Source organism: Paenibacillus sp. LjRoot56 (genome assembly GCF_964253335.1).
Taxonomy (GTDB): domain Bacteria; phylum Bacillota; class Bacilli; order Paenibacillales; family NBRC-103111; genus Paenibacillus_E; species Paenibacillus_E allorhizoplanae.
Genome location: NZ_CAXURV020000004.1, coordinates 346,029 through 403,699 on the forward strand (window position 1 = coordinate 346,029; position 57,671 = coordinate 403,699).

At 43.2% G+C, this 57,671-nt stretch carries 58 protein-coding genes and 1 riboswitch (2 of these 59 cut by a window edge); of the genes, 10 read left to right on the top strand and 48 right to left on the bottom strand.

Translation table 11 applies throughout. The features are described from left to right. Positions 1-1,484 carry the 3' portion of a glycosyl hydrolase gene (locus ACSQ8O_RS27245; RefSeq protein ID WP_436244229.1) on the top strand. The gene continues 190 nt to the left of window position 1, outside the view, so 1,484 of the gene's 1,674 nt are visible here — the last part of the coding sequence; the start codon falls outside the window, past its left edge; the stop codon is at positions 1,482-1,484. A gap of 197 nt (positions 1,485-1,681) precedes the next feature. Here ACSQ8O_RS27245 and ACSQ8O_RS27250 read toward each other — a convergent pair whose 3' ends face one another. Then, positions 1,682-2,347, bottom strand: a complete 666-nt coding sequence (locus tag ACSQ8O_RS27250) for a hypothetical protein (RefSeq protein WP_436244230.1) — start codon at positions 2,345-2,347, stop codon at positions 1,682-1,684. Positions 2,348-2,504: 157 nt separating this feature from the next. Between ACSQ8O_RS27250 and ACSQ8O_RS27255 the strand changes: the two genes are divergently transcribed. Beyond that, the gene (locus ACSQ8O_RS27255; RefSeq protein WP_436244231.1) at positions 2,505-3,587 is read left to right on the top strand and encodes an AbrB family transcriptional regulator; all 1,083 of its coding nucleotides are present in this window, start codon (positions 2,505-2,507) and stop codon (positions 3,585-3,587) included. 21 nt (positions 3,588-3,608) lie between these two features. On the opposite strand, the gene ACSQ8O_RS27260 is transcribed toward ACSQ8O_RS27255, so the two are convergent. From ACSQ8O_RS27260 to ACSQ8O_RS27365, 22 genes are all read right to left on the bottom strand, one after another. Continuing rightward, positions 3,609-4,157, bottom strand: a complete 549-nt coding sequence (locus ACSQ8O_RS27260) for a GNAT family N-acetyltransferase (protein WP_436244232.1) — start codon at positions 4,155-4,157, stop codon at positions 3,609-3,611. Beyond that, the gene (locus tag ACSQ8O_RS27265; protein ID WP_436244233.1) at positions 4,147-4,857 is read right to left on the bottom strand and encodes an aspartate/glutamate racemase family protein; all 711 of its coding nucleotides are present in this window, start codon (positions 4,855-4,857) and stop codon (positions 4,147-4,149) included. Before ACSQ8O_RS27265 ends, ACSQ8O_RS27260 begins: the two co-directional genes overlap by 11 nt. A gap of 19 nt (positions 4,858-4,876) precedes the next feature. After that, positions 4,877-5,440, bottom strand: coding sequence for an MOSC domain-containing protein (locus tag ACSQ8O_RS27270; protein ID WP_436244234.1), 564 nt, complete (start codon positions 5,438-5,440; stop codon positions 4,877-4,879). 46 nt (positions 5,441-5,486) lie between these two features. Further along, positions 5,487-8,867 carry a DUF4132 domain-containing protein gene (locus ACSQ8O_RS27275; RefSeq protein WP_436244235.1) on the bottom strand — a complete coding sequence of 1,127 codons (3,381 nt, stop codon included), beginning with the start codon at positions 8,865-8,867 and terminating at the stop codon, positions 5,487-5,489. 79 nt (positions 8,868-8,946) lie between these two features. Then, entirely contained in the window at positions 8,947-9,888 is a 942-nt protein-coding gene (locus tag ACSQ8O_RS27280; protein ID WP_436244236.1) for a methylenetetrahydrofolate reductase, read from the bottom strand. Positions 9,889-9,999: 111 nt separating this feature from the next. Continuing rightward, the gene (locus tag ACSQ8O_RS27285; protein ID WP_436244237.1) at positions 10,000-10,764 is read right to left on the bottom strand and encodes a sugar phosphate isomerase/epimerase family protein; all 765 of its coding nucleotides are present in this window, start codon (positions 10,762-10,764) and stop codon (positions 10,000-10,002) included. A 176-nt stretch (positions 10,765-10,940) separates the two neighbouring features. Further along, the gene (locus ACSQ8O_RS27290) at positions 10,941-11,807 is read right to left on the bottom strand and encodes an MBL fold metallo-hydrolase (protein WP_436244238.1); all 867 of its coding nucleotides are present in this window, start codon (positions 11,805-11,807) and stop codon (positions 10,941-10,943) included. 29 nt (positions 11,808-11,836) lie between these two features. Further along, a complete protein-coding gene (locus ACSQ8O_RS27295; protein ID WP_436244964.1) occupies positions 11,837-13,084 on the bottom strand; it encodes a DUF4153 domain-containing protein in 1,248 nt (415 codons plus the stop codon). Positions 13,085-13,119: 35 nt separating this feature from the next. Further along, positions 13,120-13,341 (bottom strand): helix-turn-helix domain-containing protein, encoded by a 222-nt coding sequence (locus ACSQ8O_RS27300; RefSeq protein WP_436244239.1) that lies wholly within the window; start codon positions 13,339-13,341, stop codon positions 13,120-13,122. 10 nt (positions 13,342-13,351) lie between these two features. Next, positions 13,352-13,834: a DUF2975 domain-containing protein gene (locus ACSQ8O_RS27305; protein WP_056621460.1), complete on the bottom strand. Its 483-nt coding sequence runs from the start codon at positions 13,832-13,834 to the stop codon at positions 13,352-13,354. Positions 13,835-14,010: 176 nt separating this feature from the next. Beyond that, positions 14,011-15,939 carry a hypothetical protein gene (locus tag ACSQ8O_RS27310; RefSeq protein ID WP_436244240.1) on the bottom strand — a complete coding sequence of 643 codons (1,929 nt, stop codon included), beginning with the start codon at positions 15,937-15,939 and terminating at the stop codon, positions 14,011-14,013. A gap of 85 nt (positions 15,940-16,024) precedes the next feature. Next, positions 16,025-17,071: a leucine-rich repeat domain-containing protein gene (locus ACSQ8O_RS27315; RefSeq protein WP_436244241.1), complete on the bottom strand. Its 1,047-nt coding sequence runs from the start codon at positions 17,069-17,071 to the stop codon at positions 16,025-16,027. Positions 17,072-17,135: 64 nt separating this feature from the next. After that, positions 17,136-17,312 carry a hypothetical protein gene (locus ACSQ8O_RS27320; RefSeq protein WP_436244242.1) on the bottom strand — a complete coding sequence of 59 codons (177 nt, stop codon included), beginning with the start codon at positions 17,310-17,312 and terminating at the stop codon, positions 17,136-17,138. Positions 17,313-17,431: 119 nt separating this feature from the next. Then, the gene (locus ACSQ8O_RS27325; RefSeq protein ID WP_436244243.1) at positions 17,432-18,637 is read right to left on the bottom strand and encodes a macrolide family glycosyltransferase; all 1,206 of its coding nucleotides are present in this window, start codon (positions 18,635-18,637) and stop codon (positions 17,432-17,434) included. 17 nt (positions 18,638-18,654) lie between these two features. Further along, positions 18,655-19,440 carry a PhzF family phenazine biosynthesis protein gene (locus ACSQ8O_RS27330; protein ID WP_436244244.1) on the bottom strand — a complete coding sequence of 262 codons (786 nt, stop codon included), beginning with the start codon at positions 19,438-19,440 and terminating at the stop codon, positions 18,655-18,657. A gap of 45 nt (positions 19,441-19,485) precedes the next feature. After that, positions 19,486-20,016 (bottom strand): DUF6886 family protein, encoded by a 531-nt coding sequence (locus ACSQ8O_RS27335; protein WP_436244245.1) that lies wholly within the window; start codon positions 20,014-20,016, stop codon positions 19,486-19,488. Positions 20,017-20,040: 24 nt separating this feature from the next. Further along, complete coding sequence (locus ACSQ8O_RS27340) at positions 20,041-20,883, bottom strand: bifunctional 5,10-methylenetetrahydrofolate dehydrogenase/5,10-methenyltetrahydrofolate cyclohydrolase (RefSeq protein ID WP_436244246.1); 843 nt, start codon at positions 20,881-20,883, stop codon at positions 20,041-20,043. A gap of 56 nt (positions 20,884-20,939) precedes the next feature. Then, a riboswitch (ZMP/ZTP riboswitch) is annotated at positions 20,940-21,017 on the bottom strand. 56 nt (positions 21,018-21,073) lie between these two features. After that, positions 21,074-22,708, bottom strand: coding sequence for a hypothetical protein (locus ACSQ8O_RS27345; RefSeq protein WP_436244247.1), 1,635 nt, complete (start codon positions 22,706-22,708; stop codon positions 21,074-21,076). 186 nt (positions 22,709-22,894) lie between these two features. Continuing rightward, a complete protein-coding gene (locus ACSQ8O_RS27350) occupies positions 22,895-23,353 on the bottom strand; it encodes a RidA family protein (protein WP_436244248.1) in 459 nt (152 codons plus the stop codon). A gap of 39 nt (positions 23,354-23,392) precedes the next feature. Continuing rightward, on the bottom strand, positions 23,393-23,809 hold the full coding sequence (locus tag ACSQ8O_RS27355) for a hypothetical protein (RefSeq protein ID WP_436244249.1): 417 nt from the start codon (positions 23,807-23,809) through the stop codon (positions 23,393-23,395). A gap of 122 nt (positions 23,810-23,931) precedes the next feature. Further along, positions 23,932-24,384 carry a hypothetical protein gene (locus tag ACSQ8O_RS27360; RefSeq protein ID WP_436244250.1) on the bottom strand — a complete coding sequence of 151 codons (453 nt, stop codon included), beginning with the start codon at positions 24,382-24,384 and terminating at the stop codon, positions 23,932-23,934. A 107-nt stretch (positions 24,385-24,491) separates the two neighbouring features. Then, entirely contained in the window at positions 24,492-25,772 is a 1,281-nt protein-coding gene (locus ACSQ8O_RS27365) for an adenylosuccinate synthase (RefSeq protein WP_436244251.1), read from the bottom strand. Between the two features lie 110 nt (positions 25,773-25,882). Here ACSQ8O_RS27365 and ACSQ8O_RS27370 point away from each other — a divergent pair, with 110 nt between their 5' ends. Beyond that, entirely contained in the window at positions 25,883-26,761 is an 879-nt protein-coding gene (locus ACSQ8O_RS27370) for a LysR family transcriptional regulator (RefSeq protein WP_436244252.1), read from the top strand. Between the two features lie 245 nt (positions 26,762-27,006). On the opposite strand, the gene ACSQ8O_RS27375 is transcribed toward ACSQ8O_RS27370, so the two are convergent. After that, on the bottom strand, positions 27,007-27,927 hold the full coding sequence (locus ACSQ8O_RS27375; protein ID WP_436244253.1) for a DMT family transporter: 921 nt from the start codon (positions 27,925-27,927) through the stop codon (positions 27,007-27,009). A gap of 263 nt (positions 27,928-28,190) precedes the next feature. Here ACSQ8O_RS27375 and ACSQ8O_RS27380 point away from each other — a divergent pair, with 263 nt between their 5' ends. Beyond that, positions 28,191-29,348 carry a glycosyltransferase family 4 protein gene (locus ACSQ8O_RS27380; protein ID WP_056621433.1) on the top strand — a complete coding sequence of 386 codons (1,158 nt, stop codon included), beginning with the start codon at positions 28,191-28,193 and terminating at the stop codon, positions 29,346-29,348. A 13-nt stretch (positions 29,349-29,361) separates the two neighbouring features. After that, positions 29,362-30,684, top strand: a complete 1,323-nt coding sequence (locus tag ACSQ8O_RS27385) for a UDP-glucose dehydrogenase family protein (protein WP_436244254.1) — start codon at positions 29,362-29,364, stop codon at positions 30,682-30,684. Between the two features lie 119 nt (positions 30,685-30,803). On the opposite strand, the gene ACSQ8O_RS27390 is transcribed toward ACSQ8O_RS27385, so the two are convergent. Next, positions 30,804-31,688: a LysR family transcriptional regulator gene (locus ACSQ8O_RS27390; RefSeq protein WP_436244255.1), complete on the bottom strand. Its 885-nt coding sequence runs from the start codon at positions 31,686-31,688 to the stop codon at positions 30,804-30,806. A 116-nt stretch (positions 31,689-31,804) separates the two neighbouring features. Between ACSQ8O_RS27390 and ACSQ8O_RS27395 the strand changes: the two genes are divergently transcribed. Continuing rightward, the gene (locus ACSQ8O_RS27395) at positions 31,805-32,545 is read left to right on the top strand and encodes an SDR family NAD(P)-dependent oxidoreductase (RefSeq protein ID WP_436244256.1); all 741 of its coding nucleotides are present in this window, start codon (positions 31,805-31,807) and stop codon (positions 32,543-32,545) included. A gap of 60 nt (positions 32,546-32,605) precedes the next feature. Here the strand turns inward: ACSQ8O_RS27395 and ACSQ8O_RS27400 are convergent, their stop codons facing one another. Genes ACSQ8O_RS27400 through ACSQ8O_RS27410 form a run of 3 tightly spaced genes read right to left on the bottom strand, consistent with a single transcriptional unit; the run spans position 32,606 to position 34,482 of the window. Further along, a complete protein-coding gene (locus ACSQ8O_RS27400; RefSeq protein WP_436244257.1) occupies positions 32,606-33,166 on the bottom strand; it encodes a 5' nucleotidase, NT5C type in 561 nt (186 codons plus the stop codon). 26 nt (positions 33,167-33,192) lie between these two features. Beyond that, on the bottom strand, positions 33,193-33,921 hold the full coding sequence (locus tag ACSQ8O_RS27405) for an SDR family NAD(P)-dependent oxidoreductase (RefSeq protein WP_436244258.1): 729 nt from the start codon (positions 33,919-33,921) through the stop codon (positions 33,193-33,195). A gap of 36 nt (positions 33,922-33,957) precedes the next feature. Next, on the bottom strand, positions 33,958-34,482 hold the full coding sequence (locus tag ACSQ8O_RS27410; RefSeq protein WP_436244259.1) for a GNAT family N-acetyltransferase: 525 nt from the start codon (positions 34,480-34,482) through the stop codon (positions 33,958-33,960). 194 nt (positions 34,483-34,676) lie between these two features. On the opposite strand from ACSQ8O_RS27410, the gene ACSQ8O_RS27415 reads away from it, so the two are divergent. Further along, positions 34,677-35,162: a hypothetical protein gene (locus tag ACSQ8O_RS27415; protein ID WP_436244260.1), complete on the top strand. Its 486-nt coding sequence runs from the start codon at positions 34,677-34,679 to the stop codon at positions 35,160-35,162. A gap of 100 nt (positions 35,163-35,262) precedes the next feature. Here the strand turns inward: ACSQ8O_RS27415 and ACSQ8O_RS27420 are convergent, their stop codons facing one another. The 4 genes from ACSQ8O_RS27420 to kdgD form a co-directional block, all read right to left on the bottom strand. Beyond that, entirely contained in the window at positions 35,263-36,072 is an 810-nt protein-coding gene (locus ACSQ8O_RS27420) for a metallophosphoesterase (protein WP_436244261.1), read from the bottom strand. A gap of 222 nt (positions 36,073-36,294) precedes the next feature. Beyond that, positions 36,295-37,752, bottom strand: coding sequence for an alpha-ketoglutaric semialdehyde dehydrogenase GucD (gucD, locus tag ACSQ8O_RS27425; RefSeq protein WP_436244262.1), 1,458 nt, complete (start codon positions 37,750-37,752; stop codon positions 36,295-36,297). 1 nt (position 37,753) lies between these two features. Then, complete coding sequence (locus tag ACSQ8O_RS27430; protein WP_436244263.1) at positions 37,754-38,755, bottom strand: mannonate dehydratase; 1,002 nt, start codon at positions 38,753-38,755, stop codon at positions 37,754-37,756. 12 nt (positions 38,756-38,767) lie between these two features. Continuing rightward, positions 38,768-39,694 carry a 5-dehydro-4-deoxyglucarate dehydratase gene (gene kdgD / locus ACSQ8O_RS27435; protein WP_436244264.1) on the bottom strand — a complete coding sequence of 309 codons (927 nt, stop codon included), beginning with the start codon at positions 39,692-39,694 and terminating at the stop codon, positions 38,768-38,770. Positions 39,695-39,842: 148 nt separating this feature from the next. Here kdgD and ACSQ8O_RS27440 point away from each other — a divergent pair, with 148 nt between their 5' ends. Continuing rightward, positions 39,843-40,832 (top strand): helix-turn-helix domain-containing protein, encoded by a 990-nt coding sequence (locus tag ACSQ8O_RS27440; protein WP_436244265.1) that lies wholly within the window; start codon positions 39,843-39,845, stop codon positions 40,830-40,832. Positions 40,833-40,940: 108 nt separating this feature from the next. Here the strand turns inward: ACSQ8O_RS27440 and ACSQ8O_RS27445 are convergent, their stop codons facing one another. The 16 genes from ACSQ8O_RS27445 to ACSQ8O_RS27520 all read right to left on the bottom strand — a co-directional run bounded on the left by ACSQ8O_RS27445 (position 40,941) and on the right by ACSQ8O_RS27520 (position 55,174). Further along, the gene (locus ACSQ8O_RS27445) at positions 40,941-41,084 is read right to left on the bottom strand and encodes a hypothetical protein (protein ID WP_436244266.1); all 144 of its coding nucleotides are present in this window, start codon (positions 41,082-41,084) and stop codon (positions 40,941-40,943) included. Positions 41,085-41,192: 108 nt separating this feature from the next. Next, a complete protein-coding gene (locus ACSQ8O_RS27450; protein ID WP_436244267.1) occupies positions 41,193-41,741 on the bottom strand; it encodes a GNAT family N-acetyltransferase in 549 nt (182 codons plus the stop codon). A gap of 25 nt (positions 41,742-41,766) precedes the next feature. Then, positions 41,767-42,225, bottom strand: a complete 459-nt coding sequence (locus ACSQ8O_RS27455) for an SRPBCC family protein (protein WP_436244965.1) — start codon at positions 42,223-42,225, stop codon at positions 41,767-41,769. A 129-nt stretch (positions 42,226-42,354) separates the two neighbouring features. Beyond that, complete coding sequence (locus ACSQ8O_RS27460; protein WP_056621408.1) at positions 42,355-42,705, bottom strand: hypothetical protein; 351 nt, start codon at positions 42,703-42,705, stop codon at positions 42,355-42,357. An 84-nt stretch (positions 42,706-42,789) separates the two neighbouring features. After that, complete coding sequence (locus tag ACSQ8O_RS27465; protein WP_436244268.1) at positions 42,790-43,383, bottom strand: YdeI/OmpD-associated family protein; 594 nt, start codon at positions 43,381-43,383, stop codon at positions 42,790-42,792. 189 nt (positions 43,384-43,572) lie between these two features. Next, on the bottom strand, positions 43,573-43,839 hold the full coding sequence (locus ACSQ8O_RS27470; RefSeq protein WP_436244269.1) for a hypothetical protein: 267 nt from the start codon (positions 43,837-43,839) through the stop codon (positions 43,573-43,575). Positions 43,840-43,940: 101 nt separating this feature from the next. Beyond that, complete coding sequence (locus ACSQ8O_RS27475) at positions 43,941-45,566, bottom strand: response regulator (protein ID WP_436244270.1); 1,626 nt, start codon at positions 45,564-45,566, stop codon at positions 43,941-43,943. Beyond that, positions 45,559-47,403: a cache domain-containing sensor histidine kinase gene (locus ACSQ8O_RS27480; protein ID WP_436244271.1), complete on the bottom strand. Its 1,845-nt coding sequence runs from the start codon at positions 47,401-47,403 to the stop codon at positions 45,559-45,561. Before ACSQ8O_RS27480 ends, ACSQ8O_RS27475 begins: the two co-directional genes overlap by 8 nt. Next, positions 47,345-48,676, bottom strand: a complete 1,332-nt coding sequence (locus ACSQ8O_RS27485) for an ABC transporter substrate-binding protein (RefSeq protein WP_436244272.1) — start codon at positions 48,674-48,676, stop codon at positions 47,345-47,347. Before ACSQ8O_RS27485 ends, ACSQ8O_RS27480 begins: the two co-directional genes overlap by 59 nt. A 152-nt stretch (positions 48,677-48,828) precedes the next feature. Further along, positions 48,829-49,206: a hypothetical protein gene (locus ACSQ8O_RS27490; RefSeq protein WP_436244273.1), complete on the bottom strand. Its 378-nt coding sequence runs from the start codon at positions 49,204-49,206 to the stop codon at positions 48,829-48,831. Positions 49,207-49,211: 5 nt separating this feature from the next. Continuing rightward, positions 49,212-50,258 carry a glycoside hydrolase family 43 protein gene (locus ACSQ8O_RS27495; RefSeq protein WP_436244274.1) on the bottom strand — a complete coding sequence of 349 codons (1,047 nt, stop codon included), beginning with the start codon at positions 50,256-50,258 and terminating at the stop codon, positions 49,212-49,214. A gap of 42 nt (positions 50,259-50,300) precedes the next feature. Then, a complete protein-coding gene (locus ACSQ8O_RS27500; RefSeq protein WP_436244275.1) occupies positions 50,301-51,131 on the bottom strand; it encodes a carbohydrate ABC transporter permease in 831 nt (276 codons plus the stop codon). Between the two features lie 6 nt (positions 51,132-51,137). Then, a complete protein-coding gene (locus ACSQ8O_RS27505) occupies positions 51,138-52,034 on the bottom strand; it encodes a carbohydrate ABC transporter permease (RefSeq protein WP_436244276.1) in 897 nt (298 codons plus the stop codon). 72 nt (positions 52,035-52,106) lie between these two features. Then, positions 52,107-53,435 (bottom strand): ABC transporter substrate-binding protein, encoded by a 1,329-nt coding sequence (locus ACSQ8O_RS27510; RefSeq protein ID WP_436244277.1) that lies wholly within the window; start codon positions 53,433-53,435, stop codon positions 52,107-52,109. A 435-nt stretch (positions 53,436-53,870) separates the two neighbouring features. Continuing rightward, a complete protein-coding gene (locus ACSQ8O_RS27515) occupies positions 53,871-54,464 on the bottom strand; it encodes an ankyrin repeat domain-containing protein (protein ID WP_436244278.1) in 594 nt (197 codons plus the stop codon). Between the two features lie 65 nt (positions 54,465-54,529). Beyond that, the gene (locus ACSQ8O_RS27520; protein WP_436244279.1) at positions 54,530-55,174 is read right to left on the bottom strand and encodes a formylglycine-generating enzyme family protein; all 645 of its coding nucleotides are present in this window, start codon (positions 55,172-55,174) and stop codon (positions 54,530-54,532) included. A gap of 203 nt (positions 55,175-55,377) precedes the next feature. Between ACSQ8O_RS27520 and ACSQ8O_RS27525 the strand changes: the two genes are divergently transcribed. After that, positions 55,378-57,126, top strand: coding sequence for an ABC transporter ATP-binding protein (locus ACSQ8O_RS27525; RefSeq protein WP_436244280.1), 1,749 nt, complete (start codon positions 55,378-55,380; stop codon positions 57,124-57,126). Next, positions 57,110-57,671: the start of an ABC transporter ATP-binding protein gene (locus ACSQ8O_RS27530; protein WP_436244281.1), read on the top strand. 1,289 nt of this gene lie beyond the right edge of the window; 562 of the gene's 1,851 nt are visible here — the first part of the coding sequence; it begins with the start codon at positions 57,110-57,112; its stop codon lies beyond the right edge, outside the window. The genes ACSQ8O_RS27525 and ACSQ8O_RS27530 overlap by 17 nt, the downstream gene beginning before the upstream one ends.

Genomic DNA, 57,671 nt, shown 5'->3' on the forward strand with positions numbered 1-57,671 from the left:
GACAGTACGTACGAGGGCAAAATTATGGCTACTTAGAGACTGATCACCTCTATAATTTGACTGGCAAATACCCGGCGATGATTGGTTATGATCTTCTATACAACGTGACGAACGCTTCCGATCTCGGCAAATGGCGCTCCTTCATTGTCGATCATGCGACAGATTATTGGAAAAAAGGCGGCCTTGTCACCCTTTCTTGGCATGAGACGAACCCTTTGGATGCCACAGTAGATGATGGCGGATGGAACAGTGTGATCAGTTCGATGTCACAGACGGATTTCGACTCGCTCACAACCCCTGGTACCACCTTATATAACAAATGGTTAGCGCATATCGATACGATGGCGGGCTATTTGAAATCCCTTCGGGATCAAGGTGTAGTCGTTCTCTGGAGACCTTATCACGAGATGAACATCGGCTTCTGGTGGGGTGGTAAGTCTGCTGCAAGTTACAAAAAGTTATGGCAAAATATGTACGACCGCTACACCAATTATCATGGCTTGAACAACCTTATTTGGGTGTGGGCTCCGGGACGTGATGATAATAATGCCGTTAGCAGCAACTATTACCCAGGCTCCTCGTACGTGGATCTCGGTGGAGCTGATGTTTATACACAAGCCCGTGGGGATGCGAAGTTTACAAATGCGAACAGCGAGCTGGCTTCTGTCCTAGGCAGTAAGCGTTATGGCTTGTCTGAAGTTGGTTTACTTCCTTCTGAGTCTGCCGTTCAAACGAATTTCGATTACACTTGGTTCCTCACTTGGGCTATCGGTTGGGCGGACAATCAGTTCTACGGATATCCCGGAGCAAATGGACCGGGCAATGACACCTACACCATCACGCAATTTTACAACAATGCCGTAACACTCACGAGAGACGAAGTGCCTGCCTTTGGAAGAACGGTCGTCTCGGAAAGCATCATTTTTAAAGACGCCATGAACGGATACTCGGCAGCGGGAGTCACTCCATCTAATTGGGCGACTGTGACCACTGGAGGCACGGTTACCGTGCAGAACGTTCCTACTGTGGGACTAGACACCGGTCCGGATCGCAGCATGAAAATCAATAAAACAAGCACAACGAATGCTGCCACCGCTGAGAAAACGTTCACTCCACAAACCGGCATTGTAACCTTCAAGGCCACCCTGCGAACTGAAGATGTCAATTGGAAAGACTTCATTGTTTATGACAGTTCGAGCAGAGCAGCCTTGCATGTCGGCCTACAAGGTAATTACTTAAAGGTGTATGATGGTGCAACAACGCTTTCGAGTATTGAACCCATCACCAATGGCACCTGGTATGATATCAAAGTTATCATGAACACCAATACCAAAAAGTTCGACTTATACGTCAATGGCGCGAAAAAAGCCAATCAATTCAGCTTCAAAAATACAGCAGCGTCTGACGTCAGCCGGTTGAAAGTAGGCGTTGCCGCTGATGCAACTGGCGTCTACTATATGGATAATGTTTTTATTAGTAAATAGTCGATTATTTCGACTATCTTACCGGCTAAGACACGGCTTTCCTTCGAGATAGTCGATTATTACGACTATCTCAGCCATAAAAATGGTGTAAGATTCGCTTACTCCACATCAAAAAAGACACCCCGTGGGGTGTCTTTTTTGCATTCACCTTTATTCAATTTATAGATGCCTACACTCATTGACGATAACTTAATTTTCTAAGATTCTTTCAGATCCCCCACATAATAAGCAAACACTTGATCAATCGGCTTAAAATACAAATGACCATCCTCTTCCCATGGCTGAAAATGCAGATCCATCCGCGAATCGTTCCAATTCACAGGGGTTCCTTTCGTGCTTAGACGTCCTGTCACAACAGGCTCCTCGATCACTTTGGGGAATTCTTGATAACCGAATAGCAGGTTCTCATGCATCGCAATCATTTCATACTTTTCCCCGTGGAAAGCACGCTCCTCTTGCAGCTGATAATGATAATAGATGTAACTGCTTATCATCTCAGGCTTCAAATGAGCAACCCTTCCTACCCGCGATACCACGGGCTCTTTTCGCAACCAGTGCTCAGCGCTTGCAGGCTCATTAAAATGAAATACATCAATCATCAAGATCCACTTCCGAGGTTGTGCCTGTCCAGGCCAATCCTTCAGAAAAGGGACAGCAGCTCCAGCCACTTCATCAGGTAACACCTCTCGGCTCATGCACTCATAATAGAGGAATAGGTTGTCCCGCCAGACGAAAGCCGCAGCTGTCATTAGCTCACCTTGAGCTACCAGCAATTGTGCTTGTTCGTCTAGTTCTAGTGCTTTTACACCTACGTCCTTCATCCCCGGCTGCCATTCAGCACGATACATCTTTCTTAAGATCATGATGACTTACCTCGACTTTCCATATTGGTTTTAAGGCTTAATTAACAAAATTGTGACGTATTTGAACGCTTAGTAGAACTGTGCTAACATAAGTACAGTTCTGTCAAGGTGGTGAATTGGAACCATGGTCATAAATAAGATCTTATTAAATAACCCCATGAAGTTGTTCGTGGCTCTCACTACTGCCCTGTTAGGTGGTTACTTGTTCCAACTTATACATATTCCCATCCCCTGGCTGCTTGGTCCGATGATCGCGGTATTCATTGGTTCCAATATGTTCAAAGAGCGATATGCATGGCCTACCCCGATTAGAAATGCAGGACTCATCATTGTCGGGTACACGATTGGTCTCTCCATGACCGCGACAGCTTTACATGAAATGGCGATTCAACTGCCTTCCATGCTGCTCATGACACTGCTTTTAATGCTACTTTGTGTATTACTTGCCTACTTCATATCCAAGCTATCTCGGATTAACTTCAAAACGGCATTACTCGGAAGTATACCTGGCGGACTTACTCAAATGGTTATTTTGGCGGAAGAAACGGAAGGTATCAATTTAACTATCGTGACCGTCTTGCAAGTCATTCGCCTCATGATGATCGTTATCAGTGTACCGTTGCTAGTGTTTAGTCCGATCATGGGGAATCAGCATACAGTTGAAACTCTAATTCAATCGGTAACGACTGCGACTGCAAGCTGGGGTGCCCTAACACCAAACATCTTCATTTTCGCCGTAGTCAGTATCAGTTGTGCACTCCTAGGTAATAAAATCAAATTTCCAACTGCCTTTTTGCTCGGCCCTGCCTTTAGTACGGCAATCATTCAACTCCTAGGACTTCATGGACCTGCGTTGCCAACAAGTTTAATTAATGCAGCACAGATCATGATTGGTATCCAAGTAGGATTAATGCTCAAACCAGCCCAACTCAACAACAAGATCCAGATCATTTCGCTTGCAATTGGCAGTAGTCTAGTCCTTCTTCTAGGTTCATTTGGACTCAGCTTTATTTTTATGCAGCTGCATGACATCTCCAAATCAACAGCTTTACTCAGTCTCGCACCAGGTGGAATGGACCAAATGGGGATCATCGCTCACGAGATTAATGCTAATTTATCCGTCGTTGTTGGCTATCAGTTGTTTCGCACTTTTTTCATATTCTTTGCGATACCACCACTATTACGGATGTTTTTCAAATACAGTGCAACCAAAAAGATTATCAGAAATAGCCCCTCCTAATCAAGGAGTGGGCTATTCTCATTACCCTTTTACACGATAGGCTTTCTCATGATACTCGGTTATGTAATCGAACAATTGTCTCCCGTCATGCTGTTCGAAAGCCCCTAAGCTCACATACATGGCCCGATAAGTTTCAGGGACCCATATGTAGGTATGTACATAATCAGTCAAATGAAATCCAGCTTTTTCCCAGAATCGAATCCGATCCGCATTTTCCTTGGAAGGCTCCGCCTCAACCTCAATGACGATACCCAGACAACCTGCTTCGTTCTCTGCCCAATTTCGAATGTCACGCATACATGCCAAACCTACACCATGACCTCGCTGCTCTTGGCGAACCGCAATATAATCGATAATAAGAATTCGTGCTTTGGTATTCAACGCGGTAAGTGCCATTGCAACCACATCTTCATCAAGACTCCACGTGTGCAACATGCAAATCCCTCTTTCGAACATGCTTCGAATGAGTGCACGATTTTTTCTACCATGTTCAGGAAAGGCTTCATTGTATACGTGCTCCGCTTTCTCCCAAAGAGCTTCATCCCACTGAGTCGTTATCTCATAAATCATGCTCATCATCCCTTAGTGCAAAATCAACCGCATATTCAGCATGAATTTTCGTTGTATCGAATAAAGGAACCGTCGCATCCTGCTGAGATATTAAAAGCGTAATTTCCGTACAGCCCAATATAACCGCTTCCGCCCCTTCAATGACTAAATCTCGAATGATCTCTATATAGGATTGTTTGGAATCCTCCTTTATCGTTCCGAGACATAGCTCTTCATATATAATATCATGAACAATTTTCCTAGACTCCTCGGGAGGTACAAGGACTTCAAGCTCATATTTATCTACAAGTCTGCCTTTGTAAAAATCTTGTTCCATCGTAAAGGCTGTACCGAGTAAAGCGACTTTCTTAATACCTGCTTTTACGATCTCATTGGCTGTTGCATCCGCAATATGAAGTAACGGGATGGATACGGCGTCTTCAACTTCTTTGGCCATCTTGTGCATCGTATTCGTACAGATCACAATGCAATCTGAACCGGCAGATGCCAGTTTTTGAGCGGACTCGATCATGACTCTAGTCGCTTCCTCCCACTTACCTTCATGCTGGAGCATCTTGATCTCATGGAAATCCACCGAATACATGAGGCTTTTGGCCGAATGATGCCCACCTAACTTTTCCTTTACCCGCTGATTGATGATTTGGTAATAGAGCAAAGAGGATTCCCAACTCATACCACCTATTAATCCAATTGTTTTCATACCGATTTCCTTTCATTCTCTATACTCGTTCGAGCGGACGATAGGGCTCCACAGGTAGGATAACGCGGATCTCATCACCAACTCGAACTTCTCCACCTGATAACACGATCCCCATCACTCCTGCCTTACGGACGAGGTTGCCATTTTCATCATGATCCAATACGGCTTGCAACAACCCTGACTGAAAATGATCGATTTGCGCACATGGATTACGGAGTCCAGTAATTTCAATGACAGCGTCCACACCGATGGTAAGCTTTGTTCCGGTTGGTAGTCCAAGTAAATCTATGCCACGTGTTGTAATGTTTTCACCCAATTGACCGGGATTTACGTGAAAACCTGAACGTTCTAATTCGTCGAATAACTCCGAATGAATGAGGTGAACCTGGCGAAGATTGGGTTGATTCGGATTTTGTGCAACACGTGAGCGATGCTTTACCGTCTTTCCCATGTGTGCATCGCCTTCCACGCCTAGTCCAGCCAGGAGCCTAATGCCCTCGAAAGTCTGTTTACTGAAAGAATGTGTTGCATTCCGACTGGTTGACAGAACTTCTCCAATTTGAGATTCATGGTTTATGGCCATTCCTAACTCATCCTCTCCGATTTGAAAAACTCTTTTCAACCTTATTTTACTTCCAATCCTCCACAAAGCCAACTCGCGTTGACAATGCTTGATCTACTTCATATAGAGTTTCGCTAAAGTAATGACTTGGAATATCCGATGGGCGAATCAACTCTTCCTCTGGAATGTTACTGTAGATGTAAGGGCCTCTCTTCACTTTACCAGCTATATAAAAGGCTAGATCGTATACTGTCACAGTTTCGTCCTCATACCCTACCGAAGTTCCGCTAAAGGTTAAATTCACGCCAACCCCAAGATGTTCATTCTCTTTGAAAAACTCATAGTAACCTCCTCCATCCACGATGGAGCCACGTTGCCAACCAGCATTGATTAATTTCCCTAGTAACGAAAACCCATTTACCTGCACGCCACCGAAGCGCTCAACACGCAGGGATTCGTCTTGCTCTGGTATAAATACCTTTCGATCTAGTTGTGCGACAGGCTGAGTAATCTCAAGCTTTTCCAACTGTTCTCTCCATAATTCAATGGAAGTTTGATTCAGTTCTAGCGGGTGAATAAGCCGAATATACAAATTCTCATCTAGATCAATTGAACTATTATCCGCAGAATTATAACTTCCGTCATCCAAATAAAGGAAGGTATCCTGCAACTCTTTCGCCTCCGAATATCTCCCCCAAATTAATGAGCATGCAAAGAAATGAAGGATGGCATTGTGTATAAAAAGCTCTTCCCATGCTGACTTCGTCCAATAGCGCCGCGTAGACATCGCTTGTTCTAAGCGGATTGTCATGGAATTTATAACAAGCTTCAGCTCTTTCTTCAACTGTTTGAATTCATCCATTGCTGACTTAATTAGCGTTACATCCTCGTGTTTCCCAGGAGTCGGCAAGGATTTGTAGCATCTGCCTTCAGCATCCTCAATTCGGATTTCCAACGTTTTTGTAAGTATCAGTTTCAACTCTCTCTCTCCATATTGGAGAATTCTGTGACCAGTCAAATTGAAACCGAGATTAGAATTGATGCGATCGGCAAGCTCCTCTGGGTCGATATCAAGTTCTTTAGAAGCTTTAGCTAAAGCATCCTGAGCTGTTTTCTTTACTTGCTTAAACTTGCTCTTTCTAGCCAATTGATCAACAATAAGCAAGCCAGAATTCTTCTTTGAGAGCACCAATGCTTTCACGGCTTCTGTTGCTAAAGCTAATCTTGACTCTAATGGCCACTTCAGGATACAAGTGTGCAGTTGGTTAATGATTCGCTCGTCGCCAAACATCGTAGCAAAAGCCATTATCCATTTCTTTTGAACATCTGCTCCTGATTCAAGCCAGAACTGCATGAGCATCCACGCTACTTGAGAAAGATCTTCCAATTCAAGATGTTCTGCCACCGATCGAGCTTCCCAATTCATCACGACTTCATTCTGAATAGCGAAAGTATACAGCAAATAGTGGTTAATGACAGGTTCAATCACTTGTTGATTCGCTTTTAGTCGTATAAGCGGTAATTCATTGAAAGGGATCCAATCTAATTGTTGAAGCTTGGCATGTTTGAGTTTGGCCCTGCAATAAGATGTGATTTCGTCTTGGCTAATCGGTTCTTGATCCGTGATCTCTGGTTTTTCTTTTAACGTATTTAGAATAAGCATTTTAATTTTTTCATTCTTCTCTGATTCTAACAAGCGCTCCAGCTCCACGTGGGAAGACTCGTCATTCCAGCTGCACAAGAGTTGCACCGCTGACTCTCGAATTGCGGGCTTTTTATGGCTAAGATGTGGCTTCACATAAGGCAATGCTACAGGATAATCCCGTAGTAATGCGATACTTGTATCCCTTACCACCTTATTATCATCTTTCAAATAGGTGGAAATGAGAGGCATGTACTTTTCATGATTGGATTGGGAAAGCTCTTCGAGAAGAAACTTCTTCGTATATTTATTATCATCAGATGCCTGAAGAAGGGCTACTATGACTTCACCTTGAACCTGTATATAGGATTTCAAAAAATGATTTCCTGTCTGGTTGAAGGCCTCATCACCCGAGGAATGTTGTGCATAAGATTTCATAACAATCGTCGGGAGCAATATGCTGCTATCACCACCAGCGTTGGTAATTCGTTCAACAAGCTCTGTCACAGTGAATCCTTTATCCGACAGCCAGCTGCCCATAATCCATAGCGTTTCCATATCGGCATAAGCTAAGAAACACAATCCCCTATCAAACATCTCGGAAAGGTTGCGTAGATCCTTCAAATCAAGCAGTCTACGATAGTTAGACCCTGTTGAAGTCTTATGTAGATGACATAGGTATCTTTCAACATCTACAAATGGAATCTCTCCTCTAAAATAGGCGTGTAACTGAGGATCATTCGGAATCAAGTTTTCCAAATAACTTGCAAATTCCCGAAGCGCTTCGCTTAAGTACGGCTTTTCCTCCTCTTTTTCCCAGACTATACGGCACAAATGAATGGTTTTCAACCCTTGTGACATCTCAATTGCTTTCCAAAAGCTCTCCGGTCGAGCAGCGAATTCTTCTCTCAAGACATCATCATAGGACCCGTCACGGCTTCCAAGACCAGGCTCTGCAAGATTGATGAGATAGTGCTCACGAAAAGCTCCAAACTCTTCCAAAATACCAGGGATTTTACGTAATTCCTTCTCACGATCATGATAAAAGGCCATTCTACAATTCGTTACAAAAGCATTCGGGTCTTCATTAATCAGCTTTTTCAGGTATTCGGATGCAACATGACTGCGATTCTTAACTGTAACAGCCAAATAAACACAATTTCTCAATTGACTTCTTTTATCTATCTCCAAATGATCAACCGAGGCAAGTTGGTGAAAATGTTTTTCAAACCATGCTAAAGCTTCATAATCTTCACCGTTATGCTTGGTTAACAAAGCAGCGATATATGGCTGCACAGCAACATCTTGGTCCGGATACAACTTGTGCAAAAGTTCAGGCTCACTTTGCGCCATTAATTCCACAAATTCCAAGGCATACGACTCTGGATTTCCTCGATAATCGACAAATTTGCTCTTCGATAGCATCCATTCCCAAACGATGGTGTATGGGACTTCGTATTGGGTGACAAGACGTAAACATCCTCTTCGCCACAATGCATCCTCCATATTGAAATCGGAGCTAGTCTCTAGGAAACTGTCCTTACCGATGTGTATGAACAAAGATAAATACTTTCCGATCCTATCGGGGTCTACTTTCTTCTTCCTCAACGTCGCCAGCAATACCCATGTTTTGCGACGCTGTTCCCGTTGCAGTAATTTGAAATCTAATGTTGATACGGTTCCGATCAATTCAGCTTCCAAGAGATTACCTTCTATATAGGCCAAAGCTGTTCGAATTTCGCCTTCCGTAAAACCAATCGCTTGTAAAACATCTGTCATTTCGTTTACGTAACTTTGTTCTGTCAATGTGATTCCCCTTCGATTAGCTAAAATGAAAACAAGGAGCATCCGCTAACGCAGATCTGCTCCTTCTTCTTGCATACTCTTAAAAAACAAACGATGATCTCATTTTCTTATCCATCATAGCCTTGATCTCATGCACCAATTGAATCGAAGCTTCGATTTCAACTTTTCGTGTGGAGACACTTTCAACACTGCACCCGATCGGAATCCCTTTTTCAAGGCCGAATTCGAAAATTTCCTCAAATATTTGTTGGGAAACCGATACTGATTTATCCAAGACATCATGCGAATATTTCAAATCATTTTCCAACCACTTGGGAATGGAGATCCCTAGCCATTTCATGAATTCCAGGGTCTTCGTCGAGCCGCACGGCGCAATATTCATGAGGATTGGCACCATGTCTAGCTTATTTTCTTTACAATGATAATAATAATCCGATAAGAAATTTTTTGACGCTTCGACATTATACGTCGCTTGGGAGATGAAAAAACGACTGCCACTCGCTATTTTGTTGATCATTCTGAGATGCTCATCATCTTTTTTCATGTGTCTTTCGGGGATTACGACGGCCCCTAAAGTTAGGTTATCATTCAGCTTTCTGCTCAATTCATAAGCTTCTGGCAGACCCATGTGAACATCTTGTTTACTGGAAGAGGCCCCAACAAATACGGAGAATCGCTCCTCTTCAAGATCAGCTTGAATCCATTCCGCCAGCTGTTCCTCTGTGTATTTCCCCACACATCGATAAATAATTTTCGGGATATGTAACTTGCTCAAATACGTCTTACTGTACGTAGTCGGGTCAACCGTCTGTAAATAGGGAAAAGGACGATCTTGATCAATGCGATCACTTTCCTCCTGAACATCATAGAGAATTAAGCCATCTATTTGAAGTTTCTGAAGTCTCTCACATTGTTTCTGTGAAATTTCAGCCATTTTCTCTAGCGAATGTGTTTCCTTAGGAGGTGTCATACCATATGTAATGATACCTGTTTCTCTTCTAAGAATTTTGTCTTTTAACAAATGCGTCACAACCTTATCTGCCTAATTCCCGAAAATGAAATCATAGTTAATTACTCGGTATTGTATATTTCGACCCCTTTTAGTTAAATCCTTTTCTATTCTGTAGGATCTCTATTTGAACTTCGCTCTCATAAAAGCTAAACTTGCCGCGAATTCTTTCTCTGGATCATGAACGGTACACTCCGCTGAAATCATCCCAGCATAGCCAGATTCCTTCAACGCTGCCGCGAATTGATCATAGGGATATTGACCTGTGCCAGGTGACAACCGTCCCGTATCCGCAAGATGAATATGCCGAAGCCAATCCTTATTTTCAATCAGGGTGGAAATCGCATCTTGCTCTTCATCCATATGATAGAAATCTGCCAAAACTCGAATCGTTGGAAGATTAACCTGCTTGGCCAACATCACTGCATCCGAAACCGTATTCACGATGTTGGATTCCTTTTGATTCAAGGGTTCAATGGCCAGTGTGACACCTGTTCCTTCGAACTCATCTCCGATTCGTGCTAATAGCTGAAGAAGCTGTTGTTCTGCGCGATTACGTTCCCAACCATCTGGAATTTGACGTGCTTTTCCACTGCCAAGAACAGCCGTTGTGGCTCCAATCTTATTTAAAGCGCTTGCAGCTTTATGGACATAACGTCTGATTCTTTCCTCATCAGCTTCTGGACCGACCACTTTCAAGTCTCCTGGGAAAAATATACTGAATGCCTGTACGGGAAGCGGACTGTTCAAATACATGGGAAGCTTGGCGGCAAAATCTGCGTCATCCTCTAAATTTAATGCTACGAGCGCGCATTCGATATAATCAAAGCCCAATTGTTTAAGTCTCTCCGCCTCTTGAATCCCACTGCACCATCCAAATGTGTACATGTACATTCCTCCCTAACGGCTTATAAGTTCATTTCCCCCTATTTAATATACCAAGAAATAACCACGAAGTGGATCTTTTATTTATACAAAAGTATGATCAATTATAAGAAAATCACCTTGCGAAACACAAAGAAGAACTGCCATAAGACAGCCCTTAACATTTCAATCTATTTCAATTATTTAAAATAGATAAATCGCTCTCCCGCGGACATCATATGAAACTTCTGCGCAGGATACGTGTGGAACAAATAATCAACGAAGTAGGCCGGGTTATCACGATTATTGGAAAACATATCGAAATGGATAGGGATTAGTAGATCGCTCCCAATCTCAACGCCGAAATCTGCCGCTTCACGGAAGTTCATATTGCCTACAATTCCTCTTGAGGTCCGTGCATAATCGCCTCCATTTATTGGAAGAAGTGTTACATGAGGCTGAAATTGCTTGGCATGCTCGATCAACTCTGGCGTGACAACCGTGTCTCCAGTATGAAAGATTCTCACTCCGTTGATTTCGATAAAATAACCCAAATAGTACTGATTCCCATCTTGATCCGTTTCATAGGCTGTGTGCGCTCCCGCAACAGGAGTTATGGTAACACCACGTCCGGAAATCACCTGCTCTTGCTTGGCAGCAATGATTCTGCTAGCATCCACTTCTATATCATGCAGCAAATTCACATGTGAAGCTGGTGCCACGAATTGTGTCTCTGGATGAGACACAGAAACACCTTTGATCGTAGTTAAATCCATATGATCATTATGGAAATGCGTGAGCAATACGATGTTTACATCAAGCTCCTGCGGCGTAAGCGGCGGGGGAATTTCCCTTTTAAATTCTGTATCAGGATTTTCCAATTCAATCGAATAACTTAAATAAGGATCGATACAAATGACTTCGTCTGAACTACCGCCTTTAATCAAAGCCCCGGCTTGACCCAAACTCCAGATTGCTACCCCATCGTCTGGGACATGCGTTCGTTGAATTTCCTTCAACAACGATTCACCAGCATTGTAAATTGGTCTTAAACGTTCTCTTCCCATGTCGGTTACACTCCATTGGTATAGCTATTTTATTTGAAAATAAAAGGAAACGTAAATGCAACAAAAGCAGCCCAAATTCCATAGACTGGTAAATACTTCGTAACAGCGTCTTGGATGTTTGAAGGTCCTGTTTTATTTCGTATGAAAAGCAGATAAGAAACCATAATCCAAATAAGATTAGCCCAAATCAATATATTGACACCTAGAACAGCAATTCGGTTGGGCGTAATCCCATAAGAGGAAAGCCTAAACACGATGGCTGATACTGCCACGCTATCAATTATAAGTGCTAGCACAAGTAAAGCAAAGTTTATATAATCTGAAATATTCTTTTTCTCATCTGTACCGCTTTCTGTAATGGAGAAAATGGTAACGGCTAGTACACAAAGCAGGATGCCATTAAAGGAAAGGAGGAAATCCCGATCCAAGAATGGATTTTTCCCAACCACCATAACCGTTATCAGATAGACCAACAAAGTTACCAATACAAGCGGACTGAAAATTTTGGCGATATAAGGCGCGATATTTTTGGCAAGTTTAAGATTGCGCGAAACGAGATATGTCGCCACAAGGGATAGCGCGACAGCTCCAAATAACACAACATTTTTAAAGTAAAATTCAGAGATATCCATGCCCACAAATCTAAATAGCTGCATAGTTAAACCTGTTAACAATACTCCACTTATGGCCATAGTCGCGTAAAGAATGCCAAGTTCGCCATTAAATTTAAGATAGGCTAATCGGACGCTGCCACGTCGATATTCATTTCCTGTAAAAGCAAACCCCACTAACACCCATAGGAAAATAGGAAGGTGTATATAAGATAAAAGTATACTGTCATTCTGCTCGAGTGGCAGTATATTCACATATATGATAGAGACAAGAAACAACCCTGCAAGTGTATAAATAATATGTCTCCGTGGAGGATTGTTACAAACAAAGTAGGTCGCAATAAATGGTAGCACACCAAAAACAAGATTGATTGGAGCGATTGACTCTTGTTCGACAAAATGGAAAAGGATTCGTGTGATGATCCCAGCCAGTATCGCCAAAATGCCCATGATAAAGAAGTCCTTTTGAAACAAGGACGCCTTTTCTGTATGTACATCTTCTTTGAAGTGCAATCTCTCATACCAAGTGGCAAGTACCTGCGAATTCGGGTTTTGTTCCCAGGCGTAAGCGAATGTTTTTCTAAAAGCCTCAGGTTCTTTTCTAAACATTCGCTCAAGCTCGTGGGGGTTGCCCATATGTTTAATGATCAGATTGTTACTGTCCACAAGTACCCCTCCTCCATGTTTATTATCCAAACGTATTAGTCTTGCGATTCTTCGTCACTTTTGAATTCTAAGATATCACCAGGTTGACAATCCAATGCCTTACATATCGCTTCCAACGTGGAAATTCGAATCGCTTTTGCCTTACCATTTTTTAAAATAGACAGATTTGCTAGCGTAATGCCAACCCTTTCCGAAAGTTCTGTCACGCTCATTTTCCTTTTAGCCAGCATCACATCAATATTGATTATTATCGCCATATTATTCACCTCAGACTATTAAGTCATTTTCTGATTTGATATCGATCGCTTCTTGCAAAAGCCTTTGAAGAACAGCGGCGAAAACAGCAATCACGGTGGAAGCAAATATAATAATCAAACCGATGGCGATGAGACCAGGGGCGTCATCTTTCTCCGCAATCAGATACAAGATCGGCAAGCCTACCACATATAAGATACTGATTGCGTTGGCACAGTATTTGATATTTTTCAATGCGATTACTGATAATTCTGAGAAGGCAACGTTCTTATCGATATAACTTAACAGCTTGAAAGCCTGATACAACGCAAAATAAAAGGGGATCGCTGAAGCATAGATATCGATGTAAAAGAGATATTGCAAATACGTCTTGCCTGGATACAACTCCACTGCATATCTCCCAAGCTCCGGCACCACGAATATGCACAGGGCAAGCACAGGGAGGCCAATAAGAAATACGACGATTTTCAAAAATAATGTTGTTCCTTGTTTCACCAAAAGCACCTCTTTTCATAATGATTGATTTGACTTTATCATATAATTTATCGTTTTACAATAAAACATTATTGATTTTTAGCGTTTTATTATTGTTTTTACTTTTGCTAAAATAAAAAAAGAGTGCCTCCCGCCACATACATGGCTTTAGGGGCACCTTCGTATCAATGAATGTTTTAGTCCTCTATATTGATAGACAACAGCTTGCCATCTACCTTAGATTCCTTATACATTATTGGTATAACACCATCAGGGAACGGTACCTCAAGACGGTAAACACCGACCTTATCCTCGCTGTTGTTTGATATTTCTGTGACTTTATAACCCTCTTGCATACCTGCCTTCGACAGCAGTTCTAGGAAATTAGGCAAACTTGCCTCTTGATATCGACGATGTAAGTTAGTCGTCCACGTCTGGATATCCCAATCAGGTGCTATCACGTCTACACCGGACTTCCGCATCGTCTCAAGTACTTTAACGACCGTACGTCCATCCCCCTCCTGCATCGCAGAAGCAAGCGCAAGGTAAGCTCGGTTAAACATGGCGGTGTCATTCCATTGGTTTTTGGCAGCTAGTAAGTTAAACATATGATCGGTACTTTGATCTGCGGTGAACCAATAAGTGTGGAAATCCATTGGATTTACTGGGCTTGTTCCTGTGATCACATATTTCCCGTCATCCGAAACACGGAATACAGGCGAAATATCGAAGCGCGTTGGGTACTGTATAACAAATATTTGACTGCCATCTCCACTGACCATGATTTGCACGGACAATGGCTCATGAGGTTCCACATCACCAGGAAGTATCGAAGATGAGCCTCTCAAACTAGAATAATAAACATGGCCATCCTTAGCTGTCTCTTTAACAAGACGATACATCAACTGGCTCTTGTGTATGTTGGAATTTTCAGCGGTTTGAAGTGAAGTCCCTTGTAATCTGCGATTATTCTCATCCATCCGCCACGTGATTTCTGCTATGCCTCGCAATTCATCAGGCTTACGATCGCCTGTTAAATCTGGAAGCTTTATTGCCAAACTATATTCGGCCGACTGCCACAAATAAGCTGTATACCTCGTCTTGGACGCATAATACACATCGGAGAAACTTGTCAAATACGAGATACCCTCGATCTGCTTTTTTTTACCGAAGTCGAACATCCTTAAGTGGTTTCCTGAAGCAGTAAATATCCCTGTGAAGAGTAAAACTGGTATTAGCAGCACAACCACAACGTTGACCAAGCTGTGAGTTGGGATTTCATCCCTTGGCTGCATCGTACTCTGTTGCTCAGGGTTAATCCTAAGCTTCACCGCTAGTATTGTCATAAGCTTACCGATCAACAAAGTTCCCACACATGCGTATGCGAGCAAAGGTACTGCGTATCCCCATGGTGATGTTAGTGAACGGAACAAACTCACAATTAGCGTGCACATCATCGCAAGCAACGCGAGTGGCAGCATGGCACCAAAATTTCGCCTAAACGTACCTGTAGCCTTTGCCAAAGCAGTACTAAAGCTGATATTTTCGAGTACGATCAAATATGGCGTGAGTGAATAACACATTAAAATAATGATCAAGATGATTCCAATTGGAAAAAAAGCAGCTGCGAAGAAGATCATCGCCGCGCCAGCCACGAATTGAAAAATCGTCCATGCGATCATATCGCCGAAATATCTGCGCCCATATACAAGCAGTGGAACTTTCTCCTGGTTCAGCGCCCTTTCTTTCAACCCGCCTAGATACATGCCTCTAATAAAACTTTGTAACCCCATTAAGACGGCAGAGACTAGGAATGCTGCGGCTCCCCAACTTGGAGTGGCTACCTTTAGAAACGTATATGGAACTTTCAAATCAGCAAGTGATGGCATATACAAAGGAATCGTTGCGTTAAAACCAGCTGACTGAACAGCAGCCCCTGATGGAGTATTCGTTGTCAGCGTATACGGATAGATGGAAAATCCAAAGTAAATACCAAAACTGACTGCCATGGTTATCATAACTTCAACGAACAGGACCAAAACTATCAAACGAATATAGGCCATCTTTACCTCCTTCGCTAAACAGACTTCATGATGCGTGATAACCCCTTCCATTATTTGACTCATTTGGAGAGTAATTGTTTCGACTTCCTACCTCATCATACAAAAAAAAGAAGCTGCCTCATCGCAAGCTCCTCTTCATTGACTCTAATCACTCAGTTTCCCATAACGAATCTCGAGACAAATTTACATACGCCAATTGCTTCATTTCATTGAGAAAATCAGGCTTCCTATCAATCATACACATGGCTACGTTTAAAAATCGCAGCTTCCTCAGTTTTATCATTTCGATCGGCAACTCATGTATCGAGGTATATTGAATCGTTAATTGTTCCAGTTTCTCAAGCTCTCCAATTTCAGCTGGCAATACGTTTAGGCTGATTTCTTCCTTCGGCTTTATCTGGTAGCCCGGAGTCGGTCGATCAAAGCTTCCACATTGGATGCAAAGTACTCTTAGGTTCTTCAACTTCGCTATGGATGCTGGAATATAGGCCAAATCAGCTGTTTGGATTGTTAAGTTTTCAAGCTTACTTAACTCAAACAGCGCCTCAGGTAAGTAGTAAAGATCTTGTTCAAAAATTTCTAGTTCTCGCAGCTCTGTAAGCTCCCGAATTCTCTCAGGCAATTCAGTTAAATGATGTCGACTAATATACAGCCTATCCGTTTTATGTTTAATGGCATCGTCTAGTAGACGATCAAAGTTCGTGTGAGCCGCTATTTTTAGAAAAAGTCCTGTCATTTCATCCATCAATCCCATTGCTTCTTCCTCTGTTACATCCATCCCATACTGATCTTCATGGACAATCGAGTAAAGATAGTCTCCCCCACCTTCTTTCAAGAAACATAAGTCTTCCGGAAGTTTAGGGAATATCCAATCCGACAACTGATTTGCCATCTGTTTCAGTAGATTTCCGCTTTCTTCACAACATCTATATAAATAGTAAGTTCCCGCGGTATAAAAAGCATGACTGCGATATTCTTGTTTTATTTGAATAACATCTTCGATATTCTCGCCTTGGATGATAATTGTTTTCACCAAGAAAGGCTCTAACGCTTCTAACACGCTTGTGTATAGCTTCTGCTCTCCATCTGCAAGATGCCATAATCTTTCGCTAAGTACAAAACATTCCGAATTTCGTATCGCTAAATCGATGACTTGTTCGTAGGCATCTCCTTTGGGATCTGTATGCATTCTCATTAGTTGAATCTCCATTCCAAATCGAAGTAATTATGTCAATAGAAGCAATGAATGTGACTATTCGTTAATGAAATAACCGAGATATTAAGATTGTAATCGTAGGACCAATTACCACGAAACCCAACAATATGGCAACAAACTTCATCGGTGTCGACAACCCTTTTGACGCTTGTAATTGATCGATTTTTTCATTTAATTTCTTCAACTCTTCCAATATTTCTTTGCTTAATTCATCAGACATGATTAATTTAACTCTCCTTCCAGCTACTTAAAACATGCTCTCTCTACATATTTTACCATAATTAGGAATCTATTTTCCGAAGAAAATAGACCCCCAGCAACATGCTGAGGGTCTTCATTCTACTCAATCCCATAATGCCCTTTAAAAGCAAAAATCTCATCAACAGCCTGACGATACCCACCTGATTCTCGAAAAGATTCCCTAATTTTTGCAACAGCAGTCAGAAATGAGGAGTCACTTAACACCTGATCTACAGCTTCCTTTAGTTGCTTAGTACTCAAAGTTAGCATTTGCAAAGTCACACCTGCACCGATACTTTCGACTTGCTTAGCAATCATCGGTTGATCAGCGCTTTGTGGGATTACAAGGAGTGGAACCCCATAATAGAGGCCCTCATGCGTACTATTCATGCCACCATGTGTGATAAATAACTTCGTATGAGGCAGTAATTCGGTTTGTGGAACATAGGGTTTCACAGTAAAGTTAGTTGGAATTTCGCCTAAGTCAGATAATTGAACGTTATTCCCAATTGACATGACAACGGCATGTTCAGTATTCCCCAATGCCTCGATACAAAGTTTATAGAAATCAATGGATCGGTTAAACACGGTTCCCAATGAAATGTAAATTGGTTTTTCAGTTCGAATTCCTGTATACGCGTTGCTTTCTGAGCTTAATCTTGTTGAGATCGATGGCCCTACGAATTGATAGGACTGGTCGAACGATTCACCATTTGGTTGAAACTCCCTAGTGGTATATACGATTGTAAGCGGTGCTGGATTACACAATACTTCATAAGGAGAATGGATCTCTACATCATATTTTTCCTTCACCATCATCGTCAGGTTTTGGTATTGCTCATAAATAGGTTTAACGATTTCAGAAGGGACAATATTTAAAAAATGTTCCAACTCTTGATCAATGGATTCTTTGGATTGCGCGAGAGACGTGCAAGAATTAATTGCTGGCAGTTTAAGCATCTGAGCAAGTAAACGTCCACAACCGAACATGGAATCATGAATGATATAATCATATTTTTCATTTTTGATCTGTTCAAGCACGCTTGGTATAACAATATCTGCGGTGAGTAAAAGTCCGTTAATTCTCTCCAATAAGTAATTTCTTCCACCTGTGATGAAGGCTTTTATAAACTTTTGGTCGTCAAATGTTCGTACGGTAGCTCCCGTGTTCTCTATTCGCTCTCTAAACGCTTCTATGCAAAAGTACACGACCTCTTCACCACGGGAAATCAGCTCCTGTACGACTCCGGTAGTGGGATTGATATGTCCCTCTGATCCACCATTCATAAATAAAATGCGCGCCATATCTACCTCTCCTTATGCTAGATGAACAACTCGCTCTTCATTACCGTAACTGCTTGTCCTGACAGTAGAACTCTGTTTTCATGTAAACTAATTTTTAGTATGCCGCCTCTAGCGGATGCCTGATACGCAAACATATCCGTTTTATTTAATTTCTTACCCCAATATGGTGCAAGACCACAATGAGATGAGCCCGTTACGGGGTCTTCATTCACACCGACAGCTGGGAAAAAGCATCTTGAAACAAAGTCAAATTCTTGCGAGCGGCTTGTTACATTGATCCCTCTTGTTTGAATCGTCTGCAACAAAGAAAAATCAGGACTTAGACGCTTAATGATGTCTTCAGATTCAACTTCAATGAAATAATCCCATCTATTTCGTCCAACATATAAAGGAACAATTTGAAGAGCATCCACCAATTCGGATGGATATTCACATGCAATCACAGGTTCTGAAGGAAAATTAAGTTGAATCCAAGCATCATGCTTTATTGCCGTTAAGAGTCCACTTCTGGTAAAGAAACTAGCTCGTTGGTTCAGTGGTAAAATCCCTGTTGCCCACAACATGTGCGCGCTTGCCAATGTAGCATGACCGCACAAATCCACCTCAGAAATAGGTGTAAACCATCTAAGTGAAAACCCGTCTTGCTGAGGAAACAAAAAAGCTGTTTCTGACAGATTCATTTCTGAAGCAATTCGTTGCATCAACTCATCATCAAGAGGTTCAGCAGTTAAACAAACAGCAGCAGGATTTCCATTGAATACTTGATTCGTGAAAGCATCCACAACATAGATTGTTAATGTCATGACAATCCCCCCTATTTTCATCTATATTATTTTAATAAATCTGATCTAAACTTCGGTTAATCTCTGCTCAGCAAAGCCCATCCGACACATCGAATATTGAAAACTCGATTGCTGTATTTTATCAGATAAATCCCACAAATTTGCCAGAAGTCGGACTTCTATGTTTCTTTTAAAAAGCTCACCAAAGAGATTTTGAATTTCGAATCGTCGGATGGGAACCTGTGATTTCTCGCTTACATAATATCCTGCTCCAAGATCCTGTAAATAAAAATCTGACGTATCAAACTCATAGATATACAACGTTGTATTCTTCATCATTTCAAACCATTTATGCTCAATCGCTACGACGTGATTTATGGCATTGGAAGATAAATAGTTCTTTTTATCTTCCTCCGTGGTAGCCTCATTGGTATGAAAAGTAACTCTAGGACAGTTCCTAGGCGTTAGAAAATTGGGGAAACATTTCTCATTAATCGCCCATACTAATCCTTTGGTTGGGTCCAGATCTTTTCTTGAAGGAAGTCTAGGGTTGAAAATAGAAATATCCTTTTCTTCACTTACGTGAAACAATTTCATCTTGCTCCCCCTTTTCATCCTGGGCTAAGCTAACTTTTCTGCCGCATCGACGGTGTGTTTCAACAAGGTAGCGATTGTGACAGGCCCAACTCCAGCAGGAACAGGCGTAATTGCTGATGCTCGATCCTTACAGGCCTCATAATCAACATCCCCAATGTTGCCTTCGTTATACCCTGCATCCAACACGACGGCCCCTTGTTTAATCCAATCCCCTTGCACAAATTTCGGTTTCCCAACTGCCGCTACCACAATATCAGCTAACCGTACCATCTCCTCTAAGTTCGCAGTCTTTGAATGGCATGTCGTTATTGTCGCATTCCGATTGAGTAACATCATGGAAACTGGTTTACCGAGAATGGGGCTTCGCCCTATGACAACAGCGTGCTTGCCTTCCAATGCAATGTGATAATAATCCAATATTGCAAGTATCGCCGCCGGCGTACAAGAAGGGAAATCGGCGAAGCCGAAAGCATTTTGAGCAAATCCAAGCGTCGTTACGCCATCTACATCTTTCTCGATACCAATCGCTTCGAATGCAGCCCTTTCATCAATATGATGAGGAACCGGGTGTTGTAACAAAATCCCATGGACGCTAGGGTCAACATTCAGTTTCTGAATTTCAGCAATCAAATCTGATGTCGAGGTATGCTCGGGAAGTTCAATACGAATCGACTTGATACCAAGTCGTTTACATGCATTTCCTTTCATTCTCACATAAGTAGCTGACGAAGGATCACCACCGACCAGAATCGTAGCTAAGCAAGGAATGATTCCCTTCCCGGCTAATTGATTTATTCTACCTTTCAGCGCCTCTTTCATGTCTGTTGCCACTCGATTACCATCCAAGATTACGGTTTCCGCGGTCATCTTATCATTCCTCTCAAGTTAGGTTCAAACATAAAGAGGTAAGGGGATTTCCCCTTACCTCTTGCCCAGGCGTACGGCCGTTATCGATATGCTCCCTCATGGTTCCCCATGTTCCGCCAGTCACACATCGTTTATTAGTACCTCTATAATAGCAATGAATGCCAATATTTTCAATTACTTTGCACGAACATCAGGACAAGGTTGCAGGTGACATAAAGAACGAATACCACATATTCGTCATGAAAACATCAAGAACGACGAAGTAAAACATCTCAAGTCCAACATTCCGTTCGGACAAACCTTTTCTCCATAAGCGGGTTAACCCATACGAAATAGCAGCAAACAGAAGTAGTAAAATCAAGCTAACCCAAACCGATTGCAAGAAATCCGGCATCACCTGCAGCGCAATAGGTTTACGGTAATCGCCAATAAATAACGCCTTTACCACGAGGTACATCGCCATAGATATGCCAAAGTGCCGCTTCGCATGCTCGTCATAGTGATATTGCCAAAAAACACTGATCACGATTAAATAAAGGCCAGGCAATAGGATCCATTTTAAGCTAATTAGTGCCGTGAGTACGCCAATCCCCCAAAACAACGGCAAATTCCCAGCAGCTTGCTGATAGTCCTCTGCATGAATGCTGTTCATTCGATCTGCATAAGGAAGCTGATCTGTGGTGTAATACACGCGATACGTATCAGCGTTAACGGCGTCCAGCCATATGGCTAGTGAACTCCCTTTGTTCCAAGCAAAAATCGGATATACGGCAAAACCACCGAATTGGCTGATCCGCGAAGCATTCAACATTTTGCCATCCTTAAAGCCAATCTTGTACACCTCTTGACTCGTTTGACGCCTATTTTTCTCATAAACTGACGATGCGACAAGCGTTACTTCACCAGAAGTTGACTGCGTAAATGTCGGATGCAAAATGGTATCGGAATCGTTCCCCTTAGTGACCGGTAGGTTAATAACCTCATCTTGTATCCTATTGGGTTGATTCTCTGGGAAAGTGAGCATATGTAAGGTGCTCTTACCTGACTTGCGTGAGCTCGTTGTATACGCAGTAATAAATGTAGAACCATCTACGCCTAGCGCCATATCATCTAAGCTGCTCGTTGCATAATCTACGTCCTTCAGCTTGATCTGCACAAGTGGCTTCCATGATGCCTCTGCAAGCTTCGCGTAGTGAAAGGATTCACTGCCGTCTTTACTGACGGCGTAAACAAGAGATAGGCTGCTCCCAAAGGTATCCCATGCACCATGAATTTGCTTCACATTCGCTATATCAAGTGTAGTCCAGGTAAGCTTGGCATTCGGATGAAATTCGCTGACATAAAGCGATGAATCATTGTACGCTAGCATAACGCTATTCCCCTTGGGGCCAACTACAGTTTGCACACGAATTATCTCGTTCTCCATGAGTGCGTTCTTCGAACTCCATGAACCACTCTTCCATTCACTCGCGTACAGTTTATTGCCGTCCCCGATCCATATAATATGATCCTTATCTATCATCTTGTAGGCTCGGACAACGCCAACATCTGGTAAAGGACGACTCTCCGTATGATGACGTCCCTCTTCATCAATCGTGACGAATTGTAGAGTTTTCCCGGCTAGATAGGTGAAACTACCATCACCAATCATTTGTACAGGTTCACCATAGGTTGCCAACTGTTGTAATTCCGTTGCGCGGCCGAATGGTTCCGGATATGGCTTCACATTTTCATTAGCTAACATGAAAGACTGAATGATTCCGATGATGACCATGATTGCTAGAAAAGGGACATAGGTAAGTAGCTTCCATCTTGCTTTCTTCACTTCTTATTTCCTCCAAACCTTATTTGAAAAATAAATAATGATGCACATTTAATTTGCCAACGTTCAATAAATGCACATGCCAATGATATCATTGATTCCATTATGCTTCACTAAAAAAATTAGAGCGGTACGATCAATGATTCATCAAGGACCGCCCGCTCATTAATTGTAACGAAACACGAATTCTCAATCCGCTATTTCAAAAATAGAATCCACAATAATCGGCAGATTATCTCTAAGTGAAACAGCGCCGAAGACGGATCGAGCAGACTTCCCCTTTTCGCCGAACACATCCAGCATCAGATCCGAACAGCCATTTAGCACCAAATGATGTTCTTCAAATTCAGGAACAGCATTTACGAATCCTTGCAGTTTGACGACTTGTTTAACATGCTCCAGAGAACCTAGTGCAGCTTGCAGAACAGCAAGAATCTCGATACCAGTTAATCTAGCAAATTGATAACCTTCTTGTGTTGTGTATTCATTCCCCAATTTCCCTTTAGGACTGCCAGATGGGCCCTTGCCAGATACATACAGTAAACCGTTCACTTTCACATAATTCACATATTTCGCTGCGGGTTCACTTGCCGTAGGCAGTGTTATTCCTAGTGCTTCTAATCGTTGAGCAATGGTATGTTCCGGCATAGTAAAATCCCCCTAAATGAATCTATTCTTCTTACCTCTTCACGGCCCAGAACTCATACTTTTTATTCGATACTCACCGTTGACTAGTTGAAGCGTAACATAGCGCCGACAATTTTTGATCCAACCATCTTCGGTTCTTTCACCGCCGCCAGCAATAATGAATTCTAGGGAAGCCGGTAATACATCATAGGTAACAATAAAGTAGGTATCTTCCTCATTTTTTAAAATCTGAATGTCATCATGAATTGTATAATCTAATATTCTTTTGCTAACAAAGACCGAAGAAGCCATGTCTTTTTCTAAATCAGTACCAAGCAGTTTGTTAACAATCGGCTTTAAGTCATCCTGTTGCTGGATACTCACTTCGTTGGTCAGATCATGATGTACAGCATATGCAGAGCAACCCGTCATACAACTAACACAACTAAGTAAGATTAGCGTTATCAACCATCTCATAGCATCGCCTCGTCTACTGAATTTTTGTTGTTTACATACAACACGCTAGGCATATAACCCAGTTTTTAACATCTCACTTCAATAGACGATGGCAATACTAATAAGTTGCAATTAGCCTCCCATTATTTACAAGCATTCATCGTATTCCTTAAAATGACAGGCCCTAACTTCCCAGTTTTGCTATTCGATAAACGAACTTCCATCGTACTATTCGTTAATTCAGCCGTAATATCGTCAATCCTCCCAGCCCAAGTCGGACCGCCTTCTTCCGGAGTTGGGAATAGTTTGAAACGCCAGCTGATCTCATTTGGAATAAAAGCAAAGCCTTCATACCCATCATAATCTCCCGCTGCAGATGGCACTGGTAAATGATTCGCATGGATGCTAATACTTGTTCGTGGAAAGCTTGGTGTTAGCTTCACTTTGTAAACAAGTGCTGCCCCTTTGGCATTTGCTTGATCCGCAACGACAGATTCAAGAATGGCACTACATGGCATAGGTACTTCAGCATCGCTTTGAACAGGTTGTACCAAGACACTCCCAACCATCAACACAACCACCATCATCTTCTTCATAAGACCCCTCCGAAACTTGTTTGGGGGTTATTTTTCCCATTCTTTTACATCCTATGATGATCTTTAAAAAAGCCACCTCGCGGCGGCTAAAATAATTCTTGCTGAAGCTATCGTTGAATCACTTGTTCGCGTCTAGGTCCAACAGAAACCGTTGAAATTTTCACGCTGATTGCAGATTCAACGAAATGAATGTAGGCCTTAGCCTCATCAGGAAGGTCTTCCATGCGCTTAACCTGTGAGATATCACATTTCCAACCTGGTAATCGCGACAATACAGGCTTAGCCGAATCCATCAACGCATTGACTGGAAAGTGATCAACAATTGTACCATCCGCCAATTCATAGCCGACACAGACTGGAATTTCATCCAAGTAGCCTAACACATCCAGATTTGTTAAAACGACACTTGTCGCTCCCTGGATCATGCAGCCATACTTGGTTGCAACTACATCGAACCACCCCATGCGTCTAGGACGCTTCGTGTTTACGCCATATTCACCGGCATCGCCTCCGCGACGACGTAACTCCTCTGCTTCGCTGCCCGCAAGTTCAGAGACGAAGGGGCCTGCTCCAACGCAGCTCGAATAAGCTTTGACAATCGCGATGACCTGTGAGATAGATCTAGCTGGCAGCCCAGCTCCTACTGGTGCAAAACCAGCAAGGGTTGAAGACGATGTTGAATACGGATAAATCCCATGGTCCGGGTCACGTAGAGCACCGAGCTGTCCTTCCACCACTATGAGCTCTCCCCTTGCATCGGCATTTTGAAGCAGTGTGGTTGTGTCACACACATAGGGAGCTATTCGCTCAGCCTGGCTCAACAGCTGGTTCAACAGTTCATCCTTTTGGATGGCTGCATGACCATATAAATGTTGGAGTAATACATTTTTCGCTGTGAGCAAATGCTCGAGTCGTTCCTTCAACCGACTTTTATTAAATAAATCAGCAACCTGAATCCCGAGCTTCGCGTATTTATCCGCGTAAAAAGGTGCAATCCCACGCTTCGTTGATCCATAGCTGCGTGCACCCAGACGCTCTTCTTCGAGTTCGTCGAAAAGTCGATGGACAGACAAAACGACTTGTGCCCGCTCCGAGATGAACAACTTCGGCTTAGGTACACCTCTTGCTGCAAGTTCTTCTAGTTCACTAAGCACGATATCGATGTCAAGTGCCGTACCCGGCCCTATCACATTCGTCACATGGGAATAAAACACACCGGAAGGCAGCATGCGCAACGCAAATTTACCGTAATCATTAATGATCGTATGACCTGCATTGCTCCCTCCTTGGTATCGAACAACATAAGATGATTGCCCCGCTAGGACATCCGTCATCTTCCCTTTACCTTCGTCTCCCCAATTCGCCCCAACTATCGCAGTTACAGTCACATCGAACGCCTCCTACACTTGTTTTACCTGACAAAGCTTATTATAATTGTCCTAATGATATTAGAATAATTGATATAAGTTATACCAGATATAAAGCGAGGTAATGTTTGATGGATGTTAATTTGGAGTGGTACCGTGTCTTTTATTGGACAACCCAAACGGGAAGTTTATCAAAAGCAGCCGAAGTACTGCATATCACACAACCCGCAGTGAGTCATACGATTAAGCAGTTGGAAGCGGCTCTTGGTGGTCAACTCTTTTTTCGTACGGCCAAAGGTGTCACGCTAACTGTTGAAGGTGACGTGTTATTTCGTTATGTCGAGCAGGCTTTTCAATCTATGAAAATTGGCGAAAAAGCCATCGCAGACATGCATAGTTTACATAGCGGGGAGATTAATATTGGGGCGAGCGATACGTTGTGCAAGTATTATCTTTTGCCGTATCTAGAGGCATTTCATGAACAGTTTCCAGGTGTGCGAATCCGAGTTACGAACCGTACAACACCTGAAACCATCACACTTCTTAAGGAGGGGAAAATCGACTTTGGTATTGTCAGCCTCCCCGCTTCCGACAAACAAATCGACTTTCGCGAAAGTACGGCTATTCAAGACTGCCTTGTCGGCGGAAAACCCTATGCGCATCTAGCAGGAAGTCCGTTATCCCTTGAAGATTTACACAAATACCCCCTTTTATTATTGGAAAATGGGGCTAGCACGCGGCGCTATCTCGATGATTTCGCGACCTCAGAAGGGGTAACACTCACCCCCGAATTCGAGCTTGGCAGCATCGATCTCCTTGTACAATTTGCCAAACGAGGCTTTGGGCTTGCTTTCGTCATCGGCAATTATGTAGCCGAGGAACTCGCTGCTGGCGATTTGTTCGAAATCCCACTAACTTCCCCTCCCCCTGCGCGTCAAATTGGGATTGCCACACTTCGGGGAGTTCCCCTGTCGGCGGCTTCGAAGTCCTTTTTGGCGATACTGCCTTGATTGCTCCAAATTGGCCTTTCTCATGACAAATAGATGGATTTCATACAGTTAATTTCACCCATATCTTTCGAAATTCACATACAACTGGATTTCATGCAGCTATTTCGGCATGATTCCCTGGGAATCAGCAATTATGGCAAAATTACCTGTACTACATCCATCTAATGAGCTCATTTCCCTAATATCGCTGAAATTAACGGGGTGTTTTCCATTTATTTATCATTGAGCTTGAGAGTCGCCTTTGTTCATAAAAGTCCTCCCCTTCGCTTCCGAATAACATCCCCTAACTTCTGTACCGGTACACTGAATAAGATGAGAACAGCTGCAAGGCCATCCAGCCACGACAGCCGCTCTCCCAACAAAATCATGATAAAAACTAGTGTTACAAATGGGGCAAAGAAAGTAAAGCTCGCGATTAATGAGGCTGAAGAGTACTTCAATGCCCTGAAGTACAGGAAGAAACCGAAAACGATATTACTCAGGCATAGCCATACAACACCATAGAAGTCCATCAACTGAAGCATCTTTCCATGTGAATAGACCAGCATCCCCGCAATGGACAATAGCCAGGCTATGAAGGTCATTACAAAGGTACTTACTAGCATGTCTTTCTTATTTTTCTTCACAAGATTCGTAAACAATCCCCAGCACACGGCTGCAAGAATAGCTAATACATCACCTCTTAGGTTAGTAAAACTGAAATTGTTGACGTTTCCCTTCGTGATCAGTAGGATTGTTCCCGCAAATCCCATGATGATGGAGAGGATTTTGTATGTATTCAACCTCTCCTTATGGATGGGGATAGCAAAGATAACGATAAAAATAGGAAATAAATAATTTAGCATGGACGTTTCCACTGCTGGAATGAGCTCTAGTGATTTTAGATAGAGAAAGTCATATAAGAACGTAAATACCCCGCAGGCGAGCACCAGCAACCACTCCGAAAGCTTCCAAATCTTGAAGGGCTTCCTCCACGTTTGGATGACTAAAATGACTGCAAATATGACCACACCTAAGCCGTACATATAATATAAAACCTGATAGCTATCCAATCGATTTAATACAAGCTTGCTAACTGCCGCAACTGACCCCCAGATCAACAACAAGATGGGCATGAGGACAATAGGATTCTGGGTCGCGTTTAATGTCTTCTCTTCTTTTATCAAAATAGCTTGCTCCTCAAGAATCAAAATTTTAGTTAGAAACTCTAATTCTACTTGATTAGAAAAGGAGAATTCAAGCGAACAAGCATTTTACTTTTAAGGTGCAAGAACCTGCACATCATCCAAATAAAGCTGCCGATATGACCTGAGCAATACAAACCTAGTTGCTAACGGAAATTATAATATGGCGTTCATATTCCATTGACATTCCCCGAATACTCCCCTGCTACGCTGAAGCTAAACTTGGAACTACAGGAGGGATTCATATGCGTCTCGCGTTGTTTACCGACACTTTTGTTCCTCAAATGAACGGCGTTGCACTCACACTAGGACGTTTAACCGATTATTTGAATCGAAGGGGCATCGAGCATCTCGTTTTTTCACCTAAAAGCACGGCTGATATGGTCTATTCGGATCCCATTCGACCTGTAACGAGCATCCCTTTTTTTCTGTACCCCGAATGTCGTCTTGCTTTACCAAACCTGGCTGCTATCCGTACAGAGCTTGATCGCTTTCAGCCTGATTTGCTCCACTTAGCAACCCCTTTTAACCTTGGATTATGTGGTCTGCACTACGCTCGCAAACACCGCATCTCACATGTAGCCTCTTATCATACGCATTTCGATCGCTATTTGACTTATTACCATATGAAGGCTGCAATCCCACTCTATTGGAGTTATATGAAATGGTTTCACCAGTCCTGTGATGCGACCTTCGCTCCCTCTCGAGATACCTTAGACACCCTGCAAGAACAAGGTATGGATCGCTTACTGCTGTGGACGAGAGGCGTAGACTGCTCCTTATATACACCAGAGAAGAAGAGTATGGACGTTCGCGAACGATATGGAATTACAGCTCCATACCTCCTTCTGTATGTAGGTCGCATCGCTCCTGAGAAAGATATAGATACCCTATCCGCGATTATGAAACTGCTGCCAGATTCCGTGAAATCGCGTGTACACTGGCTCATTGTCGGAGACGGTCCACAGCTCCAAGAACTGCGTGAACAAGCTCCTTCGAATGTCACATTTGCTGGTTATAAAAGTGGCGAAGAGCTCGCTCAGATTTATGCTTCAGCAGATCTTTTCGTCTTTCCTTCAAGTACGGAAACGTTTGGGAATGTCGTTCAAGAGGCGATGGCATCGGGGCTTCCCGTTGTTGCTGCCAATAGCGGTGGCGTCTTAGAAATGGTGAGTTCCGGGGAAAATGGTATGTTATGTACGCCACGTCAGCCGCAATCTTTTGTTCAAGAAATCACCTCTTTAGTAGATGACAGTGACCGCTTGACGAAGTTTCGTTTGGAAGCCAGGGAATTCGCTCTCGGTCGCTCGTGGGACGCTATCTTTGATCAATTGCTTCATGATTATGAAATGATCATTGATTTTCGACGTATCGGTAAGAAATCTGGTTTCTATTCGGCTTGAAGGAGGACTTCGCATGCGATTAACGATTATTGGAACAGGTTATGTCGGATTAGTAGCCGCAGTTTGCTTCGCCAAGTTAGGTCATTTCGTCACAGCGGTCGATCGGGAACATGTCATCCAAGACCTTCGTAAGAATAAATTAGCCATTTGGGAGCCTGATCTGCAGGAAATGCTTGAAACATGCCATAACGAAGGCCGTTTGTCCTTTGAAACCAATGTAGCAAACGCATCCAAGGGTGCTGATGCACTGATGATTGCTGTTGGTACCCCAACTGGCGTGAACGGTCAGACCGATCTTAGTCAAGTTGATGATGTGATTGCCCAATTGAAGCATGCTGGTGGCGTCTGCCCTCCGTTTATCATTATGAAAAGTACCGTTCCCGTGGGCACTTGCGATGAGCTAGAGGCTAATTTACTTCATGCAGGACTCCAAACGGAAGTCGTGTTTAACCCCGAATTTCTGCGTCAGGGCAGTGCGATTAACGACTTTATGAACCCCGATCGCATCGTTTTCGGTTGCCGATCGCACCTTGCCAAAGCTGCACTTCACCAACTATACAAAGGGATTAATGCCCCGATTCAAGTCTGTGATCGACGCAGTGCTGAGCTGATTAAATATGCCTCCAATGCCTTCTTAGCGATGAAGATTTCATTTGCCAATATGATTGCGGACGTTTGTGAAGGATATGGGGCAGATAATCGCCAGGTTATGCAAGGTGTAGGCGCGGATCGACGCATCGGTCCTCACTTTTTGCGAGAAGGCATAGGTTATGGTGGATCCTGTTTTTCAAAAGATTTGCAATCTCTGCTGGCTTCCGGTAAAGCCATTGGCCGCTCGCTGCCCTTACTCGAAGCAACAGCTCAAATCAACGACGAACGAATTCCGCAGTTGTTGGAGAAACTGATTTCACTCTGGGGAAATCCACGTGGAAAGCGACTAGGCGTGCTTGGTATTTCCTTTAAACCGAATACGAATGATATGCGTGATGCGCCATTTCTCACTTTGCTACGACTATGTTACCTATACGGGATTGAGGTGCAAACCTTTGATCCGGTCGTCCAACCAACCTCAATTGAGAAAGTGTTCCAGATGGACACAGCTTATAAGGCAGCTGCAGGTGCTGATGCGATCATCATCATGACGGAATGGCCGCAATTTGCTGAATTGGATTGGTTACTTATGGTTCAACTCATGCATCAGCCAATCTTACTTGATGGACGCAATGTCTTATCCAACGAGACCATTTCGAGGTTACTGATGGTGGATAACATGATCTATATCCCTGTGGGGAGAGAGATGGAACGAGCTAGGCATGACATTTTATCCAAATTATAATAAATAAAAAACCGGCAACCTCGGACTAGAAATAAGTCCTTGATTGCCGGTTTTATTTACTTCCTACCACCTGTTTATCATTAGAGTTATGGTAGCCTAGGGATGCTTATCTGTAAATCTTAGGAATCAAACGTATTCAGTTTCTTTTTCAAAAATCGAAACAACTGTGCACTCGCATAACTTAATGGAGCCGATTGGTAGATAAACCCCGTCAACATATCGATCGATGTACCATTCACTGGAAGTACCTTTGTCCCACTAGGCATTGGGTCTAGTACAATCTCAGGCACGAGTGCAAAGCCAAATCCATTTTTCACATAGCTTTTCAAAGCAGTCATGCTGCCAATCTCCATCGTTTCTATCCCAACATGCCCTAACTCTTGAAGTATCATTTCTAATTTTTTGCGATATGGACACGTTGCTGATGTTATCAAAAGTCGATGTCCTAGGAATTGACTTGGGACAAGTTCCACATTCTGACTTAGTGGATGATCTTCAGGTATTAAAGCTACAAATTTCTCCGCGAACAGCGGTTGAAAAAAAAGATCAGTTCCTATTTCTGGTGCCGAACAGCACGCGAAGTCGATATTTCCTTGCAGCAATGACTCGACCAAGACTGGTGTGCTAGCAATTTCAAGCGAAACACGGATTCGCGGATACATTGTCATGAACTCTTTTAACAACTGCGGTAATCGATAACTGGCCGTTGGCTCTGTCAACCCGATTCGCACGTTCCCTACTTCTCCCGATTGCAGATCCGATAAATTTGTTTGCAACCTCTCCATGCGCTTAACAATCTCCAAACTTTCCTCGTAAAATAATCGACCTGCTTCCGTTAATCGGATTTTCTTGCCGCGTTCTAGGAGTTGAATACCTAAATCGACTTCTAACTTTTGAATTTGCATCGTCACAGTAGATTGGGCATAGTTCATTTCCACTGCCGCTTGATGAAAACTGCCATGTTTCACGATCATATGTAAAGTTTTTAGCGTTTTAATATCCATTCTGTACTCCATTCTATTAATTCAATTTATTTGAATCAACACTTCAATATCTTCAATTATACAGAATTCTAATTTAGTTTTAAAATTTATATATAGCAATCAAGGAGGAGATTTGTATGCAGTTATCCAATAAAGTGGCACTCGTTACAGGGGGAGGTACTGGCATTGGCCGAGCGGTAAGCTTCGCACTTGCTAAGCGAGGGGTTGCGGTCGCAGTGAACTACTCACGCTCAAAGGAGGATGCGGAGGAAACAGCTCGAAGGATTATTGAGGAGGGTGGTCGTGCGATTGCCATACAAGCTGATGTTTCCAATAACAACGAAGTCATTGAGATGGTACGATCTATTGAACATCTTTTGGGAACTGTAGATTTATTAGTCAATAATGCAAGTATGACACATCATATTCCCCTTCCTGATCTTGATGCTGTAACCGATGACATCTGGGATGAATTATTCGACGTGAATGTGAAAGGGATGTTTTACTGTGCAAGGGCCGTAGCGCCAATAATGAAAACAAACGGACAAGGGGCGATCGTCAATGTGGGAAGTATTGCGGGATTAACGGGAGTTGGTTCTTCTCTTCCCTATGCCATATCGAAATCGGCTGTCCATGGCTTGACCAAATCTTTGGCACGAGCGCTAGCACCACATATTAGGGTGAACTGTGTCGCACCAGGAGCAGTTGCTACTCGTTGGTGGGCTGGAAGAGAAGATCAGATGCAGAAACTAGCTCCTAACCTGCTGCTCCAGCAAATTTCAACGCCTGAAGACATCGCTCAGTTTATTTGTGCGGCACTGGAACAGGAAGCCATGACCGGACAAATCATCACCGTTGATAGTGGTCAGACGTTGTAATCACTGTAATCAAACAACGTTCTCAGTCAGATTGACGAGAACGTTGTTTGATGTATCTATTCACTTACACCTTGAAGCCAAATGGTCGATCTGTTTCTTGACCTCCAACCAATTCATAGCTCGGTATACATAGTCATTCGCAATGCTCAGATTATACGGCTGATCAAATAAAATGACAGGCTTCTGAGAAGCAGCTAACTCCTCTGCATAGTGTGGAGCATCATCAATCAGAACATCAACTCCATAGTGCATGCAAGCTTGAAGCTTATCTTCAACCAACAAAATGTGATGATAGTCAATCTGATATTTCTCAAGCCATGCCATTGTGACATTCTGAAATTGCTGTGGCCTAGCCGTCACGATCGTAATCTGATGTTGTTTGAATAATTCTTGTAATACCTCTACAGCCATAGGAAAAGGTACTGAGTTCCAATGTATGTCATGTCCGAAGCTATCGTAGACTTCATCACGTTTCGTTTTATCCCATCCATATAATCGATATAAATAAAAATCATCGACATCCTCATGGGTTAGTTCCAACCCAGAAACTTTATTGTAACAATGTAAATAAGCTGAAGTAGCATCCAGTACAGTGTTGTCCAAATCTATGCCAATATGCATCGCGATTCATATCCCCTCTTACAATTCTAAGCAGGTGTTACACCCCTATGTTGATTGAGTTCAAGCAATATGTTCCGTGCAACAGTATCTGGCTCCGCTAAATGACCTTCTTCACTTTGTTTTCTAAAAAAGCTCGATAACTCGAAATCGCTTTCTCGCGCTATTTGTTGCATACCCGTATTCATCATGCCAGGGTCTATTGTCAGCATATGAACTGGATTCGGTTCTTCCTTTTGTTCCATGGCCACACATTTCGTGAACATATTCAGCGCAGCTTTCGTCGAGCAGTATGTGCTCATGCTGCTTGCTGGATACTGGCCTGAGCCAGATGAAATGTTAATAATCGAGCGTTTAGCAGCCCATTTGGCAGTTTCCTTTATAAAGCATGAAGTAAGTAGTATAGGGGCCGTAAGATTCAGTTGAATGGACGACACAATTTCATCTGACGAACATGCTTCTATCGGTTTAATTGGAGTTACAGTTGCCGCATTATTAATTAGGGTTATCGTTTCAACTTTGGATGAATCCATCGATTCAATGATCTCCCGCAAGGTAGCTTCTATACGCTCAACCTGAGTGAGGTCTGCAGCTATGAACGCATAGTTCGCATTTAAATCCTGTGCAAGCTGTTGAATCTCATTATTCATCGTCCGTGAGATGCCCAACACAAGCGTTACCTCCGACAACAACAGCCGTGAGAGTGCTGCTCCTAACCCATTTGAAGCTCCAGTAATGATGTAGACGTGTTTACTCATAACCTGCATCCCCCTTCATAGCGATAATTCCAATAGTTACCAATGCCTCTCCAATGCTTCCTCGCTTCGAGCGAACTCATTTCTTTCATAAAAATTAACACTATTCGTACTCGGCCATAAAATGAGAAACTCGACCCCATGTTCTTTCGACCATTGTTCCATAGCTTGATGAATCTTGGTTCCTAATCCCTTACTTCTATAACTTGGCCTTGTATACACATTCGTTACATAGCCAAAGTAAGGATCTGGCGTTTTGCCTGGTCTGGGAACTTTATGAATCAATTGCAGATACATATGCGAGACGATCTCGCCATCCACTTCTGCAACCCAAATTTTCCAGTCGCTCCCGCTAAGCGCGTTAACTAAAAACGCTCTACAAATCAATTGAAACTCCTCAAAGTTTGTACCGCTCTTATTGTCTTCCTCTGAGAAATCCCATCGCATTTGTACGAGTTTATCCCTATCATCCCATGTAGCCAAACGAATCATTTCCATTTTGTAGCCTCGCATTCTCGTTATCCCAGTTAATTCGCTGATCGGCGACAACTTTCCTTTTTTCACCAATAATTGTTAGACGAAAATAAAGTCTTAGACTGCGCGAGGCATCTACGAAGATAGGCTTTTTTAGGGTAGAATCAAATAACTAACTTTTATGGAAAATGATAGAATTGAATGATAAAGTTGCTTAGAACATTATTTTTTAAAAATTTAATTCAATAGTAGATACTAATTAAACGGAAGTGGAGGTGTACAAAGTGGATAAAAAAAGAATTGCTTTTGTAACTGCTGCATTGTCATTATCGCTCGTTGTCGGTTCAGTTGCAGGATTAAACTGGGACAAAAAAAATAATCATTCAAGTCTAGGTGTGGAGTCATCATTTAATAGTTTAGAAGAAGAATTCTGGAATGTTGATTTAATTGTTCGTGGAACTGTTTTAGATGAAGGTCAGACGTACAAGAAAGATTCAGGTGTTACAACAAAGGGAGACAATTCAATTGAAATTACCCCTTCTACCATTCAAATTAGTGAGGTTTTATATGGCACCGAGGCAAATGGCACTATAACATATTTGCAACATGGGTCTTCAACAGATATTGAAGCAAAAAATATATTCTTAAATAAATCCGAAGAAGTTATATTAATACTAGACAAGACCGAGGATGAAAAATACTGGTCATATAATTTTGATGATGGTATTTGGAAAGTGAAAAATGGAAAAGTTGAATCAAATACTCTATAAAAACTGTTAAATTCTCAACCGGGAACTAGTCAGGACTTAGACAAGTTTATCGAAAAAATTAAAAAAGCAGCAAAGAATAAATCAATCTCACATTCAATGTCTACAAACCAATTTTGAAAACAGCAATCTCTGGCGAGCAAGCAAAGCGAATCGGTAACAACCGTGAGGTTCCCAGACCTCGATTAATATAGAAATGCTTACGCATATCGATACGTTTGAGCCCAACATGATAGTTTTTATACGCACCAATCGTATGTCCAAACAGCCTAATCTGCCCACCATGCGTGTGCCCGACGAGCAATAAATCAAATGGAATGTGCTGCTGAAGGGAAGTTTCAATAATACTGGGAGAATGAGCTAACATGATGATCACGTCAAAGCTTTGTAGATCTTCAACACGCATAGTCAACCGTTCTTTGCCATATAAGGAATTGTCGAAACCGTAGATCAACCACTTCTTATCTCCGATATCGACAGGAAATTCACGATTGGATAATACAGTAATATGCGCATCCTGGATGGTTCTGAGAATTGCCTCGTAGTCTTGATCTGAGTTCAATTGGAATCGGGATTGGACTAACCCATAACGTTCATGATTACCTGGTACAAAAAATAAATGCTCACACTTTATTTGACGAATTTCTTTCAGAACTTTGTCCAATTGCTCTTTGGTAGATGCTAAATCACCTGTGATCATCACAAGATCTGGGTTAACGTGATTCACCATTTTACTCAAGGAGCCATTGATGAAATGAGTCTGACCATGCAAATCAGAAATTTGCACAACGGTGACATTCTTGCTAGCTGGATCGCCCAGCTGAATATGTGATAACTTCACCCACAAGGTACTATATCCAATAAATAGTACTGCAAGCACAAGTATGATAACGATACCGATAATCACAATCACGCCGCTAACCTCCCTTCATGAAGGACATTCCTGCCAAATGCGCGGTCCATCTATGTCTATTCAATCATCAGAGTTGGCTTGTAAGAGTTACTGCAGCCGCGCCATGTTATCGTTCCAGAATTTCCGGTAGAAGGCAAGTCTTATCATTATGAGTTCCAATAAGGAACGCTGTCAAGTTGCCCTACAAGGGAAAAGCCAGCTGCGGCAGCAACTGGCTCTCATTCAAGACTTTATAAACACAGTTTTGATTTCCGTGTAGAACTCAATGGCGGCTTGCCCTTGCTCCCGGGAGCCAGAGCTCGACATTTTCATACCGCCGAATGGGGCTTGCAGCTCCACACCCGCGCTTTCGGCATTGATGCGCACAAGGCCTGCATCCATATCGTGCATGAAGGTTAGCATTTTCGAGAAATCTTTCGTGAAAATTGACGCGCTAAGTCCGAATTTCACATCATTCGCAATATGAATAGCTTCCTCGAAGGAATCTATTTTAATTAAAGCAAGAACAGGACCGAAAATTTCTTCCTGCGCGATGGTCATCGAACTTGTTATATGTTCAAAAACCGTAGGCGCAATGAAATAGCCTGCATCTAGAGCCTCATCTTGCACTTTACCGCCGCCACAGAGCAAGGTCCCACCCTCTTCGATCCCTTTGGCAATATAGGCTAGTACCGTATGATATTGCTTCTCACTTGCACAAGGCCCCATCCAAGTAGATGCCTCCATACCATTTCCAACACGGATTTCCTTAATACGTTGAAGCAACTTCATTTGAAAAACATCATAAACATCACTTTGGACGATTACACGGCTAGTAGCGGTGCATTTCTGCCCCGTTGAACGTAAGCCACCACTCACTGTTGCCTCAACAGCGAGGTCCAGATCTGCATCGTTGACCACGATAATCGGGTTTTTACCGCCCATTTCCAGCTGATACTTCGCACCCTTCGCGAGTGCGCTTTGACCAACCATTTTCCCAATACGATCCGATCCTGTAAAGGTAATTCCGTGGATGTCTGGATGATCTGCGATAGCTTGACCAATCACATCTCCTTGACCCGTCACCATATTGACAACACCTGCAGGGATTCCCGCTTCTTCGAAGCATTCCATGACTAGGGCTGCTGTTACTGCCGTTTCCTGAGCAGGCTTGAACACAATCGTATTACCGAAGATTAAAGCGGGAGCGATTTTCCAAATCGGAATAGCTACAGGGAAATTCCACGGTGTAATCACACCAACAACGCCTAAGGGAACACGTGTAGTAAACATCAAAGCTTCACTGTCCGTAGATGGAATCACATCACCTGTCTTCCGCAAGCCTTCGCCTGCATAATAGCGTAGAATCGCGATGCCCCTTGCCGTTTCACCTTTGGCTTCAGGGAACGTTTTCCCCATTTCACGCGTCATCATTTCAGCAATTTTATCCAATCGCCGCTCAAGCTTATCTGCGACTTTGTACAAGTAATCTCCACGCGCTGAACCTGATAACTTACGCCAACCTAACTTCGCTGCTTTCGCTGCAACAACAGCTTCATTCACATCTGCAATCGACGATTTCTGTACATAGCCCACGATCTCATGTCGGTTCGCTGGGTTTATACTTCCCTCCACCTCTCCGCTAGAAGACGCAACCCACATTCCGTTGATAAAATTCAGATATGTTTTCATTTCACCCATGTTAATCTCTCCCGCCTCTAAACTCCGTTAATGCCGCCAAAAGCGCTTTTACATAGCCAATCGCATACGCCCAGCCAACCCAATTCATCTTGGTTTCTGCGCTTCGATGCGGTGCACGATCCATTTCGAGCGAGGTGATATGATCTGGATTTATACAGCCGTTATAGCCAACTTTATGAAGCTCCAGCAGTATTTTCGCCATATTCATATGTCCATCATCCAGCATAGCCTCTTCAAACGCACCAGCCGTTGCCAGACTGCCCCGTACATTGCGGAAATGCACAAGAAATATTTTATCTTTGCGTCCATACTGATAAATTTCATCAAGAACAAGCGGCGTTCCACCAGCTTCTCCACGTGAGCCTACACAATAGACGAGACCAACGTTTCTGCTAGGGAAGCTATCGATGACGCGATTCAAGCCAAGTCCGCCGAAAGGCGTGTTATGATATGGTGTGTCGGATGGATGCACGGCTAATTTCATCTCATACTCTTCCGCGAGTGGAACCAGTTTCCCGAACACTAAATCAAAGCGCTTCCACCAAGCATTCAATTGCTCCACCGTGGGAGGTTGTTTGTCCAGATTGCGTTTCAATGACTCCCCGCGAACTAGTGCGCCGCCTCGATGTACGGCTGTATATTCCTCAGCCATATAAGGAAATACATCCCCTGCAAAACGCTGACGAACGAGCGTGATCCCAGCTTCGCCGAAGGTTTTGATCGCGTTGCTGACGTTCTCTAATTGGATCTCCGAGCCTGGTTCCTCCAACATGAAGCTAGTCGACATATCTGGCAGCGTCACCCGATTTATTTCCATCCCGTGGGAACGAACTCTCCGTTTTAATTGTAAAAGTTTATCAAGATCCGGAAATCCCTGCTCACGAACACCTGGGAAAGAACCTCCTTGTGTAAAATCAATACAATCAACCCCGAGCTGACACATTTGTCTCAAATCGCTATCCGATAATTCACATGTGGGAACTTGAATGGATACCTTCATCATGATATTTTCCTCCTACCCGTTATTGGCGATCGCGACCAGGTCTAAACTTCGTTTAATAATGGACTCCAACCGTATATAATGCTCACGTTCCACTTGAACTAGTGGAGTTCGAACTTCGAGACCAACTGGCAATCCAACAATGTTCATGCCCGCTTTAATTAACGAAACGGCATACCCTTTGCGCAATTGACGAATCCGATGGATGGGCAAAATGACTTCTTGATAAATGGAATTAACCGTTGCCTGATCTCCGGCAAGTAAACTTGTATAGAAGGTTCTCGAAACCTGCGGGATGTAATTGGAAATCGCGGATGAATATGATAGATAGCCTAGTGCCGAGTAGGCTGGCATCGTTAATTCAGCAAGCGGCATTCCATTCATCCATTGTAACCTTGAACCGAGCGATTGTACGAATTCAATATTTAGTTCAAAATTGCCTAATCCATCCTTGAAACCAATGACGTTAGGTATATTAGCCAGTTTTTCTAATGTGCTTAAGGTAAAAATCGCGTTATCACGCTGATAGATAATGACAGGTAAACTTGTACACTGTGCCAGCGTCCGATAGTAGTTAAACAAGCCCTCTTGCTCGGGGATGATCAAATAAGGCGGGAGCAACAATAATCCGTCTGCACCGAGTTTCTCGGCAAGTTGAACGCGTTCCACCGCTTCTCGAATATTGCCTCCAGCCCCTGCAAAAACAGGCACTTTGCCTGCAACCGTCGCAACGCCAACTGAAACGACGCGCTCATACTCTTTGATATCCAAGGATTGGTATTCTCCTGAACCTGCGCAAACAAAGACGGAATCCAAGCCATTTCCCACTAAAAAGTTAATATTAGCTTGTAAAGCTTTCTCATCTACTTGCTCCTGAAGATCAAATGGTGTAACCGGAAAGCCCATAATGCCTGCGAGTGAAATGTTCACCTGATTGCCCACTTCTAACAGCTCCTTTTCAACTTCTTACGTGCCTATGTAAGTAAGTATAGAAAATGGAGGCGTTTTCGTCTTTGTAAAAACATGCCGCTTTTTTTCAAAAAATCCATGCTATAATGATCATCAGTCTACTTGAAAGGAGCCCTCATGCGTGTTGAATCCATCCATTTACTCGCGTAGTAACTTGTATCTCAACCAAAACCTGGTTCAGCTGCAAGGTGCCTCCGCCTCCATATTCGTTCATTACTGGGGTGCGAAACCGCAGCATAAGGGCAATCGTCCGCATACACATTCCTTTTTTGAAATTTGCTACGTCGTTGAAGGAGAAGGCCACTACTATCACAATGGTATCACCTATCCGCTTCGGCCTGGCACCCTGTATTGCTCGAAGCCTGAAAGTCGACATTCCATCCAAAGTGATGAAGGCATGCTGTTGTTGTTTTTTGCATTAGAACCGATCGCATCCGAATCGAGTGAGTCTTTTATGCAGGATTTTAGTCAGCTAAGCGCGTATCCGCATCTCTTCATACCCAATGCTGAGGGTACAGCTCCCGTGCTCATTTGGCAGGCACTGCTCATCCAAGCTTCGGAGACGGGTGATCGCTATAAGGAAACGATTGAACAATTAGCATATACACTGGTCATCAGCTGTATCTCCTTGTTTCTGCAGCATTGCCGCTCTGGTGATACGGCTTCGTCTGCTTTGGATATGGAGCTGCAAGGCACGCTTAAGAAGGTCAAAGCCTATATTCAGGATCATCTTTCTCATAAAATGGCACTTAGTGACGTGGCGCAAAGCCTCCACTTGTCTGAACGCCAGCTCTCTCGTCTGATCTCGGATGAATTGGGCCAAACCTTTCCTTCTATTGTGAAAACGGAAAGGATCAAACGAGCAGCCTACCTGCTTGGCTACACAGACATTCCATTGAAACAAATCGCCGAAGATACCAGCTTTGAAAGCATCCATTACTTCACACAGGTATTTACCAGAGAAATGGGAACGCCACCCAGTCATTTCCGTAAAAACTGTTTGAACTCCGAAACCGTCGATGCTTGGATTCATAAATATCTCGCGCAAGTCGCTACGCGTTATCAGAAGAATAGGCTGGTGCCGACGAGTGAGGGTAGTAATGCTGAGTAATAGGATATTTGTCCCTCAACATCACCTCAGCTTTTACTTCTTCTTCTCCCCCACCCTTTATCTGTATATCTAGTTCAACCTCAACGTCCAAGTCGCCATCCACCCTCCTCAAAAATCAAAATAACTGGATATTTTCCAGCTAATTTCTAGTAAATCGCCGACTTCTGGCGAATAACTGGAAAAACTCCAGCTATTTTCACCAATCTGCTCGTTTTCCGCTAGATTGGTGAAGTTTAACTGGAGTTTTTCCATCTAATTGGTAAATGTTGATATTTCCGTAGAAATTAGCTGTATTTTTTACATCTAATCTCAAATTTCGGCCCATGTACGCCTCTATACCTACCAGGACATCATCAGATCCTACACTTCCATCGCCGTATTTCGAAGCACCATATGGATATGATCCTCCCAGACACCATGAATTTTCAAATATTTGAGCGCCAAGCCTTCCTCATAAAAGCCTAGCTTCTGAACGACCTTCATGGAAGCCTGATTGCGCGGCATAATATTCGCTTCGATCCGATGAAGTTGCATCTCTTCGAACGCATACGCAATAACCGCTTCGATGCCTTCTGTCATCAGCCCCCGATTCAGAAGCGCGCCATCCATCCGATAACCCAAATGACACGATTGGAATGCGCCGCGCACGATATTACTGAGCGCAATAGAGCCAATGATACGTTCTTCGTATAGCATCCATACTTTGAAAAGCTGCCCGTCCTCGAACAGCTTCACTTCTTTCTCCAACAATTCTGCGTGAAACTCCGCAGAGAAAAACGACTCGTCCCGCACCATTTCCCATGGTTCGAGAAACTCGCGATTGCGACGAAAGTAATCAACGACCAACTCGCTGGATGTTGCGTCTAGTTGAACAAGTGACATGCGAATTGTCTTACGTATGACTTTCATATAAGTGCTCCTTACTAAGCGAAGTCTAGGAGATATGTGCGTAGGGAGCCTTGTCCGAAACCAGATTCAAGCGGATGCCATGTTCCAGATACGCTTTCAATCCACATAAAACGATTGTAAATCCTTCGGTTGAATTCAGCGCTTGTTTAACTTTTTCATCTGGACTGCCCTTGAAACCCGAGTCTGTGATGGTCACGAAAGTTTCGTTATCTGCTTGAGCAGTAAAGGTCCATTCGACCGATGTGCCCCAATCCAGCAAAATCCGCTTGTTTACCTCGATTTCTTTGACATCGACATCCGCGGTCGCCCCGTACATTGCCCAATGCCATTGCACGTGTGATCCAGCCTCTAAACTGCCAGTGCAATGAGTAAACCAAAATTTCGACGTAATCTCAGGATCGATAAAAGCTTCAAACACCTCTTGAACTGGTTTTCGAATCAGCATTTCAACTTTAACCATCGGATCTTGAAGAAGCTCAGCCATCATCTATACCTCCATGAATTTCCTGTTTTTCACTATCATAGCATAGGATGATGACCAACCAAAAATAAAGCAGTTCCCACAGAATTATTCTCTGTGAAAACTGCCCTATCTCCTTGCCCATCAATCAACTTAGACAAAATGATGGCCGCATGACGAACAGAACTTGGTGTCTGCCGCAACGACTTTCCCACATGTGCATTCTTTTTCATTCCGAACTTCAGCAATCTTCTGCTCAAGCTCACTAATCTCTTGATTGATTTGAGCGATACCTTGACAGTACTCCGAAACATTGGCTTCCACCTGTGTGTAATCACCAGAGAGATAAGATGTGTAAACCGATTCGCCGATAATTTTGTAAATTTTATCAATTTCTCTTTCTTTTAATGAAACTTGTGTCTTGAATTTCGTTATTTCTACGGTTTGTTGAGCTTTTTTAGCCGCTTCCGATGCCCCTTGCTTGACTTTATCAAAAAAAGACATTAGCCTTCCACTCCCCAGCTTTTAGTTATTCGGTTCATAACGAATCATATGCGAAAATGTCGGAAAGTAATACCGTGTGACAGGCTAATCTTGCAATCCCTTGCCTTCGAGAATGTGTTGCTCATATTTTTCAATTCTGGAAACCCGGGTTTTCGATTGTTTTGGTTCAGAAAAATGAAGTAAGTAGGCTCTTTGCCGTCCAGGTGTCAACGCCTCAAAAGCCGTTTTCAAAGCAGGCATTTCATCAAATTTATGTACTAATTCTTCAGGTACTTTGTACGCTGTACTTTTCTTGAAATTCACTTCGATACCGGCTTTTTCAACTTCAAGCGCTTCATAGATGTAGGACTTCAGAATCGATGCCATTGCTGCAATTTCACGAACATTCGTGAATCGCATCTGGCGCCCCGCCTGTACATTCTCCGTTTGTTGGATGAGAACACCATTAGCATCCTGCAACAACGCCCCTTTGAAAAACAGAACCGCACAATATTCTTTAAATCCATGTACCAATACGATGTTTTTATTCTGAAACGTGTAACAAGGACAACCCCACTTCACTTCTTCGTTTAGTTGACACTCCTGAATAATTCTTCTTAATTCCCCGAATTCATCCTTCCACCTTTTGGCTTTACCATAAAATTCATCGACCGAAATACTCATTCTACTACTTACCATGAAAGAGCACCTTTCTTGTTCACAATTTTAATAAGCTTTATATTAATCAGGTCATTACTATTCGTCATCTTATGTTAATTGTACTACTTTTTTTAAAATTTTACAGACTGTCCTCACGCATGCGTCGGAGAGATAGTCGATTATTTCGACTATCTCCTCGTTCTCCGCTCTTTCCCGCGCTCTGCCTGCTTAATTCAAATCTTTTGCCTTATGCGGTTTACTATAATGACTTACCCCACCAGAGCCGACAAGTACTTTTCCGCCTTTATTAAAAATAATCAGTTTCCTTAAGCCAGTGGTTAATAAAACGAGAATCTTTGCGTTATTCGTAGTAGCAGTGTAAACAACATAACCACTCCTCGTCACGCTTGTCTTCCAACTGTTATCGAATTCCGACCTTGCAACACGATTTGAATACACCTGATTTTCTAATCTTGCAGCTTGTGTTTTTTTCATCCTACTTTCTCTCCTTCGCTTTTCTAGTATCCCTACTATTCTATTCAGTTATGAAAATTTGGTATGGATACCAATAAACAAACAGAAAAAACCGCTCAAGTTTACTTAACCTTGAACGGCTCTGTTCCCGCAATACTCTTCCCCTCACGGAACTCAGACGGGGTCCGATTCGTGATCGTTTTGAACACACGATTGAAATGTCTAATATTCGTAAATCCAGTAGAATCCGAGATGACTTGAATCTTTTCATCGGAATAAAGTAAAAGTGACTTCGCCTTCTCAATCCGTTTCTCCGTTAGGAAGTCTATGAAGGATTGGCCTTGTTTGATTTTGAACAAAGAACTGAGATAGGACGGACTGAGATAAACGATCTCAGCCATCGTATTTAACGTAATAGATTCCGCATAGTGCTCCTCAACGTAACGAACCACAATTTCGACAGGGCTGGTTACCATCTTCTTCTGACGGTTTCCGATACAGACGGTTAGATCACCAAGAAGCTTCTGACAGCGCTCTATCAACTCTTTGCTGGAAGAATAAGAATAAATATCCACCAAAACCTGCTTCACATCCGTGTTCTGCAGCCATTGCTTCACAACGGCCAAATTCACGGCCAACTCGTAGAAATGCAGCAGCATTTTGCAAATTTGTTGGTGTATAATCTCAGGATCCTTCCACTGCTGACAAAGTTTTGTTACATAAAGACTGGCTTGCTGCTGCACATTTGCTAAGTCGCCCTCCTGGACGAACTGATTCAAGGAATGCCAATCGGCAGCGTGCCAATCGAGCTTTTCCATTTTCATCTCGGCAACAATCTCGTTGGAAAGCAACCGATCTCCGCCAATCACTAATCGATAAAGTAGCGCTAATCCAGCCTCTTTATAGGATTTAGAAATCGATTCCAAGTCTTTCGCCGGACTACCTAACCCGAAGGTAAGGGTAAAATTGGATTGCACCCGAATTTCCTTCCGAATCCGATTCGTCAGCTGTTCCATATCTGCATGGATAGAAGAAACATTCTCATGGTTTATTAAAGCAATAATTTCCGTCTCGTGATGAATGAACACGTAACCTTTGAAGTTCTCATCAAGACTCTCCTGTATAAATTGCTGAATATAGATCGAAAACAAAGATGGATTCAACTGATAATAACGCTCATCCGTTACCGAATCCCGATCCAGCTTGGCTATTAGGCAACTGATATTGGCATGAGGAAGCTGAATGCCCACATTATCTAGCAGCTCTGCCTCTCCATGGTGAACATTTCCCGTGATAAGACTCGCCAACACATGCTGGCGCATTTGATTCTGAACTTGTTGATCCATGCCACTCGATTTATTCGGTCTTTTTTCCGTTAACCATTCTTCCTGAAGCTTTGTAAGCAACGCATAGAGCTCTTCCCGTTGAAAAGGTTTCATTAGGTAATCCTTAGCACCCAATCGCAACGATTCACGCGCATATTGAAAATCGTTATAACCGCTCATTACCACACAAGAAATATGCGGATAACGCTCTTTTACAATATATTGGAGCTGAATCCCGTCGATCCTTGGCATTTTGATATCCGTAATGATCAAGTCAGGCTGCAGCGCTTCAATCTTATCTAAAGCATCTGCTCCATCCGTTGCTTCATCGATGACAGTCCACTCACTTTGCATGTCTGAAATCATCAAACGTATCCCTTTGCGGAAAATCGTTTCATCGTCCACGATCAAAATACTAGGCATCCTTAATCCTCCCTTCGTGATGACTTTCGATCAGCGGTAAAGTTAATGTAATCGTCGTTCCTTGCTTCAAATTGCTCTCGATTGTTACGCCATACTGATTCCCATAACGCAAGGCAATTCTACGATGTACGTTCATTAAACCTGTACCGCCCGTGCCCTCTTCGGTTGTCGTCAATTGGAACTTCCGATCAAGTAAGCTCTGTAAATGCGCAGCGCTCATGCCAGCGCCGTCATCTTGGATTTGGATCAACATATGGTTATCTTGCTTCTTCCCGATCAGACTAATCATGCCATAGCCATTTCCTTTATCAATGCCATGTACAATAGCGTTCTCCACGATTGGCTGTAAAATAAAACGAATAACCGAATAGCTCAGCAACTCTGGTTCTATGCGAACATGGAACTTAATTTTATCTTCAAATCGAATTTGTTGAATGGCCATATAGCCCGTCACATGCTCGATTTCCATATGGAGAGGAACTTGGCTCTGATGACTATTAATACTATAGCGTAAAAGCTTACTAAGATGATTTGTCATTTTCACAACTTCTTTATTTCCTTGAATTTCAGCATACATGCTAATAGAACCTAATGTGTTATATAAAAAATGAGGATTGATTTGGCTCTGAAGTGCCGATATTTGGGCATTTTTCTCCCTAATCTCCGACTCATATAGGCGATAACCCAGATCACTGAGCTTGGATACCATGATATTGAAAGATTGACTTAGCTGACCAATTTCATCACGACTATGAATCGGAATCGATACGGCTAAATCACCTACGACAACTTTCTTCATAAGATTCCGTAAATCACTGATCGGATTCGTGATCCGAAGGGCAAATAATGTGAAAATGATGATCGCTAGCAGCAAACATACGGCACCAATCCCAATAATATAATTTCTCACGTAAACCGTATCTTGTAACAATACCGCAAGTGGCACCATCTCGATCATCGTCCAACCTGTTAAAGGTGACGTATAGTAGGAAACTAGCTCTGAATCGTTATCTTGTTTATAGACGACAGTCCCCATGCCTTTGAATTGCTTGATTTGATCCGCATCGGGGCCGCTAATCATGCTTTTATAAATCATCGAACCTTCATTATCAACAATCATGATATTTTTCTTATCATTGGAGATCGCTTCAATTTTGTTGCGAATGATATTTTTGTCTACATCAAGTACAAGATACGCAAGAACAGCGCCTGTATCTACACTTCGAATTTTTCTGGCAAAAGAGTACACTTGATTCGTAATACCCATGCCATTTTTACTAAATGTTCCGAGATACACCATTTTACCCGTCTGTGAAACCTTGTTGTACCAGACTTCATTCTTCACTTCGCGTGGTAAGTAATTGGCTTGCTCTTCTGACATCGCGGTATACGTATTCCCGCCTCTTGTACGAAAAAGCGTCAGCCCAGAAATATCCACACGTCCATTGGCAAATACTCGTTTTGCAAAATCTTCAATCGTTACACGATCATTAAACGAGAGAGAAGCACTCGTCTGCTCACCAACCTCCAAATATTTCATGATTTGTGGAGATTGATAAGGTAATAATGTCAACAAATTAAGCTCATTTAAGTACGTATCGATATTGGCAGTCAGTTCTTTCACCACGTCCATCTGATATTTCCCAGTATTTTTCTGAATGGATTCCGAATAGCTCGTAAACGTTAAATAACTGGCAATACCCAGCGGTACCGCTATAAAAACAGCACTCAACGCAATCAACTTCATCGCGATTGGCAGATCTTTGAGTAACTGCAGCTTATTTTGCAATCGTAATTTGCTGGATTTGAAGATTCGTGTTAATGATCTTTTGCGCATTTTGCAGCACCTCTTGTGGCGTGATTTGACCTGCCATCATCTTCTCAAACTCACGCACAATCTCATCGTTAATCGTTCCCTGCCGCGGTTGATTTGGGAAATATTTCACATCATCGGCTGCACTGGCATAGTCCGGACGGTATTTCAGTTTCTGAAACTCTTCGGAAGCGACTGCATTCTTCACAGCCGGTATATGCCCGGCCTTTGCCCAGCTAGCCCCATGAGCAGCTACCCAATTCGCGAATTTAAGCGCAGCGAGTTGCTTTTGTTTATCAGGCTTTTCATGATACGGCAGCGAAAAGGTATGAGAATCTCCCCACGCTGCGGGATGATCGTAGATTTGCGGAATTTTGGTCACTCCGAAATGTAAATCTGCTGCTTGCTCGAACGTTCCTGTACCCCACACACCTGAAATTAACGTTGCTGCCGTGCCTTTCGCAAAGCTTTGAATCTGGTCATTGATATTCGGCAAAATGAGCTTCTTCGTATATAGCGAATTGACGAATTCCAAGGATTTTAGAGCTGATGGATTGTCAATCGCGGCCGCTTTTCCATCTTCGGTGTAGAATCGTCCGCCATCCTGGTTCATTTGATTATAGAAGGAGTACCAGATCCAGAATGAATCGATTCGTACATTGGGTTCAGCAAGCGGCGTCACATTCGACGGCAAACTAGCACGGATTTTCTCCAGAAATTCTAAAAACCCCGCTTCACCGCTCGCCATAATCGGTTTTTCTTTCTCGTCCAAAAGGCCCGCGAGCCTCAGCCAATCCTTATTGTAGTACATGACTTCCAAGTGGGTATCCAGCGGGATACCCAGGTGCTTATTGTCAGCTAAGGTACTTTGTAGAATCGTCTGGTTAAAATCATCCCAATGGACGCCAGCTTCAATTGCTAGCGCATTCAAATCTGTTAAGAATCCAGCAGGTGCGTACTGCGAATACTTGGCCGAGTGAACAATTGCGATATCCGGTGCCTCTTCTGTCACAATGGCCGTGGACAATTTCGTATAATAATCACCTGAATTATTGTTAATTTGCTCTATTTTCACATGATCTTTATTCTCATTATTGTATTGCTGAATGAGCTCCGCCATAAACTGCCCATCCCCACCGCTAAACGGCGTCCAAAAAGTAATCCTTAGCTTACTCGCCGTAGGCTCATCTAGCGTTGGGGCAGACTGCACATCGCATCCTACTGTGCACGCACTCACAATGAGAAGAAAACAAATTGCTTTCGTCGCTTTCCAACCTGGTCGTTGCCTTCCGCTCACATGAATCCCCTCCGTGCCTTCAACTCTGCCTTCATTATACAAACTTAAGCTGAGTCAAGCCAATGACCTATTTCCGTTAGTCATGGACATATTTTTGGATTTATAGACAAAAAGAAGCTGAAATGCCCGGAAAGGGGATTTCAGCTTCTTTTTCAGTTGGATTTCTTGCCTGCGTGGCGCACAGGTGGCGACAGCAGCCTTTCAAGTTCTGTAAGTCGATAAAATCGACTTACAGGTGATGATTGCGGCCTTTCGAGTCCTGTAAGTCGATAAAATCGACTTACAGGTGATGATTGCGGCCTTTCGAGTCCTGTAAGTCGATAAAATCGACTTACAGGTGATGATTGCGGCCTTTCGAGTTCTGTAAGTCGATAAAATCGACTTACAGGTGATGATTGCGGCCTTTCAAGCTCTGTAAGTCGATAAAATCGACTTACAGCTGGCGATTGCGGCCTTTCAAGTTCTGTAAGTCGATAAAATCGACTTACACAGGAGTTCTCGCTCGCGCGGGGACGATAACACTCCCGCACCTATTCTACTCTCCGCCAGGCACCGGAATCGGCACGCCCTCCGCAATCGGCGTACCGAAATTCGGCGTACCATCCTTATTCCACTGGAAAGGCTGCATACGCACGTTGCGATTCCAGCCTGATCCTTGTGTTTTCGCAGCATGGTACACGATCCAGTCCTCTTTGCCATCTACTGATTTCGCAAATGAATTATGGCCGGGTCCAAAGACTTGATCCGTTTTGGAAAAAACAGCCTTCTCCCCCTTCTTCCAAGAAGCTGGATTAAGCACATCACTGCTCATCTCCGTACTCAGGATGCCAAGACAATAGTCATCGGTCCAGCTGCCGCTAGCCGAATAAATCACATGAATGCGATCCTCATGCAGCAAGACCTGCGGTCCCTCATTGATCGTTGGATTGCCAACCAGCTCCCAGTCATACGTTGGACGTGAGATCTCAACTGGCTTCCCACTAATCGTGTACGGATTGCTCATCGGCGCAATGTAGAGATGCTGGCTTACATTGACGGCCCCTTCCCATCCCGACCAAATGAAATAGAGCGATCCATCCTTCTTCTGCAGCGTAGTCCCGTCAATTGCCCAGCGGCCAGCTGTGTCCATCATCCCTTTATCAACGTAAGCACCTAACGGATCGTCCGACACGGATTCTAGCACGAACATACGATGATTCTCATTCTGGCCGTCATCGGCGGCATAGTAGATGTACCATTTTCCAGCTATAAAATGCAATTCAGGCGCCCATACATTCGACGTATTCGGTCCTGAAGTAGGCGGGAACCAGACGTCTTTATACTCAGCATCTGCTAACCCTGTCAGTGTCTTTGATTTCCATACGCGAATGGAATTTCCGGTTGTATGCGTGTAATAGTAGGTACCATCTTTGGTCGTGACCCAAGGATCTGCCCCATTATCGATAATCGGATTGGTGAATGTTTTCGTTTCTATCGATGGTGAAACGACGATTTCAGTTTCTTTCACTTTGTTCTCTGCAACTCCCTTCGTACACCCTGCTAGGATCATCAAACTCAAACACACTATACTTAATTTCCGCATGGGAAAGCATCACCTCTACCTATTCGCATCTCATATCTGCCCCTATTGCTTGACCCCTGTTGCAGTAATCGATTGAATGAACTGTCTTTGACCAATGAGGAAAATAATCAATGTCGGTATCGTAGATAACGTCGCAAGTGCCATTAATTTGCCATAGGATTGCACGAAACTACCAGTCGCCATAACCGCCACACCAGCCGTTAATGTACGCATTTCGAGATCCGTCACAGTAAAGAATGGCCATACATAATCATTGAATACACCCATAAAGGTGAAAATCGCTAACGTTGTTACAATAGAGATGGATGATGGCATCAATACCGACGTAAATACCTGCCATTTATTGGCCCCATCAATCCGTGCTGCTTCTATAATCTCATTCGGAAATGATTGAAAAAATTGAATTAACATAAACACACCTAGCGCCCCACCTGAGTATGGCAAAATAAGCACATAATACGTATTAATCAGATTGAAATTACTGAAATTCAAATATTGAGGAAGAAAGGAAATAATGCCCGGCACCATCATCGATCCAACGAATATGGCGAATAGCGTTCTTTTAAAAGGAATATCTAACTTCGCTAACGCGTAGGCAGCCATCGCATCCAATATAATGACTAGGAATGTCGCAGCAAAACCTACGAAAAAAGAGTTAAACATCCATCGAAAAATCGGAACCTCAACAGCACCACCAACAAAAATAGTATTGAAATTATCCCATGTAAACTCTTGTGGAAATAAATGGAATACAGGTGACATAACCTCGACATCCGTCTTGAACGAATTGGAAAACATCCATAATATCGGTAAAATGAAAATGAGCCCAAGTATGGAAGCAAGCATCACATAAAAGATTTTAAGTGATTTCAACGTCCTCTACTCCTTCCTGCTCGTGACTTTGAATTGAATAACAGACACAATCATGATCGTTAAACCCATAAGAATCGCCATTGCGGAAGCGGAACCGATTTCTCTAGCCGTGTAGGCCGTTTGCAAAATCCCCATCAACAGCACCTTCGTTTCATCCCCTGCATTACTCATCAGATTCGGCTGGGCAAAGATGTTGTACGAGGCGATCGTCGACGTAATCAATACAAAAATCAAGACTGGTCTAATAAATGGAAGTGTTATGCTCTTCAGTCTGTCCCAACCGTTGGCACCATCAATTTTGGCTGCTTCATAGAGATCCTCGGGTACACCATTCAGGGCATTCACGAAGATGATCATATTGAAGCCAATCGTCCACCATAGTGTTGCGATAACTAGTGCAAACCACACGAAAGGCGTATCCAGCAGCCAAGGAACCGGATCGAACTCACGAATGCCAACTTTGGCAAGGAGTAGATTGATGAATCCACCTGTGACGTCGAACATCCGCTTCCAAATAACTGCCATGACCGTTGCGGATACAGCATAAGGGATGAAATAGATCGATCGGAAGAGAGATCGTAATTTCGCTGGAAGTGCATTCAATAATAAGGCAAATCCGAGTCCTACTATGACTAAAAAAGGAACTGAAAACACGACGAATTTCAAGGTAGCTTTCATTCCGATGAAAAATAAGTCATTCTCTTGGGTTCCGTTCGTAAAGATTTTCCGGTAATTGTCTAAACCCACGTACGGATGCACAGGATCTAGCAGGTTGTATTGCCTCAAGCTAATGATGAACCCGTAAATGATGGGGATCAATGTAAAGGCTAAGAAAGCAATAAGGTAAGGTAATATAAATAAGCTTGAAGTCAGCTTCGATTTCCAATGTGATGGGGTAGGCACTTGATTCCCTCCTCTTCTTTAAAAGGGAAGACGGGTACTGGGTACCCGCCTTTCCATCATGTTGCGCTATGGTTACTTCTTCATGGCTGCAGTCGATTTGGCTGCTGCATCATCGAGCGCAGCTTTTGGATCTTTTTTACCTTGAAGAGCATTAGCAAGCTCGCTCCAGATACTGTCGGAAATCGGACCCCAATTTAACACTTTTGGTGCAAATTTAACATACTCAAATTCTTTCGCTACTTCAGTTTGCTGCTGTGTCATTGCTTGGAAAGCTGCGCTATCACGTACGACTTTGGAAGCTACAGCTTGACCTGACTCCGCCCAATCAATGGAATTCGCATTCACATATTTCAAGAAATCACCAACACCTGCAAGAATGGCTGCATCTGTTGTTCCTTTTGGAATAACGAAGTTATGGGATCCGCCGAATACGGCTTGTTTGACTGTTCCAAGCTGTGGAACCGGAGCTACACCATAATTAATTTTCGCTTTATCGAAGGCATCCTTCGACCAAGGACCATTAAAGTGCATCGCACTTTTCCCTTGTTGGAACAGGTTGAAATCACCATCAGCTGCAACAGTTGGAGGTGAAACCTTCATCGTTGTTAAGCTTCTCATAAAGGTAACCGCTTCTACACCTGCAGGTGAGTTGTACGCAATGTTGCCTTTATCGTCTAGGAAATCGCCACCGTTCTGGAATAATACCGTCGGGAACAAGAAGTTCTGAATCCAGAAGGTTGGCATTGCCGCTCCCCAAATACCTTTGGAAGCATCCGTTAACTTGACTGCTGCATCAACGAACTCTTGACGATTCGTTGGTACCTTCGTAATACCGGCTGCTTTAAACAAATCTTTGTTGTAATACATAACTAACGGATGAATATCAAGCGGAATGCTGTACCAGTTATTGTCCTTCGTCGAGTATTCCACCGTTGCTGGTGGGAAGTTGCTTTTCTCAACGCCCACAGCTTTAGCAATGGCATCGAGCGGTTGCAGCTGATCCTTGGCAATGTACGTCGGTGTTTGGTCAAGATGCATGATCGCAACATCCGGTACACCTTTTTTCGTAGCGATGGCTGTATCCAGCAGCTTATAGTAGTCACCATTCGGTTGAATTGTCATTTTTACCGTATATTTATCTTGCGATTTATTATAGTTATCCACGATTTTCTTCATAAAAGGACCATCATTACCTGAGAAAGGGTTCCAGAAGTTAACGGTAACTTTCTCTCCACTTTTTGCTGGTTCAGGCGCTTTCGTTGCCGCTGCCGCTTGTGTAGCTGCTGGGGAAACCGCAGCCGGGGAAGTTTCTGCCGTTTTCGTAGACGAACATCCTGTCAAAACCAAAGCCATCGACAAACTTGCTGCACCCATCATCTGTAAGCTTTTCATTTTTCTCATCGTCGTTTTAACTCCCTTCAATTTTAAACACACAATTTGCACTTGCTTATCCAGCTGAATTTGTGTCAAAATTGTAGTGAGCTGTGAATTTCAACAGAAATTCATTCTCACTACCGAGAGCGATTCTAAGGAGTTCCCACGCCAATGGACCTTAGATCGCTCTTTCTTTTGCTTTCCATCCCCATACCTGTAACTTTAGGTTTCTCCACTTGCCAATTCGGATACTGTGCCCTCCTTCGCTCGCCTAAGTTAACCACAATTTAACTATACGGTTTTCGAGAAAACGTTACCATGACGATATTCATGAACCATTGGACATATTTTCAGGTATACGTATAGACAATAATGCGAACAAAAAAACAGCGACCGACTAGGACTCGAAATAAAGTTCTAGACTGCAGCCGTTTGATCATACCCGTTTGTTCCTGTTCCGTATTATTGCGCTCCTGCATTCTTTAGTATTTGTTCAATTTCTGTAAAGCCATTTCGCTTAGCATGTTGAAGTGGCGTAACACCATCCCGATCAGCAATATTTACATTCGCACCATGGTCTAGCAGCAGTCGGGTAATTTGCTGATGCTTTGGTCCGCCTTTGCTCAAAATGGTCACTTCAAGTAAGGCAGTCCAACCTAGGTTATTAATGTGGTTGACATCCACATCTGTCGTTAAAAGCAAAACGCTTACGTTTTCAACATGACCTTTTTCTGATGCTGGTATGAGGGCATTCCCACCGTAACGGTTAGTCAGTTTCGTGTCGGCACCAGCTTCTATAAGCAGCTTCAATATGTCAAGACGTCCTTCAGCCCCAGCATAAAGAAATGGATTATCCTGCTTATCATCTTGCAAATTGATATCTGCTCCAGCTTCAATCAAAATCTTTACGATCTTAGGATTGTTGGCATGCGTTGCCGCCATGATAGCCGTCCTACCTCTGTTGTCTCGCTCATTTAAGTTGACCCCTTGTTTTAGAAGTCGTTCTAATTCTGCTATATCATTCCGCTCAACGGCAGCAATCAACGCTTGACTCATGATACTCACAACCTTTCCATTTCGATTTTGTATGATTATTTATCCACTGTGACATATTGACTTCGTTATAAAGATTTTGCAAGTCGGAATCCAAGATCATCTATGCAAAATGTTGGATGACTACGACGACGACAGGTTGCCCCGCAACCCCGTTCCTCTTCAGCCCAGCTTCCACCACGAAAAATGCGATAGGAGCCGTATACTTTTTCATCATACACATCCCAACACCATTCCCAAACATTTCCTAACATATCGTACAAACCCCATGGATTCGGTTCCCTTGTTCCTACTTCATGGACGTTGCCCCCTGAATTACCTGCAAACCAGGCAATCTTATCAATATCTCCGTACGTATAACCTGTCGTCTCAGCTTTACAGGCATATTGCCATTCAGCTTCAGTAGGAAGTCTATATCCGTTTGATTCCCAATCACAACTAACTTGTTCACCATCAGAACTGACGGAGTAACACGGCTTCAGTCCCTCTTTCTGTGAAAGTAAGTTACAGAAGGATATAGCCTCATGCCAAGAAACATTAACAATCGGCCTAAGATCCGCATCACTTGTTGGGGGGAATTGCTCAGTAATCGCATCGTATTGACCTACAGTTACAGGATAGCGAGCAAGAAGGAACGGTCGTATTTCAGCTGTCCATTTAATTTTCCTTCTATCGTCTCTTAATTCGACTTCTCCCGCTGGTATTTCAACCATCTCCAATTTCTACACCTCACTATCATAATAGCGTACTAGAATTAACTATATTTTATCTAAAATTACTGCATGATACCAATCCTATCTCTGATTAGTCTTGTGGTTATTGCAATCCATATATTGCACGTAAAATGGCTTCCGTTATAAAATGGCTATTAACTAAGGCTGAATTATGGACTGCGGAAAGAGGAGCGTGTGCATCAATGATTTTCATGAAAAAATATATCAGGAAGCACTGGAAATTGTTTCTAGTGGCTGTTTTTTTCGTCATGCTGGAAGCGCTTGCGGATTTAATGCAACCAACCATCATGTCCCACATTCTGGATGTTGGCGTTGCGGAGAAACGGCTTGATTATGTGCTTCGCATGGGTGGCTTGATGCTCCTTATCACAGCGTTTGGTGCCGTCGCAGCTTCTACTCGGAATATTGTCGCCAGCCATGTTTCACAGAAATTCGGTACAGAGCTTAGAGCGGATTTATTTGAAAAGATACAGTCACTTTCTTTCACCAATATCGAGCGATTCGAACGCGCCTCCTTAATTACACGATTAACGAATGATGTGACGCTGGTGCAAAATTTTGTGAATGGTCTCATGCGTATTTTTGTTAAAGCACCTATCTTATGTATTGGAAGTCTAATTATGGCTATAAGGCTGAATATGCATCTGGCTGTTGTATTACTTATCGTGGTTCCACTCGTAGGCGTGCTCGTGGCCTTGAACTTGAAGGTGGGTTTTGCCAGATATGTTAACGTGCAGAAAGCACTGGACAATGTCAACCGCGTGATAAGGGAATATTTGTCCGGTATACGTGTCGTGAAAGCATTTAATCGATTTGATCATGAAGCCGGGAAGTTTCAGAAAGCCAATATCGATTATCAGGACAAGTCGATTCAGGTCACAAGACTGCTCGCGATCTTTAACCCCTCCATCCTGCTTACTGTCAATTTTGGTATTGTTGCCGTGCTTTGGCTAGGTGCTTGGCGTGTTAATCATCATCAAATGCAAGTTGGTCATATCGTAGCGTTCGTCAATTACATGACGCAAATTTTGTTTGCCTTGCTGACGATTTCGATGGTATTTAATATGTTCGTTCGGGCCAAAGCCTCAGCTACACGGATCGGTGAAGTTTTCAGTCAGATCAATGAAATGACTTGGAACGATACAGCAACACTACCTGCTCAGCGTCCTGGAGGCCGAATCGACTTCACGGATGTGTCATTTTCCTATGACGGAGCTGTTGGTGAACCTATTCTGAAATATATTAACTTGACATGCCTCCCAGGAGAAACAATTGGTATAATTGGCTCCACGGGGTCAGGTAAAAGCAGCCTTGTAAGTCTCGTTCCCCGCTTCTATGATACGAGTTCCGGCTCAATCCGTGTTGACGGTGTGGATATACGCGAGTTGGAACCTTCCAAGCTCCGAGATCGCATTGCCATTGTGCCTCAGAACACCATTCTATTCAGCGGCACAATTGAAGAGAATTTGCGTTGGGGCCATGAACATGCGACACGCGAAGAGGTTGAGCAAGCCGCGATTATGGCAGATGCGCATGGCTTCGTTACAGCATTCCCTGAAGGTTATGAAACGAGGCTGGGTCAAAAAGGTGTGAACTTGTCTGGCGGACAAAAACAGCGGCTATCTATCGCACGTGCACTAATCCGAAAACCCGACATTCTGATTCTCGATGATTGTACAAGCGCTTTAGATACCGCGACGGAGACGAAAATCAAACAATCGCTCAAAGAATTTGCCTCCGGCGTCACTTGTTTGATCATTGCACAGCGCATTACCTCCGTTATGGATGCGGATAAGATCGTCGTTATGGATGATGGTGAAATCGTGGGCATCGGTACACATGAGATGTTAATGACCAGTTGCCGTATCTATATGGAAATATGTCACTCCCAATTCGGAAAGGAGCTGCCACATCATGTCAAAGCCGAATGATAGTTCGAGACAACAAGCACCTGACGTCCCGATGATCACTGGACCACTGGGTCGCGGTGGACGTGCTCCTGCCGTGAAGCCCAAAAATTTTAAAAACACCTTACGTCGCCTCTGGTCCTATATGGGTACTGAACGAAAGTGGTTAACCATCGTCTTTCTGTTTATCCTAGCAGATGCTGCTCTAACCTTAGCTGGCCCCTATCTCATTGGTGTCGCCGTTGATGCCATGGCTGGAGGAGTCGTAGATTATAGCGTTCTCGACGTGGTGATGATTGTTCTGATTGCCACTTACATTGCTGATGGCGGACTTACCTTTATGCAGAGCTGGGTTATGGCTGGACTCGCACAACGTGTGGTACGGAGACTTCGCCAAACCATGTTTGCAAAGCTGCAGAAGCTGCCCCTTGCTTATTTCGACGGACGCAGCCATGGTGATGTCATGAGCCGACTGTCGAACGATATCGACAATGTAAGCAACTCAATCTCGCAAGCAACCACACAGTTGATGACAGGCTCTATTGCGATTGTTGGTTCTTTTATCATGA

Coding starts and splice junctions, on each gene's coding strand:
- ACSQ8O_RS27250 (WP_436244230.1), bottom strand. CDS start 2,347: ATGATCTTAAGAAAGATGTATCGTGCTGAATGGCAGCCGGGGATGAAG.
- ACSQ8O_RS27255 (WP_436244231.1), top strand. CDS start 2,505: ATGAAGTTGTTCGTGGCTCTCACTACTGCCCTGTTAGGTGGTTACTTG.
- ACSQ8O_RS27260 (WP_436244232.1), bottom strand. CDS start 4,157: ATGATTTATGAGATAACGACTCAGTGGGATGAAGCTCTTTGGGAGAAA.
- ACSQ8O_RS27265 (WP_436244233.1), bottom strand. CDS start 4,857: ATGAAAACAATTGGATTAATAGGTGGTATGAGTTGGGAATCCTCTTTG.
- ACSQ8O_RS27270 (WP_436244234.1), bottom strand. CDS start 5,440: ATGGCCATAAACCATGAATCTCAAATTGGAGAAGTTCTGTCAACCAGT.
- ACSQ8O_RS27285 (WP_436244237.1), bottom strand. CDS start 10,764: ATGTACACATTTGGATGGTGCAGTGGGATTCAAGAGGCGGAGAGACTT.
- ACSQ8O_RS27290 (WP_436244238.1), bottom strand. CDS start 11,807: ATGGGAAGAGAACGTTTAAGACCAATTTACAATGCTGGTGAATCGTTG.
- ACSQ8O_RS27300 (WP_436244239.1), bottom strand. CDS start 13,341: ATGGCGATAATAATCAATATTGATGTGATGCTGGCTAAAAGGAAAATG.
- ACSQ8O_RS27310 (WP_436244240.1), bottom strand. CDS start 15,939: ATGAGTCAAATAATGGAAGGGGTTATCACGCATCATGAAGTCTGTTTA.
- ACSQ8O_RS27315 (WP_436244241.1), bottom strand. CDS start 17,071: ATGAGAATGCATACAGATCCCAAAGGAGATGCCTACGAACAAGTCATC.
- ACSQ8O_RS27320 (WP_436244242.1), bottom strand. CDS start 17,312: ATGTCTGATGAATTAAGCAAAGAAATATTGGAAGAGTTGAAGAAATTA.
- ACSQ8O_RS27325 (WP_436244243.1), bottom strand. CDS start 18,637: ATGGCGCGCATTTTATTTATGAATGGTGGATCAGAGGGACATATCAAT.
- ACSQ8O_RS27330 (WP_436244244.1), bottom strand. CDS start 19,440: ATGACATTAACAATCTATGTTGTGGATGCTTTCACGAATCAAGTATTC.
- ACSQ8O_RS27335 (WP_436244245.1), bottom strand. CDS start 20,016: ATGAAATTGTTTCACGTAAGTGAAGAAAAGGATATTTCTATTTTCAAC.
- ACSQ8O_RS27340 (WP_436244246.1), bottom strand. CDS start 20,883: ATGACCGCGGAAACCGTAATCTTGGATGGTAATCGAGTGGCAACAGAC.
- ACSQ8O_RS27350 (WP_436244248.1), bottom strand. CDS start 23,353: ATGCCGGAACATACCATTGCTCAACGATTAGAAGCACTAGGAATAACA.
- ACSQ8O_RS27355 (WP_436244249.1), bottom strand. CDS start 23,809: ATGAGATGGTTGATAACGCTAATCTTACTTAGTTGTGTTAGTTGTATG.
- ACSQ8O_RS27360 (WP_436244250.1), bottom strand. CDS start 24,384: ATGAAGAAGATGATGGTGGTTGTGTTGATGGTTGGGAGTGTCTTGGTA.
- ACSQ8O_RS27370 (WP_436244252.1), top strand. CDS start 25,883: ATGGATGTTAATTTGGAGTGGTACCGTGTCTTTTATTGGACAACCCAA.
- ACSQ8O_RS27380 (WP_056621433.1), top strand. CDS start 28,191: ATGCGTCTCGCGTTGTTTACCGACACTTTTGTTCCTCAAATGAACGGC.
- ACSQ8O_RS27385 (WP_436244254.1), top strand. CDS start 29,362: ATGCGATTAACGATTATTGGAACAGGTTATGTCGGATTAGTAGCCGCA.
- ACSQ8O_RS27390 (WP_436244255.1), bottom strand. CDS start 31,688: ATGGATATTAAAACGCTAAAAACTTTACATATGATCGTGAAACATGGC.
- ACSQ8O_RS27395 (WP_436244256.1), top strand. CDS start 31,805: ATGCAGTTATCCAATAAAGTGGCACTCGTTACAGGGGGAGGTACTGGC.
- ACSQ8O_RS27400 (WP_436244257.1), bottom strand. CDS start 33,166: ATGCATATTGGCATAGATTTGGACAACACTGTACTGGATGCTACTTCA.
- ACSQ8O_RS27405 (WP_436244258.1), bottom strand. CDS start 33,921: ATGAGTAAACACGTCTACATCATTACTGGAGCTTCAAATGGGTTAGGA.
- gucD (WP_436244262.1), bottom strand. CDS start 37,752: ATGGGTGAAATGAAAACATATCTGAATTTTATCAACGGAATGTGGGTT.
- ACSQ8O_RS27430 (WP_436244263.1), bottom strand. CDS start 38,755: ATGATGAAGGTATCCATTCAAGTTCCCACATGTGAATTATCGGATAGC.
- ACSQ8O_RS27445 (WP_436244266.1), bottom strand. CDS start 41,084: ATGGAAAAACTCCAGTTAAACTTCACCAATCTAGCGGAAAACGAGCAG.
- ACSQ8O_RS27450 (WP_436244267.1), bottom strand. CDS start 41,741: ATGAAAGTCATACGTAAGACAATTCGCATGTCACTTGTTCAACTAGAC.
- ACSQ8O_RS27455 (WP_436244965.1), bottom strand. CDS start 42,225: ATGGCTGAGCTTCTTCAAGATCCGATGGTTAAAGTTGAAATGCTGATT.
- ACSQ8O_RS27460 (WP_056621408.1), bottom strand. CDS start 42,705: ATGTCTTTTTTTGATAAAGTCAAGCAAGGGGCATCGGAAGCGGCTAAA.
- ACSQ8O_RS27465 (WP_436244268.1), bottom strand. CDS start 43,383: ATGGTAAGTAGTAGAATGAGTATTTCGGTCGATGAATTTTATGGTAAA.
- ACSQ8O_RS27470 (WP_436244269.1), bottom strand. CDS start 43,839: ATGAAAAAAACACAAGCTGCAAGATTAGAAAATCAGGTGTATTCAAAT.
- ACSQ8O_RS27475 (WP_436244270.1), bottom strand. CDS start 45,566: ATGCCTAGTATTTTGATCGTGGACGATGAAACGATTTTCCGCAAAGGG.
- ACSQ8O_RS27480 (WP_436244271.1), bottom strand. CDS start 47,403: ATGCGCAAAAGATCATTAACACGAATCTTCAAATCCAGCAAATTACGA.
- ACSQ8O_RS27495 (WP_436244274.1), bottom strand. CDS start 50,258: ATGCGGAAATTAAGTATAGTGTGTTTGAGTTTGATGATCCTAGCAGGG.
- ACSQ8O_RS27510 (WP_436244277.1), bottom strand. CDS start 53,435: ATGAGAAAAATGAAAAGCTTACAGATGATGGGTGCAGCAAGTTTGTCG.
- ACSQ8O_RS27515 (WP_436244278.1), bottom strand. CDS start 54,464: ATGAGTCAAGCGTTGATTGCTGCCGTTGAGCGGAATGATATAGCAGAA.
- ACSQ8O_RS27520 (WP_436244279.1), bottom strand. CDS start 55,174: ATGGTTGAAATACCAGCGGGAGAAGTCGAATTAAGAGACGATAGAAGG.
- ACSQ8O_RS27525 (WP_436244280.1), top strand. CDS start 55,378: ATGATTTTCATGAAAAAATATATCAGGAAGCACTGGAAATTGTTTCTA.